At 48.3% G+C, this 57671-nt stretch carries 47 protein-coding genes, 2 tRNA genes and 1 other RNA gene (2 of these 50 running past the window's edge); 14 read left to right on the top strand and 36 right to left on the bottom strand.

The features are described 5' to 3' along the window. From mraY to rsmI, 8 genes are all read right to left on the bottom strand, one after another. On the bottom strand, positions 1 to 578 hold the 5' portion of the coding sequence (gene mraY, locus MTO69_RS02695) for a phospho-N-acetylmuramoyl-pentapeptide-transferase (RefSeq protein WP_248330895.1). The gene continues 505 nt to the left of window position 1, outside the view; only the first 578 of its 1083 coding nucleotides appear in the window; it begins with the start codon at positions 576 to 578; the stop codon falls past the left edge of the window. Further along, the gene (locus MTO69_RS02690; protein ID WP_248330893.1) at positions 575 to 1936 is read right to left on the bottom strand and encodes a UDP-N-acetylmuramoyl-tripeptide--D-alanyl-D-alanine ligase; all 1362 of its coding nucleotides are present in this window, start codon (positions 1934 to 1936) and stop codon (positions 575 to 577) included. The genes mraY and MTO69_RS02690 overlap by 4 nt, the downstream gene beginning before the upstream one ends. Next, positions 1933 to 3417, bottom strand: a complete 1485-nt coding sequence (gene murE, locus MTO69_RS02685) for a UDP-N-acetylmuramoyl-L-alanyl-D-glutamate--2,6-diaminopimelate ligase (protein ID WP_248330892.1) — start codon at positions 3415 to 3417, stop codon at positions 1933 to 1935. Before murE ends, MTO69_RS02690 begins: the two co-directional genes overlap by 4 nt. An 11-nt stretch (positions 3418 to 3428) precedes the next feature. Continuing rightward, the gene (locus MTO69_RS02680) at positions 3429 to 5153 is read right to left on the bottom strand and encodes a penicillin-binding transpeptidase domain-containing protein (RefSeq protein WP_248330890.1); all 1725 of its coding nucleotides are present in this window, start codon (positions 5151 to 5153) and stop codon (positions 3429 to 3431) included. After that, on the bottom strand, positions 5150 to 5467 hold the full coding sequence (ftsL, locus tag MTO69_RS02675; protein WP_248330888.1) for a cell division protein FtsL: 318 nt from the start codon (positions 5465 to 5467) through the stop codon (positions 5150 to 5152). The genes MTO69_RS02680 and ftsL overlap by 4 nt, the downstream gene beginning before the upstream one ends. A gap of 6 nt (positions 5468 to 5473) precedes the next feature. Continuing rightward, positions 5474 to 6424 (bottom strand): 16S rRNA (cytosine(1402)-N(4))-methyltransferase RsmH, encoded by a 951-nt coding sequence (rsmH, locus tag MTO69_RS02670; RefSeq protein ID WP_248330886.1) that lies wholly within the window; start codon positions 6422 to 6424, stop codon positions 5474 to 5476. Between the two features lie 187 nt (positions 6425 to 6611). Further along, an RNA gene (gene rnpB, locus MTO69_RS02665) (RNase P RNA component class A) lies at positions 6612 to 7041 on the bottom strand. 138 nt (positions 7042 to 7179) lie between these two features. Continuing rightward, positions 7180 to 8040: a 16S rRNA (cytidine(1402)-2'-O)-methyltransferase gene (gene rsmI / locus MTO69_RS02660; protein ID WP_248330884.1), complete on the bottom strand. Its 861-nt coding sequence runs from the start codon at positions 8038 to 8040 to the stop codon at positions 7180 to 7182. A 63-nt stretch (positions 8041 to 8103) separates the two neighbouring features. Here rsmI and MTO69_RS02655 point away from each other — a divergent pair, with 63 nt between their 5' ends. The 4 genes from MTO69_RS02655 to MTO69_RS02640 are packed head-to-tail and all read left to right on the top strand — an operon-like array spanning position 8104 to position 11434. Further along, positions 8104 to 9915, top strand: a complete 1812-nt coding sequence (locus MTO69_RS02655) for a penicillin-binding protein activator (protein ID WP_248330882.1) — start codon at positions 8104 to 8106, stop codon at positions 9913 to 9915. Further along, the gene (locus MTO69_RS02650; RefSeq protein WP_432715641.1) at positions 9905 to 10270 is read left to right on the top strand and encodes a YraN family protein; all 366 of its coding nucleotides are present in this window, start codon (positions 9905 to 9907) and stop codon (positions 10268 to 10270) included. Before MTO69_RS02655 ends, MTO69_RS02650 begins: the two co-directional genes overlap by 11 nt. Positions 10271 to 10273: 3 nt before the next feature. Next, entirely contained in the window at positions 10274 to 10864 is a 591-nt protein-coding gene (locus MTO69_RS02645) for a phosphoheptose isomerase (protein ID WP_176288577.1), read from the top strand. A 3-nt stretch (positions 10865 to 10867) separates the two neighbouring features. After that, entirely contained in the window at positions 10868 to 11434 is a 567-nt protein-coding gene (locus tag MTO69_RS02640; protein ID WP_248330880.1) for a BON domain-containing protein, read from the top strand. A gap of 50 nt (positions 11435 to 11484) precedes the next feature. Here MTO69_RS02640 and sspB read toward each other — a convergent pair whose 3' ends face one another. The 8 genes from sspB to zapE all read right to left on the bottom strand — a co-directional run bounded on the left by sspB (position 11485) and on the right by zapE (position 17808). Then, positions 11485 to 11955, bottom strand: a complete 471-nt coding sequence (gene sspB, locus MTO69_RS02635) for a ClpXP protease specificity-enhancing factor (protein ID WP_248330878.1) — start codon at positions 11953 to 11955, stop codon at positions 11485 to 11487. A gap of 11 nt (positions 11956 to 11966) precedes the next feature. Continuing rightward, the gene (gene sspA, locus MTO69_RS02630; protein ID WP_248330876.1) at positions 11967 to 12602 is read right to left on the bottom strand and encodes a stringent starvation protein SspA; all 636 of its coding nucleotides are present in this window, start codon (positions 12600 to 12602) and stop codon (positions 11967 to 11969) included. A gap of 97 nt (positions 12603 to 12699) precedes the next feature. Beyond that, positions 12700 to 13437, bottom strand: a complete 738-nt coding sequence (locus MTO69_RS02625; RefSeq protein ID WP_248330874.1) for a cytochrome c1 — start codon at positions 13435 to 13437, stop codon at positions 12700 to 12702. Beyond that, positions 13434 to 14699, bottom strand: a complete 1266-nt coding sequence (locus tag MTO69_RS02620) for a cytochrome b (RefSeq protein WP_248330872.1) — start codon at positions 14697 to 14699, stop codon at positions 13434 to 13436. Before MTO69_RS02620 ends, MTO69_RS02625 begins: the two co-directional genes overlap by 4 nt. Continuing rightward, a complete protein-coding gene (gene petA, locus MTO69_RS02615; protein WP_248330870.1) occupies positions 14699 to 15292 on the bottom strand; it encodes a ubiquinol-cytochrome c reductase iron-sulfur subunit in 594 nt (197 codons plus the stop codon). The genes MTO69_RS02620 and petA overlap by 1 nt, the downstream gene beginning before the upstream one ends. A gap of 329 nt (positions 15293 to 15621) precedes the next feature. Beyond that, the gene (gene rpsI / locus MTO69_RS02610; RefSeq protein WP_005436094.1) at positions 15622 to 16014 is read right to left on the bottom strand and encodes a 30S ribosomal protein S9; all 393 of its coding nucleotides are present in this window, start codon (positions 16012 to 16014) and stop codon (positions 15622 to 15624) included. Positions 16015 to 16029: 15 nt separating this feature from the next. After that, positions 16030 to 16458, bottom strand: coding sequence for a 50S ribosomal protein L13 (rplM, locus tag MTO69_RS02605; RefSeq protein ID WP_038139704.1), 429 nt, complete (start codon positions 16456 to 16458; stop codon positions 16030 to 16032). A gap of 246 nt (positions 16459 to 16704) precedes the next feature. Beyond that, positions 16705 to 17808, bottom strand: a complete 1104-nt coding sequence (zapE, locus tag MTO69_RS02600) for a cell division protein ZapE (RefSeq protein ID WP_248330868.1) — start codon at positions 17806 to 17808, stop codon at positions 16705 to 16707. Between the two features lie 152 nt (positions 17809 to 17960). Here zapE and zapG point away from each other — a divergent pair, with 152 nt between their 5' ends. The 3 genes from zapG (at position 17961) to degS (ending at position 21112) form a co-directional block, all read left to right on the top strand. Continuing rightward, positions 17961 to 18422 (top strand): Z-ring associated protein ZapG, encoded by a 462-nt coding sequence (zapG, locus tag MTO69_RS02595; RefSeq protein ID WP_248330866.1) that lies wholly within the window; start codon positions 17961 to 17963, stop codon positions 18420 to 18422. Positions 18423 to 18548: 126 nt separating this feature from the next. Further along, positions 18549 to 19916 carry a DegQ family serine endoprotease gene (locus MTO69_RS02590; protein WP_248330864.1) on the top strand — a complete coding sequence of 456 codons (1368 nt, stop codon included), beginning with the start codon at positions 18549 to 18551 and terminating at the stop codon, positions 19914 to 19916. Positions 19917 to 20047: 131 nt separating this feature from the next. Further along, the gene (gene degS, locus MTO69_RS02585; protein ID WP_248330862.1) at positions 20048 to 21112 is read left to right on the top strand and encodes an outer membrane-stress sensor serine endopeptidase DegS; all 1065 of its coding nucleotides are present in this window, start codon (positions 20048 to 20050) and stop codon (positions 21110 to 21112) included. A 41-nt stretch (positions 21113 to 21153) separates the two neighbouring features. Here the strand turns inward: degS and parC are convergent, their stop codons facing one another. From parC to nudF, 6 genes are all read right to left on the bottom strand, one after another. Continuing rightward, positions 21154 to 23427: a DNA topoisomerase IV subunit A gene (gene parC, locus MTO69_RS02580; protein ID WP_248330860.1), complete on the bottom strand. Its 2274-nt coding sequence runs from the start codon at positions 23425 to 23427 to the stop codon at positions 21154 to 21156. Positions 23428 to 23430: 3 nt separating this feature from the next. Then, positions 23431 to 25311, bottom strand: a complete 1881-nt coding sequence (gene parE / locus MTO69_RS02575; protein ID WP_248330858.1) for a DNA topoisomerase IV subunit B — start codon at positions 25309 to 25311, stop codon at positions 23431 to 23433. Between the two features lie 211 nt (positions 25312 to 25522). After that, complete coding sequence (gene yqiA, locus MTO69_RS02570; protein WP_248330856.1) at positions 25523 to 26104, bottom strand: esterase YqiA; 582 nt, start codon at positions 26102 to 26104, stop codon at positions 25523 to 25525. A 30-nt stretch (positions 26105 to 26134) separates the two neighbouring features. Beyond that, a complete protein-coding gene (gene cpdA, locus MTO69_RS02565) occupies positions 26135 to 26956 on the bottom strand; it encodes a 3',5'-cyclic-AMP phosphodiesterase (protein ID WP_248330854.1) in 822 nt (273 codons plus the stop codon). A gap of 9 nt (positions 26957 to 26965) precedes the next feature. Further along, positions 26966 to 27406, bottom strand: coding sequence for a DUF1249 family protein (locus MTO69_RS02560; RefSeq protein ID WP_248330852.1), 441 nt, complete (start codon positions 27404 to 27406; stop codon positions 26966 to 26968). Beyond that, positions 27400 to 28023 (bottom strand): ADP-ribose diphosphatase, encoded by a 624-nt coding sequence (nudF, locus tag MTO69_RS02555; RefSeq protein WP_248330850.1) that lies wholly within the window; start codon positions 28021 to 28023, stop codon positions 27400 to 27402. The genes MTO69_RS02560 and nudF overlap by 7 nt, the downstream gene beginning before the upstream one ends. Before the next feature lie 233 nt (positions 28024 to 28256). On the opposite strand from nudF, the gene tolC reads away from it, so the two are divergent. Beyond that, complete coding sequence (gene tolC / locus MTO69_RS02550; RefSeq protein ID WP_248330848.1) at positions 28257 to 29579, top strand: outer membrane channel protein TolC; 1323 nt, start codon at positions 28257 to 28259, stop codon at positions 29577 to 29579. Between the two features lie 73 nt (positions 29580 to 29652). Here tolC and MTO69_RS02545 read toward each other — a convergent pair whose 3' ends face one another. The 4 genes from MTO69_RS02545 to MTO69_RS02530 form a co-directional block, all read right to left on the bottom strand. After that, positions 29653 to 30099 (bottom strand): hypothetical protein, encoded by a 447-nt coding sequence (locus MTO69_RS02545; protein ID WP_248330846.1) that lies wholly within the window; start codon positions 30097 to 30099, stop codon positions 29653 to 29655. A gap of 9 nt (positions 30100 to 30108) precedes the next feature. Beyond that, positions 30109 to 32463, bottom strand: a complete 2355-nt coding sequence (arcB, locus tag MTO69_RS02540; protein WP_248330844.1) for an aerobic respiration two-component sensor histidine kinase ArcB — start codon at positions 32461 to 32463, stop codon at positions 30109 to 30111. An 81-nt stretch (positions 32464 to 32544) separates the two neighbouring features. Further along, positions 32545 to 34293: a GGDEF domain-containing protein gene (locus tag MTO69_RS02535; RefSeq protein ID WP_248330842.1), complete on the bottom strand. Its 1749-nt coding sequence runs from the start codon at positions 34291 to 34293 to the stop codon at positions 32545 to 32547. A gap of 49 nt (positions 34294 to 34342) precedes the next feature. Beyond that, positions 34343 to 35302: a TIGR01212 family radical SAM protein gene (locus MTO69_RS02530; RefSeq protein WP_248330840.1), complete on the bottom strand. Its 960-nt coding sequence runs from the start codon at positions 35300 to 35302 to the stop codon at positions 34343 to 34345. A gap of 529 nt (positions 35303 to 35831) precedes the next feature. On the opposite strand from MTO69_RS02530, the gene gltB (MTO69_RS02525) reads away from it, so the two are divergent. The 5 genes from gltB (MTO69_RS02525) (at position 35832) to MTO69_RS02505 (ending at position 48695) form a co-directional block, all read left to right on the top strand. Beyond that, a complete protein-coding gene (gene gltB / locus MTO69_RS02525; RefSeq protein ID WP_248330838.1) occupies positions 35832 to 40379 on the top strand; it encodes a glutamate synthase large subunit in 4548 nt (1515 codons plus the stop codon). Continuing rightward, positions 40379 to 41848 (top strand): glutamate synthase subunit beta, encoded by a 1470-nt coding sequence (locus MTO69_RS02520; RefSeq protein WP_248330836.1) that lies wholly within the window; start codon positions 40379 to 40381, stop codon positions 41846 to 41848. The genes gltB (MTO69_RS02525) and MTO69_RS02520 overlap by 1 nt, the downstream gene beginning before the upstream one ends. A gap of 427 nt (positions 41849 to 42275) precedes the next feature. After that, positions 42276 to 46739, top strand: a complete 4464-nt coding sequence (gltB, locus tag MTO69_RS02515) for a glutamate synthase large subunit (protein WP_248330834.1) — start codon at positions 42276 to 42278, stop codon at positions 46737 to 46739. Between the two features lie 21 nt (positions 46740 to 46760). Then, the gene (locus tag MTO69_RS02510; protein WP_248330832.1) at positions 46761 to 48173 is read left to right on the top strand and encodes an FAD-dependent oxidoreductase; all 1413 of its coding nucleotides are present in this window, start codon (positions 46761 to 46763) and stop codon (positions 48171 to 48173) included. Between the two features lie 93 nt (positions 48174 to 48266). Further along, a complete protein-coding gene (locus MTO69_RS02505) occupies positions 48267 to 48695 on the top strand; it encodes a DUF1499 domain-containing protein (RefSeq protein ID WP_248330830.1) in 429 nt (142 codons plus the stop codon). A 220-nt stretch (positions 48696 to 48915) separates the two neighbouring features. On the opposite strand, the gene truB is transcribed toward MTO69_RS02505, so the two are convergent. The 10 genes from truB to ubiT form a co-directional block, all read right to left on the bottom strand. Further along, positions 48916 to 49863: a tRNA pseudouridine(55) synthase TruB gene (gene truB, locus MTO69_RS02500; RefSeq protein ID WP_248330828.1), complete on the bottom strand. Its 948-nt coding sequence runs from the start codon at positions 49861 to 49863 to the stop codon at positions 48916 to 48918. Beyond that, complete coding sequence (gene rbfA / locus MTO69_RS02495; protein ID WP_248330826.1) at positions 49863 to 50273, bottom strand: 30S ribosome-binding factor RbfA; 411 nt, start codon at positions 50271 to 50273, stop codon at positions 49863 to 49865. Before rbfA ends, truB begins: the two co-directional genes overlap by 1 nt. A gap of 113 nt (positions 50274 to 50386) precedes the next feature. Beyond that, positions 50387 to 53080, bottom strand: a complete 2694-nt coding sequence (infB, locus tag MTO69_RS02490; RefSeq protein WP_248330824.1) for a translation initiation factor IF-2 — start codon at positions 53078 to 53080, stop codon at positions 50387 to 50389. 21 nt (positions 53081 to 53101) lie between these two features. After that, a complete protein-coding gene (nusA, locus tag MTO69_RS02485; RefSeq protein WP_248330822.1) occupies positions 53102 to 54589 on the bottom strand; it encodes a transcription termination factor NusA in 1488 nt (495 codons plus the stop codon). A gap of 24 nt (positions 54590 to 54613) precedes the next feature. Beyond that, positions 54614 to 55069, bottom strand: coding sequence for a ribosome maturation factor RimP (gene rimP / locus MTO69_RS02480; RefSeq protein ID WP_248330820.1), 456 nt, complete (start codon positions 55067 to 55069; stop codon positions 54614 to 54616). 208 nt (positions 55070 to 55277) lie between these two features. Next, a tRNA-Met gene (locus MTO69_RS02475) sits at positions 55278 to 55354 on the bottom strand. 55 nt (positions 55355 to 55409) lie between these two features. Continuing rightward, positions 55410 to 55493: transfer RNA gene (locus MTO69_RS02470), tRNA-Leu, on the bottom strand. Between the two features lie 28 nt (positions 55494 to 55521). Further along, positions 55522 to 55854 (bottom strand): preprotein translocase subunit SecG, encoded by a 333-nt coding sequence (secG, locus tag MTO69_RS02465; RefSeq protein WP_248330818.1) that lies wholly within the window; start codon positions 55852 to 55854, stop codon positions 55522 to 55524. Positions 55855 to 56077: 223 nt separating this feature from the next. Continuing rightward, positions 56078 to 56581: a GNAT family N-acetyltransferase gene (locus MTO69_RS02460; RefSeq protein WP_248330816.1), complete on the bottom strand. Its 504-nt coding sequence runs from the start codon at positions 56579 to 56581 to the stop codon at positions 56078 to 56080. Continuing rightward, positions 56565 to 57092: a ubiquinone anaerobic biosynthesis accessory factor UbiT gene (gene ubiT / locus MTO69_RS02455; protein ID WP_248330814.1), complete on the bottom strand. Its 528-nt coding sequence runs from the start codon at positions 57090 to 57092 to the stop codon at positions 56565 to 56567. The genes MTO69_RS02460 and ubiT overlap by 17 nt, the downstream gene beginning before the upstream one ends. Positions 57093 to 57288: 196 nt before the next feature. Between ubiT and MTO69_RS02450 the strand changes: the two genes are divergently transcribed. Next, positions 57289 to 57671, top strand: partial view of a sensor domain-containing protein gene (locus MTO69_RS02450; RefSeq protein ID WP_248330812.1) — the start only. The gene runs 1657 nt beyond the window's last position; 383 of the gene's 2040 nt are visible here — the first part of the coding sequence; it begins with the start codon at positions 57289 to 57291; its stop codon lies beyond the right edge, outside the window.

Genomic DNA, 57671 nt, shown 5'->3' with positions numbered 1-57671 from the left:
AGGTTAACGGCGTTGCTGGTACCGACAATCACAAAGTAGGTCAATACTATGTACAACAAGCCGAGCTGTGGCATGATCTCTTTAAAGAATGGCACTACCAGCTGAGTAGCAGCGGTATCTTTGCCATGCGCATACAGCGCAAATGCGACCACCAACGCAATCGCCGACTGCCAAAAGTATTTCCAGCGAGCGATCAGGCCATCGGTATTTTTGCGTACCACTTTGCGATAATCATCAACAAAGCCCACCGCCCCATAGCCAGTCAATACCGCCAGCACTGCCCACACATAAGGGTTGGTCAAGTCGGTCCAAAGCAACACAGTGGTGATGATCGCGGTTAAGATCATTATCCCGCCCATGGTCGGAGTACCACGTTTGCTAAAGTGAGACTCTGGGCCTTCGTTACGCACCACTTGGCCTATTTGCAGCAACTGCAGACGGCGAATCATGATTGGCCCCATCCACAGCGAGATGCCGAGCGCGGTCAACACGCTAACAATGGCACGGAACGACAAGTATTCGAACAAGCGGAAGAATGAAAAATATGGCTGTAGCAGCTCTGCGAGCCAAATAATCATGGATACATCTCCTTGACAGCAGTCGCAACTTGGCTCATTCCCGCACTGTTCGCCCCTTTGACGAGCAGCGTCTGTGGTTGATCAGTATGCTGAGTGATCTGCTGTTTAATATAATCAATCATGCTTTGGTGACTTTCAAAATGAAGCCCCCCACACTCTTGGCTGATCGCTTTCGCATCAGCGCCATAGGTCAGCACGTATTCAAATCTGAGTGGGGCAGCATGTTCTCCGACTTGACGGTGAAGTGCAAGACTTTCATCGCCTAACTCAGCCATATTACCCAAAATTAACCAACGAACACCGTCAAAGCTGGCCAACAGATCAGCAGCTGCTTTCATAGCAGGTACACTGGCATTATAGCTATCATCAATCAGCTTAATCTGGTCGTTAAGTTCAATCATCTCTACCCGACCTTTGACTTTACTCAATAGCGCTAAGCCCGTTTGCACCATAGTCAACGTTGCCCCCATTTCGAGTGACAAGGCAGTAGCCGCGAGCGCATTCGCCACATTATGCTGGCCGATGATACCGAGCTTAATCGGTAGCTCAGTATCCGGGGTCACTAAGGTAAACTGCGCTTCACCCAACTCATTTAAACTGACCTGCTTGGCAAAGTAGTCGGCGCTGTCGTCGATGACTGAAAAGGTTTTAACCTGCTTGTCAGCCAATACTTCTGTCCAGTAGTCACCGCCATTGCTGTCTAAGTTGACGATCGCCACCGCACCAGGTTGTAGCCCTTGATATATTTCACCTTTGGCTTGTTTTACCCCATCGATGGAGCCAAAACCTTCAAGGTGTGCCGCGGCCACATTATTAACTAAGGCCACATCGGGCTTAACCAAACTGGTCGTGTAAGCAATTTCACCAATATGGTTTGCGCCCATTTCAATCACGGCGTAGTCGTCTTCTGGCGTCGAGCGCAAAAGTGTTAAAGGGACGCCAATGTCATTGTTGAAGTTCCCCGCGGTAAACAGTACTCGGCCTTGTTGCGTCAATATGCTCGCGACCATCTCTTTGACGGTCGTTTTTCCTGCACTGCCGGTAATCCCGACCGTTGGGGTTTGACAGGTTTGGTGCACCAATGAACCTAGCTGACCTAGCGCAATCTTAGTGTCTGGGACCAATAGCTGAGGAACGTTCGCTTCAACGACTCGGCTGACCAACAACGCAGCTGCGCCACTTCCCACCGCTTGCGCTGTAAAATTATGGGCATCAAAGCGCTCTCCGACTAAAGCAACAAACAGGGCACCAGGCTCGACCGTACGGGTATCGGTAGAGACAGACTCAACCGCTCTATCTTCGCCAATCAATTCAGCGTCAAGCGCATCGGCGATTTGACTTAGCATTAATGAAATCATGACGCTTGCTCCAACAGTTGCATTGCGGACTCTCGGTCAGAGTAATAAATGGTTTGATCGCCAATGACTTGATAGTCTTCATGGCCTTTGCCAGCGAGCAAAATGATGTCTTGCTCTGAGCTATGATGAAGCGCATGCTCAAGAGCGGCCAATCGATGGTGTTCAACGATCGCGCTTTGTGGAGAGTGCATACCCGCTAACATATCGTCCACGATGGCCTTTGGCGATTCACTGCGTGGATTATCATCAGTTAGGATTTGATGATCGGCCAGTTTCTCAGCAATCCTGGCCATTATCGGCCGCTTGCCCTTATCTCTATCACCGCCACAGCCAAATATCGCCCATAGCTTGCCCTGACAGTGAACGCGCAGCGCCATTAAAGCCTTCTCGAGCGCATCCGGTGTGTGTGCATAATCGACCACGACCTTAGCTTTGCCGGGTGCGGAGAACAGCTCCATTCGTCCTAACACTGGCTTCAACTCACTAGCTGTCTCCAATAAACGCTGTTTATTAACCCCTAGCACAAGCAGCGTGGTCATCGCCAACAATAGATTACTAGCGTTAAACTCACCAATCAGCGGTGCGGTCATCTCGCCTTGACCGAAAAGGCCATCAAACTCCAATGAGATACCAGACTCAGAGTAGCGAACACTCTTTGCCCACACCGCACGTGGATGTTGGCTTGGTTGCAACGATACTGCTACCGCATTATCCAAACGTTCCAGCCAGTTCGCACCAACCGGATCGTCACTATTGATCACGGCATGCTGGCAATGGTGATCGCCAAACAGCATAAACTTAGCTTCCGCGTATTGTTCCATGGTGCCGTGATAATCGAGGTGATCACGACTTAGGTTAGAAAATACACCGATGGAGAAAGGCAGCGCCTTAACACGCCCTTGAACTAGCCCGTGTGATGAAACCTCAAGTGCCGTGTATTCAGCGCCTTGCTGCTGCAAGCCATAGAGAGTGTGTTGAACTTCGATGGCATTACCAGTGGTATTGGCCGCTGGTTGTAAGTCAGATAAGAAACCATTGCCTGTGGTTCCCATCACCGCCGCTTTGTGACCAATCAGTTCAAGCCACTGCGCAATCAACTGCGAGATGGTGGTCTTGCCATTAGTGCCGGTGACACCAATCAAACGATTCTTCTGTAATGGATACAAGCGACCCGCTAACTCAGACAGATGCGCCGATAACTGTTCCACGTAGATCACCGCAACTTGCGCGTGGTACTCAACACTCGCATGTGCATGCTCAACGCAGGCCTCTGCGATCACGGCGTTGGCGCCATTTTCAACCGCAGAAGCAATGAAACGGCGACCATCAAGTGCATGGCCTCTTATCGCGACAAAGGTCTTGCCATGGGTTATTTTGCGACTGTCGAGCTCAAGTTCGCTTACGCCAATTTGGCCAACGTCATTTGCACTTAGGTCCAGCCATGGAGAGAGCAAGGTCGATAACGTCATTTCCTTGGGCATGGTTTACTCACTTAATCTTGTTTAAAACGGTTTTCATCGGGCGCGACATTGAGGATCTGCAACGTCCCTTTAAGGATTTCTGCAAACACAGGGCCAGCCACAGAGCCGCCATAATAGTTGTCACCTTGAGGTTCATTGACCACCACCACCAGCGCCACCCGAGGATTGCTGGCGGGAGCAACGCCGGCCGTATAAGCAAAATACTCATCGCCATATCCCCCCGCAATCGCTTTGCGTGAGGTTCCGGTTTTGGCAGCGACTCGATACCCCGGCACGGCGGCTTTGGTTGCGGTACCACCTGGCTGAGTCACGGTTTCGAGCATCGCCAATACTTTACGGGCGTTGTCGCGGTCAATGACCTGCTTTGAAAGGTCAAGCTGATTGTTTTCGATAATATGTATCGGTTGGTACTCACCTAAGTTGCCTAAGGTTGCGTAGGCATGAGCAAGTTGCAGTGGGGTGATGGTAAGGCCGTAACCGAAAGCAAGAGTTGCGATTTCAAATTTCGACCAACGGCGCCGATTGGGAAAAATACCTTGAGTTTCCCCCACTAAGTTCAGCCCTGAAAGCTCACCAAAGCCGACCGAACTGTACATACCCAACAGCGCCTCAAGCGGCATGTCGAGGGCCAGTTTAGCCACACCGATGTTACTGGATTTTTTCAATATGGTGGTTAAATCGGCCTTGCCGACTTTCGAGGTATCACGCACGCGGCTGCCACCGATCTGCATAATACCGTTGCCCGTGTCTATCACTGTGTTGTCATCCGCGACGCCATTTTCAAGCGCGGCCAGCACCACAAAAGGCTTCACTGTTGAGCCCGGCTCAAACGCGTCCGTGATGACCCGGTTACGCATTTTCGCAGATTGAAGATCGGAGCGATTATTCGGGTTATAAGAGGGCGCATTCACCATGGCGAGCACTGCCCCGGTTTTGACGTCGAGCACGACTGCCGACCCTGATGTAGCTCGATAGTCCGCCACCGCTTGCTTAATCGCACGATAAGCAATCGCCTGAACGCGTTGGTCTATGGTCAATTCTAGCGGTTTACCCTCTTCACGCTCTTCCAGTGAAATGTTTTCCACCACACGCCCATAACGGTCTTTACGAATGATGCGCTTGCCTGCTTCCCCCGTCAGCCATTTGTCATAGCTACGCTCGACGCCTTCCAGACCATGACCATCAATCCCGGTCACCCCGACCAAATGAGCACTCACTTCACCAGCAGGATAGTAACGTTTTGACTCCGCTTTGAGGCCGACTCCGGACAGTTTTAACTCGCGAATATAGTTGGCCATCGCTGGGCTTACCTGCCGTTGCAAATAGATAAAACGACGACTCTTATTGCGATTGATTTTATCGATAAGCTCTTGACGTTCGAGCCCAAGAACATCGGCGAGCGCATACCAACGGTTAATCTCTTGCAACCCACCCTTTTTGAAAATGGTCGCCGGATCAGCCCAAACCGCTTCGACCGGTACGCTCACCGCTAACGGCTCGCCGTTACGGTCAGAGATAATACCTCGAGCAGAATGTAAGGTTTTGGCACGGATCGAGCGCATATCACCTTGTTTGATCAGGTTGTCAGGCTCAATAATTTGGATGTAAGCAATTCGCCCTGCCAGTGCGGCAAAAGCACCAAACACAAAGACTAACAATAAGTAAAAACGCCAACGGATTAACGTAGGGCGCTCAGGGTGTGTTTTCGCTTCAGCGGCGGTGACTTTCTTGCTCATGGCAGATTAACAATGACTTCTTTGTCGGAATCAGGGCGTTTCATTTCCAGTTCGCCCTTAGCAATATCTTGAACTCGACTGTGCTCAGCGAGTGCGGTCTCTTCGAGCAGTAGATTTCGCCATTCGTTGTCTAGCCTCTCTCGCTCAACCAAAGCTTGGTCCTTTTCCGTGACCGCTTGTCGGGTATGGTGAGTGGTAAAAACCACCCCCATCGCACTGGCAAAAATCAGCACCAGCATGATCAACGGGACGCGACCAGCCCCCAGCAGGTCCAGCGCGATCAGTTTGGCAAGATTAGGCTTGGCGGTGCTCATGGTACTTTACAGCTTCTCAGCAATACGCAGAACTGAGCTGCGTGAGCGAGCATTCTCCTCAACTTCTTGCTTTGAGGGTTTAATCGCTTTACCCACAGGTTTTAAGTTGGCGCTGCCGAGTGCACGAATTTGTGCTTCGGTCATTGGAATCCCATGCGGTACTTCTGGCCCTTTGCTCTCTTTGCGAATAAAGCGTTTGACCATACGGTCTTCCAGAGAATGGAAGCTAATCACAGATAAACGTCCCTGAGGCGCCAAAATGCTTGCCGCACCTTTTAGTGCAGTATCAATTTCTTCCAGTTCACTGTTGATGTAGATACGAAAAGCTTGAAATGCGCGCGTCGCCGGGTGTTTTTTCTCTTTGAAGCTTTTTGGCGCCGCATCAGAAATCAGCTTAGCTAACTGGCTGGTGCGCGTCAGTGGTTCATTCTCTTCGTTGTCACGGTAGGCGACGATGGCTTTGGCAATACGTCGCGCATGTTTGTCTTCACCAAACTCGCGAATCACCCAGGTAATATCGTCTAAGTCCGCTTCCATCAGCCACTGTGAAACAGGAATCCCAGAGGTCGGGTCCATTCGCATATCAAGCGGACCATCTTTCATAAAGCTGAAACCACGCTCGGCATCGTCAAGTTGCGGCGACGAAACACCGAGATCAAGCAGAACGCCATCCACTTTGCCCACAAGCTCGTACTCAGCGGCATACTCTGCCATACCGGAGAAAGGGCCGTGGATGATGGTAAAGCGAGGATCATCCATTTTTGCTGCTTCAGCGATGGCCTGAGGGTCGCGATCGATACTGTAAAGGCGACCGTGCTCCCCGAGTTTCGACAAAATAGTACGGCTATGACCGCCACGACCGAATGTACCGTCAATATAGATACCGTCTGGCTTAATGGCTAAACCATCGATGGATTCATTTAGAAGTACGGATATGTGTTTAAATGCTTCGGTCATAGTTATCTCATGTGGCTGTCGCATTAACGAATTCAGATTCTCCAGTGTACTGATTTAGCGGCTTATCGCCACCACTAGCGAGTGAGAACACGTGATTTTGCGCTAAGTTTAATCTCAAGGAGATTAATTTGGTCAATTAAAAGCAAAAAACCCATCATAACCGATAACGTTACGATGGGTCTCGAATAGGTGGAGCCGACACATAAGCCGGGTTCTGTTCCGCTTGCGCGGCGGTAGCCATTCGTCTAGGCCAGCAATCACTCACTGGCTCGAGCAACCTACCCGCCTCCTTACGCGAGCAACGCAATGTGGAGGCCTATTTGGTCTTGCTTCAGGTGGAGTTTACCCTGCTACGAACTATTACTAGTCGTCCGGTGCGCTCTTACCGCACCCTTTCACCCTTACCTGTTCCCTTACGGGCCATCGGCGGTCTTCTCTCTGCTGCACTTGTCGTGGGCTTGCGCCCCCCAGGCGTTACCTGGCACCTTGCTCTATGAAGCCCGGACTTTCCTCCCCTTTGTCAGTCTCCCGAAGGACGTCAACGTCAGTTTCCCAAAGGACCTCAACGTCAGTCTCCCGAAGGACATCAACAAAGCAGCGACTACCCAGTCGACTCCGAGGGCGGATTGTATAGAGTTCAGGGGCCAGTGTCTAGCGAGATCACAGATATGATGAAATGAGCACGCTAAGCGATCAAAAAATAGACGACTAGATAGCTACGAGCTACGAGTGATTAGATACTCGAAACTCGAAACTTAAAGATTCTCTAACCCCCACTTATAGAGGGCGTTCTTTTTCAGGTTGTAGATCTCCGCCGCCATCGCCGCCGCTTTCTTCAGCGGTAACTCTTTAGTCAGGATAGCGAGAGTGCGAGTCGCTTCGTCTGGTAAGGTGTCTTCTGCCGTTGTACGGTAGCCGTGAATCAACAGCGCCATTTCACCACGCTGTTGGTTCTCGTCCGCTTTCACCCATTCAATCAGCTCGCCTAGCGGCATACCTTGAATCGTTTCGAAAGTCTTGGTCAGCTCACGTGCCAGTACCACCTCACGTTCAGGGCCCAGAATTTCAAGCATATCGGCTAGTGAATCAAGAATACGGTGTGGCGACTCATAGAAAACACAGGTACGTTCTGCTTTAGCGATTTCCAGAAACTTATCTTTACGCCCCTTACTCTTCGCCGGTAAAAAACCTTCAAAGCTGAATCGATCAGACGGAAGACCTGATGCACTTAAGGCCGTGATCACCGCACAAGCCCCAGGTAAAGGGACAACTTTAACCCCAGCCTGACGACATTGGGTTACAAGATGGTATCCTGGATCGCTGATTAATGGGGTGCCCGCATCAGAAACCAGTGCAATTGAGTGCCCGGCCAACAATTTATCGACTAACACTTGCGCTTTCTGCTGTTCATTATGATCATGTAGAGCGAAAGTTTTGGTTTGGATATTGAAGTGTGACAACAATTTACCGGTGTGACGGGTATCTTCTGCAGCGATAAGATCGACGCTGTTCAGTACCTCTATTGCTCGCTGAGTGATATCGCCTAAGTTACCAATGGGAGTCGGAACGATATATAGAGTCGGAACCTCATTTGGTAAGGTTTTATTATCTGTCATTTGTTTACCATCACTTCAACGATTAATATAGACACAATTTTATACGGATTTGATAAAGAACTCATGGCTAACACTAACCACAAGCGTCGCATTGTAACACGCTTACTGACTCCTGTAGCACTTGCTGTCACTCTGGCGGCCTGTTCTTCTGCACCTAAGGCGCCACAAAGTGTCGATATCACCTTAGATCCTAACCAGCCGATGCAAACTTACTTGATGCGCGCTGACAGCAGCCAAGGAGCCTTACAAAACGACTGGCTGATCATGGCGCTCAAAGCATCTGTTGAAGCGGGTGATGCCACTCAAGCGCAATTGCTCATCAAACGCCTGGCGCGCCAATCCTTGAATGAGATGCAACAGGCCGAATGGCAACTGGCGCAAGCTGAGCTGTTGGTCGCGCAAGAGCAATACACACAAGCATTAGAAACCCTCAACTTTCAGCCAAGTTGGCAGCTGGTCGATGCGCAATGGTTAAGCTACCATCAACTGCGCGCCGACTTATTTAACCAGCAAAACGACCTAATAAATGCCGCGCGCGAAACCTCACTTGCCAGTCGCTATCAAGATCAGGCAGCGCAAGCATTGTCCTCTGAAGTTATTTGGAGCAACCTGAGCCCATACTCAGCAAGCGCTTTACAACAATATCAAGCGCAAGAGACCAATCGTCGCTTTTACGCTTGGCTCGAGCTTGCAGCGCTTAGCAAAGGCTTAGCGAACAATCTTCCACAGCTAAAAACATCCATCGAGCAATGGTTAGCGGAAAACCCAACTCACCCAGCCGCCGTCGACACTCCGCAAGCGCTACTCGACATTCTCGCTTTGGAGATCACTAAGCCGGTCAATACCGCGCTGCTACTACCATTGAGTGGCAAGTTTGCCAAGCAAGCCCAGTTGATCCGTGATGGCTTCATTCTAGAAATGATGAATGACCAAGCCAGAGATACAGAAGCAACCTTAACGGTGATCGACACCAACACCATTTCGATTGAAGAACTTGAAGCGACACTCGTCGAGAAGCAGATTGACTCGATTGTCGGGCCGCTGCTCAAAGAGAACATTGAAAAACTTCAAGCAGCCCAAGCCAGCTTTACTCAATCTCTCCCAACGCTAGCGCTGAATATTCCCGAAGAGATTCAGGCCGGAAACAACACCTGCTATCTAGCTTTATCTCCGGAGCAAGAGGTCGCACAAGCGGCGAAGCATTTGGCCAAGCAAGGTTATCAGTACCCACTCATTTTGGCGCCACAAGGCCGACTCGGCAGTCGCGTGGTCGAGGCGTTTGAACAAGAGTGGCAGAAATACAGCGACAACCAAGTTGCCGTCAACTTATTTGGTGACAAGCGTCAGTTACAAAGAGACATCAATAAAGTGTTTGGCCTGCAGAGTAGCCAACAAAACATCGCGCAAATGGAAGCGCTACTTGATATCCCGCTCGAGAGCCAGCCGCGCAGCCGCCGTGATATCGATGCGGTTTATATCGTGGCCAAAAGCTCAGAGCTAACACTGATCAAGCCATTTATTGAAGTGGCCATCAACCCTGATACTTTGCCACCTAAGCTGTACTCAAACTCGCGCAGTAACAGCGGTCGTCAGCAGTATGAGGATCTTTCTGGGGTGATGTACAGCGATATTCCATTGCTGATCCAGCCGAACGACGCGCTACAAGCACAAATGGACACATTGTGGCCGAAAGACTCCAACGCTGAAAAGCGTCTACAAGCTCTAGGTATGGATGCTTACCGTTTGATGGAGCACCTGCCACAGATGAAAGTCGTCAATGGTTATACCGTCGACGGCAACACCGGTGTGCTGAGTATTGATCAAAACTGTATCGTGCAACGAGAACTCAGTTGGGCTGAGCATAGTGCCCAATAACCCTCGTGCTCAAGGAGAGCACTATGAAGCCGCAGCAGAAAAGTATCTTATCAGTTGCGGCTTATCGCCAATTGAGCGAAACTTCACGGTCAAAGGTGGAGAGATAGACCTGATCATGCGCGATGGGCACACGATTGTGTTCGTCGAAGTTCGCTACCGACGAAGCCAGAGTTTCGGACACGCTGCCGAAACCGTTACCCGTAGTAAAATCAATAAGTTGATCAAAGCAGCTAACCTGTGGCTGCTCAAACAGGGATTGTCGGTCTATTCATCAGATTTTCGCTTCGATTTAGTGGCAATTCACCAACACGGCGACCAAGTCGAGTGGATAAAAAACGCAATTACTCAAGGATAATCGATGCTAGACAGCATTAAAGATAGTTTCACAGAAAGCATTCAAATTCAGATCGCGGCAGCAGAAGCGTTACCAGACGCGATCACCCATGCCGCGCAAGCTATGGTCGCCAGTTTACTCAATGGCAATAAGATTCTTTGTTGTGGCAATGGCGGCTCTTCTTCTAACGCGCAACAGTTTGTCTCTTGCCTTCTTAACCGCTTTGAAACTGAGCGCCCTAGCCTGCCTGGAATGGCGCTGACCGCAGACAACACCACATTGACGGCGGTTGCCAATGACTACCACTATCAAGAGATTTTTTCCAAGCAAGTCCGAGCTTTTGGTCAGGCAGGAGATATCCTTTTAGCAATATCGACCAGTGGTAACAGCAAGAACATCATCAAAGCAATGGAAGCGGCGGTGACTCGCGACATGACCATTATCGCCTTAACCGGTAAAGATGGGGGTGAGATGGCGGGCTTGCTGGGTGAGCACGACGTCGAAATCCGTATCCCTTCTCACAGAACGGCCAGAATTCACGAAGTGCATATGGTGACGCTGCACTGCTTATGCGACCTTATCGACCAAGTATTATTTCCAGCGCACGAAGAGTAAGCAATGAAACGGTTTAAATTAATCACCACTTTTTTAGTCACACTGACCCTGACCGGTTGTGCCGGATTATTCGTTGCTGGTGCCGCAACTACGGCTAGCATTGTAATTGATCCACGTTCGACCCAAGAGATATGGAACGATAACAACATCGAGTTCGAGGTCGCTGGCATTGGTAACAAGGCGCCGTTTCGTGGCAACGCACGTATAACCGCCAGCTCATACAATGGCACTGTGGTATTGATGGGACAAGCCAACACAGAACAACTAAAACGCGAGTTCGAGAGTCAAGCCCGAGAAATAAAGGGGGCGAAGACTATTCACAACCAACTCCGTGTTAAAACGCCACTCTCAATGGGGGAGATCAGCCACGATAGCTGGATCACCACCAAAGTAAAATCAGCACTGTTGGCTGAATCAGAACTAAGTGGCGTCAAGATCAAAGTGATCACTGAAGACAAAGAAGTGTTTCTACTCGGTTATGTCTCCGAGCAACATGCCGATATGGCCACTGATATCGCACGTAATATTTCAGGTGTGAAACAAGTGATTCGCGCGTTTTACCAAGAGTAACCAGGCACGGTATAGACAATAAAAAAGCAGCGTTTAATCGCTGCTTTTTTTTATTTTATTACCCTAAGACTTGGGCGACCTTTCGGTCTTGGTGGATCTTCAGGGTCAACCTGTTCACTTTCAGTCGCCACGCTAAGCGGTTGTGACTCTTCTGTCACTTCCTCAAGTTCGGGCTCTTGAAACTCCTCCGAATACGCATCTTCTGGTTCAAACATGGTTCCTGCACCATTCTCACGGGCATAAATAGCTTGAACTGCGTAGAGTGGCACAATCACCGAGTGAGGACGACCACTGAAACGAGCGTTAAAGGTAATGGCTTCGTTACCAAGCTCTAAATTGCCGACTGCTCTTGGTGCAATGTTCAAGATGATTTGGCCATCTTGAACAAACTCAAGCGGAACACGTACACCTGGCATCTCTGCTGCAACAACAAGGTGCGGAGTCAATTCGTTATCCACCAACCACTCATAAAACGCACGAAGCATATATGGGCGGCGTGGTGTCATATTTACAATATCCATCTTGACGCCGATTAACGAACCAGACGCATTTCACGCTCAGCTTCAGTCAGTGAAGCAAGGAATGAGTCGCGCTCAAATACACGGTTCATGTAAATCTTCAGCTCTTTTGAACCAGGGCCAACCAGTTCGATACCAAGTTGCGGCAAACGCCATAGCAAAGGTGCTAGGTAACAATCGATCAAGCTGAACTCTTCGCTCATGAAGTATTCGTATTCAGCAAACACAGGGCCAAGCGTCAGTAAGTCGTTACGTAGCTTATTGCGCGCCGCTTCTGCTTCTTCAGCACTACCTTTAACGATTTTTTCTGCCAACGTGTACCAGTTTTTTTCGATACGGTAGATCATTAGACGACTATTACCACGTGCCACTGGATATACAGGCATCAATGGTGGATGAGGAAAACGCTCATCTAGGTATTCCATGATGATCTTTGAATCGTAAAGCGCTAGTTCACGGTCAACTAAAGTTGGCACGGTTTTGTATGGGTTAAGTTCAATCAGCTCTGCCGGCAGATTTGCCTCATCGACAAGCTCAACTTCAACACTTACACCTTTCTCTGCTAGAACAATACGTACCTGATGGCTATACATATCAGATGCACTTGAAAATAGAGTCATCACAGAACGTTTATTGGCAGCTACAGCCATGGAGCCCTCCAGCACACTTACAAATATAAAAACAATGGAGGCTAAGCCTCCATTGTTAAGTTCAAAAATTGGGAATTAGCACGGTATGTTAGCACAATTAGTGCACATCACGCCAATACTCTTTCTTAAGCAGTACCACGACGATAGTGAAGATAACCAAGAAGGCCATCACCCACCAGCCTAGCGCATGACGCTCAAGCTTCACAGGGTCACCCGAGTACTCTAGGAAGTTGACCAGATCACGAACAGCGCTGTCGTATTCCTCGTCGTTCATTTCCCCAGTTCCGTCAGTCTCGATACCAACCACTTTTGTCACTTCCTCACCGTCTACGACATGCGTTTCGTAGACAGGAGTTGGGATGCCTTGTAACTCTTCAAGCACGTGAGGCATACCAACACTTGGGAATACAATGTTGTTCACACCAAATGGTCGGCTAGGATCTGAGTAGAATGAGCGCAAGTAAGTGTACAGCCAGTCGGTGCCACGCACACGTGCTACCAGAGTTAGATCCGGCGGTGGAGCACCAAACCATTTCGCTGCTGACTCGTCTGGAATCGCGTTTTCCATTAAGTCACCCACTTTGGCATTCGGATCAAAAATCAGGTTCTCTTTAAGCAGATCCGTCGGAATACCGATATCACGAGCAACACGCTCGTAACGTTGGTATTGCGCTGAGTGACAACCAAAACAGTAGTTCATGAACAACTTAGCACCATTTTGCAATGAAGCTTGGTCGGTCAAATCGTTGTTTGCTTTATCAAGCGGTACGTTAGCACCCGCTGCCATCGCCAATGAAGGCAGCATTGCAAATAAAATTACAATCCATTTTTTCATTTGAATGTCACCCTTTCTGGTAGTGGCTTAGTCGCTTCGTTTTTGCTGTAGAAGTACAGCAGCACAAAGAACATGAAGTAAGCTAAGCTGAAGATCTGAGCTAGTAGCGTGTAAGTTGGTGTCGCTGGTAGCGCACCTAGAATACCCAACGCAATAAAGCTGATCGTAAACTGGATGATATTGAATAAATGGAACTTACTGCGGTAGCGGTAAGAGCGTACACGACAACGGTCTAACCAAGGCAGTACGAATAGCACCGCAATTGATGCACCCATCGCGATGACACCCAACAGCTTGTCTGGAACCGCACGCAGAATCGCGTAGAACGGCGTGAAGTACCATACAGGGGCAATGTGTTCAGGTGTTTTTAGTGGGTTTGCCGCTTCAAAGTTAGGTGGCTCAAGGAAGTAACCGCCCATTTCTGGATTGAAGAACAACACATAACAGAACAAGAACAAGAATCCAGCGACACCAATAAGATCCTTAACCGTTCCGTAAGGATGGAAAGGAATCGAGTCAATGATGTCGTATTTCTTAGTGTAGTAGTCATGGAACTTGAACTGAGTCTGGTAATCGTCGCCCATAGTGCCTTTTGGCAACTTAGTTTCGATACCGTCTGGGTTATTTGAACCCACTTCGTGCAGTGCTAGAACGTGAAGCACGATAAGTAGCAGCAATACGATTGGCAGAGCAATAACGTGTAGAGCGAAGAAACGGTTTAGCGTCGCACCAGAGATAACGTAGTCACCACGAATCCATAGCGTCAAGTCATCACCGATAACAGGGATAGCACCAAACAGCGAGATAATTACCTGAGCACCCCAGTAAGACATTTGTCCCCAAGGTAGTAGGTAACCCATAAAGGCTTCTGCCATCAAGACTAAGAAGATCAACATGCCGAAGATCCACAGCAGCTCACGAGGTTTCTGGTATGAGCCGTAGATTAAGCCACGGAACATGTGCAGATAAACAACCACGAAGAAAGCCGATGCGCCGGTGGAGTGCATGTAACGCAGCAACCAACCGTATTCCACATCGCGCATGATGTATTCGATAGAAGCAAAGGCACCATCCCCAGACGGTACATAGTTCATTGTTAACCAAATACCAGTCAGGATTTGGTTGACCAAAACAAGCATCGCTAACGAACCAAACAGATACCAGAAGTTAAAGTTCTTTGGCATCGGGTACTCAGAAAGGTGCTTCTTGTACGCATTCATTGCGGGTATGCGTTTTTCTACCCAATCAAGTAGAGCTTGCATTATGCCTCCCCTTCTTCGTCAACACCGACAAGAATTCTAGTATCGCTAAGATACATGTGCTTAGGAACAACTAGGTTTAATGGCGCTGGTACGCCTTGGAAAACACGTCCAGCCATGTCGAACTTAGAGCCGTGACATGGACAGAAGAAACCAGATTTCACACCCTGAACTTGCTCGCTGAAACTGTCAGGCAAATAAGTAGGTGAACAACCAAGGTGTGTACAGATACCGACAGCAACGAAATACTCTGGCTTAATTGAGCGGTAAGCGTTTTGAGCATAAGTAGGTTGCTGCTCTTCACCTGAAGAAGGGTCACGTAGTTGACCGTCAAGCTCTTTCAGAGTGTCGACCACAGACTGTGCACGACGCACAACCCAAACAGGTTTACCTCGCCATTCGACACGTACCATTTGCCCTTCTTCAAGTTTACCGATGTCAACTTCAACAGGGGCACCCGCCGCTTTGGCTTTTTCACTTGGGTTCCAAGATTTGATAAAAGGAACGGCGACAGCAGCTGCCCCTAAACCACCCACAACCGCGGTTGTAGCAGTTAAGAAACGTCTGCGACCGTTATTTAAAGGCGCATTGCTCATCCAAACATTCTCCCATTTGCTCCTTGTGGATTGTTGTTATTCCGCTTAAAGAGCATGGCTAACAAAATACGAATTTAGTTGTATTTATTTGATGGCAAATGATAAATAAAACCCTACTTTTTGACAAGATAAAGCTACCTTTTTGTAACATTTGTGAGGCGAATCGCCTATGAGGTCACAAAAGCGGTATAACTGCGACAAAACAATCAGTAAGTACGGGTGAGGTGGGATTTTTTTGGAGTCGAAAAACAAAAAAGCCTGGCAATAAGCCAGGCTTTTGACGCCACATTCCAATACGAATATTGGAAGCGAATCTTTTCGAAAAAAGATTAACGCTTTGAGAACTGTGGACGACGACGTGCTTTACGTAGACCAACTTTCTTACGTTCAACGCAACGAGCGTCACGAGTAACGTAACCAGCTGCACGTAGAGTAGGACGTAGAGACTCATCGTATTCCATTAGAGCGCGAGTGATACCGTGACGGATAGCACCTGCTTGACCTGAAATACCGCCACCTTTAACAGTAACGTAAAGGTCTAGTTTCTCAGTTAGTTCAACTAGCTCTAGAGGCTGTTTAACAACCATGCGAGAAGTTGGACGACCGAAGTACTCATCAAGGCTACGCTTGTTGATTACGATGTTGCCGCTGCCTGGTTTAATGAAAACACGCGCAGCTGAGCTTTTGCGACGGCCAGTGCCGTAGTATTGATTCTCTGCCATTTTCGAAATCCCCGATTAGATGTCTAGTACTTGAGGTTGTTGAGCAACATGGTTGTGCTCAGCGCCAGCGTAAACTTTCAGCTTACGGTACATAGCACGGCCTAGAGGACCACGTGGTAGCATACCTTTAACTGCTAGCTCAAGAGCCATCTCAGGCTTACGATCAATTAGCTTCTCGAAGCTGATTGACTTTAGGCCACCTGGGAATTCAGAGTGACGGTAGTAAATCTTACCTTTAGCTTTGTTACCAGTTACAGTAACTTTCTCCGCGTTAACAACGATGATGTAATCACCAGTGTCACAGTGTGGAGTGTATTCAGCTTTGTGTTTGCCACGTAGGCGAGATGCAATTTCACTTGCTAGACGGCCAAGAGTTTTACCTTCAGCGTCTACAACGTACCAGTCGCGTTTTACAGTTTCTGGTTTAGCAACGAAAGTTTTCATGCTAATAATAACCCGTTAATTATTTAAATTTACACTTAAGGAGCTTTCGCTCCCACTGACTAAGAGTCCAGTCAACACCCCTTCGAGTGGTTGGCACTCTCGACCCGTTATGTCGAAATACCTTCGATAATCAAGGTCTGCAGTAACGGTGGGTCGCAGGATTATAGAGAAGTCAGTTGAAAAAATCACCTTTTTTTGGCAAAAAAATCCATTTTTTTTCAAGCATCAAGCGAGGAACTGCCTAGCTTAAGCCAAGTGCTCCTTGGCAAGGTATTCATGGCTTTGCATTTCAATCAGTCGTGACTGACAACGCTTAAACTCAAACTCCAACTGCCCACCGCTATACAACGCCTCTAAAGCAACTTCCGCAGAAATAATCAACTTTACATGGCGCTCGTAAAACTCATCGACCAAAGCAATAAAGCGCCTTGCTGCATCATCGATGGTTCGGTCCATTTGCTTCACATCGGCCAACAATACAGTGTGGTAAATTCGCGACATTTCAATGTAATCATTTTGGCTACGAGCAGACTGACACAACTGCTCGAAACTCGCATGCAATACGCCATCTGAGGCTTGTATGACAGCAATTTTGCGATGGTTGATATCAATCGTAGTTTGGATCTGCTTATTCTCTCCGACCAACTGCTCATAATAGTGGCGCAAGTTTTTGTCCGCTTGCGCATCTAATGGAAAGTGGTAGATCTCCGCCTGCTCAAGCGTGCGCAATCGATAATCAATTCCACTATCGACATTAAGTACGTGACAATTGGCTTCGATCAACTCTATCGCGGGCAGAAAACGTGCTCGTTGCAACCCATTACGATAAAGCTCTTGAGGTGGAATATTGGACGTAGCGACAAGAATCACACCACGCTTGAACAGGGCTTGGAACAAGGTGCCCAAGATCATGGCATCAGTGATATCAGAGACAAAAAACTCGTCAAAGCAGATAATGTCAGCTTCCGCTTTAAATTTATCGGCGACAATTTCCAGCGGATCGTTCACCTCACCCAACGCATTTAATTCATCATGTACGCGGTACATAAAACGGTGAAAGTGGACACGCATTTTTTTGTCGCTGGGTAAGGCTGAGAAAAAGGTATCGACCAGATAGGTTTTTCCACGCCCTACACCTCCCCAGAAATAAATGCCTTTTGGCACTTGAGGCGGTGGAGTCTCTTTACTGAACCATTTGCGCCACCCTGATGGTTTCTCTACCGGCGTCGCCATGTAATCAACAAACTCATGAAAGAGTTTATCTAGTGCCGAAACCGCCTGAAGTTGAGCCGCATCTTTTTGAAAACCGTGTTCTTTTATATCTTTTTGGTAGATTTCTAATGGCGTCATCGCTTCGTTACCTAGTGAAGAAGACTGTTAAACTGCTATGTAGAGCACATGCATTTTGCTTTATTGGCTTAAGCACTCATAGTACCATGTCGTTTGAACATGTGTAACTAACCAGTAAAAAACATGTTAAATAACAATGATAAGGAGCAAATATGCCTTGGATTTATGCCCTAGTAGGCTTGCTTGTTGGTCTGGTACTTGGTGTCGCCCTCTCTCGTCTCACCACACCGAGCTACAAGAAACAGAAAAGCGTACAGAAAGATTTAGATAGTGCGAAGTTTGAGTTGGAGCAGCAAAAACAAGACCTAACCGATCACTTTGCCCAAACTGCAGACATGTTGGACTCCTTAGGTAAAGAGTACACTAAGCTCTACCAACACATGGCGAAGACCTCAAGCGAACTTCTGCCGAATATCCCTGATCAAGACAATCCATTTGTGAAGAAAATTGCTCATCATCAAGGTGAGGAACATGATGAAGTGCGCCAAACCGCCGACATCCAACCATTAAGTGAAGCACCCAAAGATTACGCGTCTGGATCGACAGGTTTACTTAAAGAGCAACAGAAAGAGATCCTAGACTCTCAAGACGTCGTCTCAGCAAAAGCGTCATAATTGCAATCTTAGTCTGCTGAACTTTGCAAAGGTTTTTGAGTCATAACTCCTGATAACTGTCCCTTGAATTCTGATATTTCGTACAAATATTCGTCATATGGGATGTTAATTTATTAGGAGTATCCGATGAAAAAACCTTTGCTCGCATTAACAGTTCTATCTCTCAGCTTAAGTTCAATCATCACCCCGATTCAAGCAACCGCGGCGCTGCCTGTTGCGATGAACGGCGAACAGATGCCGAGCCTAGCCCCCATGCTGGAAAGAGTCACACCTGCTGTGGTCAGCATTTCCGTTGAAGGCACACAGGTCTCTAAACAGCATATCCCCGAACAATTTCGTTTTTTCTTTGGTCCTGATTTCCCGACTGAGCAGCTTCAAGAGCGCCCATTTCGAGGATTAGGCTCGGGCGTTATCATTGATGCCGACAAAGGCCACATTGTAACCAACTATCACGTCATCAATGGCGCAGAAAAGATTCGCGTCAAACTGCATGATGGTCGCGAGTACGACGCCGAGCTTATCGGTGGAGACCAAATGTCGGATGTGGCTCTGCTCAAACTGGAAAAAGCCAAAAACCTCACCGAAGTAAAAATTGCAGACTCAGACAAACTGCGAGTCGGTGATTTTGCGGTCGCCATCGGTAACCCGTTTGGTCTTGGTCAAACGGTCACCTCGGGTATTGTCTCTGCACTGGGCCGCAGCGGGCTTAATATCGAAAACTTTGAAAACTTTATCCAAACTGACGCGGCGATCAACAGTGGTAACTCAGGGGGCGCCTTGGTTAACCTTAATGGCGAACTGATCGGTATCAATACGGCTATTCTTGGACCGAACGGTGGCAACGTCGGTATCGGTTTTGCGATTCCGTCTAACATGATGAATAACCTGGCCGCGCAAATCTTAGAATTTGGCGAAGTCAAACGTGGCATGCTGGGCGTGCAAGGCGGGGAGATCACTTCCGAGTTGGCTGAGGCGCTTGGCTATGAATCGAGCAAAGGGGCGTTTGTTAGCCAAGTCGTCCCAGATAGCGCCGCAGATAAAGCAGGGCTTGAAGCTGGCGACGTGATTGTCTCGGTCAACGGTAAATCGATCAATTCCTTTAGTGAGTTACGTGCAAAAGTCGCGACTCTGGGAGCCGGTAAAGAGATCACTCTAGGGATTGTGCGTGATGGTAAGGAGCGCACCTACGATGTGGTGCTCGGCGAACAGAACAATGTCAAGACGACTGCGGACAAACTGCACGACGGTCTGTCAGGTGCAGAATTAACCAACACCAACGCCAGCGATAAAGTTCAAGGTGTCAAGGTTAGTGCCATTGAAGCCGGGTCAAAAGCGGAAGCGTATCAGCTACAAGAAGGCGACATCATAATCGGTGTGAATCGTAAACGCGTGAAAAACTTGGCCGAGTTTAGGAAAGTTCTCGACAAACAGCCTGGTGTACTCGCCCTCAACATTCAACGTGGTGACCGCAGCATTTACCTTGTTATACGCTAACGGTTTCAATCAATAAAACGCGATATCGCTTGTAAACGGACAGCCCATCACCCGGCTGTCCTTTTCTTCTCTAGTTATCTAGTGCTATTCTTCCCCAACTTATTCACTTTATTACCATCTATGAGGGAAGTATGCTGCAATTCCTATTGCGTTCTGTTGGCTTAGGCTTAGCAACGGCAGCCTTACTATTAGTCACAGTCCCCTCTTTGCGCTCTAGCATTCTTCCCGCAGAGGTAGAACAAAGCAGTGATGCAAACTCTCCCGTACCGATTTCTTTTAATCACGCGGTACGTAAAGCCGCACCAGCAGTAGTCAACATTTATAGTCGCAAGTACACCGAGAGTGATCGCTCGGAACTCTCCATTCAAGGTTTGGGCTCGGGTGTTATCGCCAGTGAAAAAGGCTACATCATTACCAACTATCATGTGGTTGCCCAAGCTGATCAAGTGATCGTCGCACTCCAAGATGGTCGCTTGGCGGCGGCACAATTGGTCGGTAAAGATCGCCGCACAGACATCGCTATTCTGCGCATTGAGGGTGAAAACCTGCCGGTGATCCCCCTTAATCCAGACTACAAACCCAAAGTAGGCGATGTGGTTCTTGCGATAGGTAATCCCTACAATCTTGGCCAAACGACCACTTTTGGCATTATTTCGGCAACAGGACGTTCGTCGATAAGTGCCGACGGTCACCAGGCGTTCATACAGACTGACGCTGCTATCAACGAGGGTAACTCTGGTGGCGCGCTGGTTAATACCCGCGGAGAACTGGTGGGCATCAACACAGCTTCTTTCCAACAAGCAACTGAGCTTGAAACTTACGGAATTTCGTTTGCGATTCCTTACTCACTCGCCAATAAGATCATGCAGAAAATCATTGCTGATGGACGCGTCATTCGCGGTTACATTGGGATCGATGGGCAAGACATCAACTCGGTGACATCAAGACTACTGGGCAATGAGCATTTAGGCGGTATTGTTGTACTTGGTGTTGACCCTAACGGACCTGCGGCAGAAGCGGGATTCGAACCTCAAGACATTATCCTCAAGATCGATGGTCAAAAGATCAACGGCCGCCAAAGTGTAATGGATTTGGTCACAGAACTCAGACCGGGAACAACCGTCGATGTTCTGGTTTTACACAAAGGCCAAGAGAAGACATTACAGGTCACTATCCAAGAAGATACTCGAGAATAGCCACCTAAAAACAACCCCATGCCTAAGCATGGGGTTGTTTGTTACTCTTCAATTGTTGTTTCGTTGCTCGGCAACTCAACATCCACGCGAGTGACGCGTTGCAATCCTCGAGGAAGCAAGCTACCTCGTCGACCTCGCTCCCCTCGGAAGTTATCTAAATCGGAGGCTTTGAGCCCCAATTTACGTTTACCAGCGTAGAGGGTAACGGCACTACCTTGTGGTAAGGCAATCAGATGCGAAACAAACTCTTCGCGATCTTTCGCTTTCGCCGCAGGGATATTGATGATCTTGTTCCCTTTACCTTTACCTAACTGAGGGAGATCTTTAATTGGGAACAACAGCATGCGACCTTGATTGGTGATAGCCAAAATTTCATCGCTATCTAGGTCACCCACAGATTGCGGGGTGAGCACTTCAGAGTTTTGTGGCAAGGAGACCAGCGCTTTACCGCTGCGGTTTTTCGACAATAAATCACTGCCTTTACAAACAAAACCATAGCCAGCATCAGAGCCTACTAACCAAGCTTGCTGCTCCTCGCCCATAACGACGTGGCGAATACTGGTGCCAGCATTGATATTCAATCGACCAGTGATAGGCTCGCCTTGACTTCGAGCAGACGGCAATGAATGAGACTCAAGCGAGTAGCTGCGTCCATCGCTGCCCAAAAAGACGGCTTGCTGGTTACTTTTACCTCGCGCAGCGGCAAGGAACTTATCACCAGACTTGTAGTTCAACCCTTCAGCATCAACGTCATGCCCTTTGGCATGACGAATCCAGCCTTTCTCGGATAACACCACAGTGATTGGCTCACTTGGTACCAAGTCACGCTCAGTGAGCGCTTTGGCTTCGGCACGTTCGACTAACGGCGAGCGGCGATCGTCACCGTACTTCTCAGCATCGGCTTTGATCTCTTTCTTCAACAGCGTATTCAAACGGCGTTCAGAACCAAGCAGCTGTTCAAGTTTTTCACGCTCTTTCTCCAGCTCTTGCTGCTCACCGCGAATTTTCATCTCTTCTAGTTTGGCTAGATGACGAAGTTTGGTATCGAGAATCGCATCGGCTTGAATATCGGTGATACCAAATCGTGCCATTAATACCGCTTTGGGATCGTCCTCGGTACGAATGATTTCAATCACTTCATCTAGGTTAAGGTAAGCAACTAGCAAACCTTCCAAGATATGCAGACGGGCCAAGACTTTGTCTAGACGGTGTTGTAAGCGTCGACGAACGGTTGCACGGCGGAACTCAATCCACTCCGCTAGAACCTGGACCAACCCTTTAACCTGAGGACGGTTGTCTAGGCCAATCATGTTGAGGTTAACTCGGTAGTTCTTTTCAAGATCCGTGGATGCAAATAGATGGTTCATCAACTGCTCACAATCGACGCGATTCGAACGTGGCACCACCACAATTCGAGTTGGGTTCTCGTGATCAGATTCATCGCGAAGATCATCAACCATAGGCAGCTTCTTCGCCCGCATTTGACTTGCGATTTGTTCAAGCAATTTCGCGCCTGACACTTGATGTGGCAGCGCTGTGATTACGATATCACTGCCCTCTTTATGCCATACCGCGCGCATTTTGATACTGCCACGGCCGGTGCGATAAATTTTCTCAAGGTCACTCTTAGGCGAGATAATTTCCGCTTCAGTTGGGTAGTCTGGGCCTTGAACAAAGTTCATCACCTCAGCCAATTCTGCTTTCGGATTATCTATCAAATGAATGGTCGCATCCGCCACTTCACGTACGTTGTGTGGTGGAATGTCGGTCGCCATACCGACTGCGATACCTGTCACCCCGTTAAGCAGGATGTGTGGCAGCCGCGCAGGTAGCATTTGTGGCTCTTTCATCGTGCCATCAAAGTTTGGCTGCCACTCCACGGTGCCTTGACCCAGCTCACCCAGCAGCACCTCAGCAAACTTAGACAGCTTGGCTTCGGTATAACGCATCGCGGCGAAGGATTTCGGATCGTCTGGTGCACCCCAGTTACCTTGACCATCAACCAATGGGTAACGGTAAGAGAAAGGTTGTGCCATCAATACCATGGCTTCGTAACAGGCTGAATCGCCATGAGGATGGTATTTACCTAACACGTCACCAACTGTACGTGCGGATTTTTTGTATTTTGCGCTAGCCGAGAGACCAAGTTCAGACATCGCATAGATAATACGTCGTTGAACCGGCTTAAGGCCATCGCCAATATAAGGCAGCGCACGATCCATGATGACGTACATGGAGTAATTGAGATAGGCGTCTTCGGTGAACTTGCGCATCGGCAACTGTTCAACGCCATCATAAGTAATTTCTGTCGACATTCGTTAAACCTCTGCCATATCGCCGTTATTCTGCAGCCAAGAGCGGCGGTCATCTGCACGTTTCTTGCCTAGCAACATATCCATCATTTCCATCGTGGCGTCATTGTCATCAATGGTAAGTTGGACTAAGCGGCGTGTATTGGGATCCATGGTGGTTTCGCGCAGTTGTAGTGGGTTCATCTCACCGAGACCTTTGAATCGCTGGACATTGATCTTGGCTTTTTTCTTAGATAAGCGCTCTAAAATGCCCTCTTTTTCGTCGTCATCCAGGGCATAGAACACTTCTTTGCCACAGTCGATACGATACAAAGGTGGCATCGCAACATAGATATGCCCAGCTTCAACCAACGCACGGAAATGGCGAGTAAATAGCGCACACAAAAGCGTCGCGATGTGAAGACCATCCGAGTCCGCATCGGCGAGAATACAAATTTTGCCATAACGCAGGCCGTCGAGGTTGTCGTTGTCTGGGTCAATCCCTAACGCAACCGAGATGTCGTGGACTTCTTGTGAAGCGAGCACCTGATCCGGTGACACTTCCCAGGTGTTAAGAATTTTACCTCGCAATGGCATGACCGCCTGGAACTCACGGTCGCGAGCTTGCTTGGCACTGCCCCCTGCCGAGTCACCCTCGACAAAGAAAATTTCAGTTCGGCTTAAGTCTTGCTGCGAACAATCGGTTAACTTGCCTGGCAATGCTGGGCCTGACGCAACCTTCTTACGCACCACTTTTTTACTTGCACGCATACGACGATGAGCGTTAGCGATACACACTTCCGCCAATTGTTCAGCCAATTGCGGCTTCTCATTGAGCCATAAACTGAACGCATCTTTAACCACACCCGAGACAAACGCCGCAGTTTGGCGAGAAGAGAGACGCTCTTTAGTCTGACCAGCAAATTGCGGATCTTGCATCTTTACCGAGAGCACATAAGAACAGCGTTCAAAGACGTCATCACCGGTCAATTTAACGCCACGCGGTAGCAAGTTACGGAATTCACAGAACTCACGCATGGCATCCAACAAGCCTTGGCGTAAGCCGTTTACGTGGGTACCACCTTGCGCCGTTGGGATCAGGTTCACGTAGCTTTCGGTGATCATATCACCGCCTTCAGGTTGCCAAATCACGGCCCAGGTAGCCGCTTCGGTTTCAGCAGAGAACTCACCAGTGAAGGGTTCTTCTGGCAATACCGTATAGCCTTTAACGCCCTCAGCCAGATAGTCTTTCAATCCATCTTCATAGCGCCACTGGTACTCTTTGCCATTAACTTTATCGCTGAAGGTAATCTCAAGGCCCGGACAAAGCACGGCTTTAGCACGTAAGTTGTTTACCAAACGGGTGACAGAGAAATTAGCTGAATCGAAGTAACTCGCATCAGGCCAGAAGTGAACGCTGGTACCCTTGTTGCGACGACCACAAGTCCCGGTTACCGTAAGCTCTTCGACTTTATTACCGTTTTCAAAGGCCATTTCATATACTTGGCCATCACGGCGCACCGTCACTTCAACACGCTTTGATAGAGCGTTTACTACCGAGATCCCCACCCCGTGGAGACCACCGGAAAATTGATAGTTTTTGTTGGAGAACTTGCCACCTGCGTGAAGCTTACAGAAAATCAGTTCCACACCCGAGATTTTCTCTTCTGGGTGAATATCAACAGGCATACCGCGACCATCATCGATCACTTCAAGTGACTGGTCGGCATGTAGAATCACTTGAACTTTGGAAGCGTGACCGGCCAGCGCTTCATCCACACTGTTGTCGATGACCTCTTGGCCCAAATGGTTCGGACGCGCTGTATCCGTATACATCCCAGGGCGGCGACGTACTGGCTCCAAACCATTAAGAACCTCAATGGCCCCTGCATTATATTGTTCAGTCATAATACGGAATATCGTTATAGAGAATAAAAAGGATAACTTGGTGGGCGATTTCTAAGGCGTTATCGCATCGGCTGTGCTACAACATCCGATCGCGAAACAATCACATCAGATCCACACAAGTACTGGTGAGACATAGTCTGGAACAGACCCAATTATGTCAAGAGAGAGCGTCAAGTAACAAGCAAATTTATGACTCTTCCCTCAATGAGGGTCAAAGCTCTAGGAAGCGAATGATTTGCTCCGGATAGCGTTCGAAGTCGACAAAACTATGATCGCCCCCTTGTTCGACGGTTTGCTGTGAGCCAGAAAAATGGCTGACGGCTTGTCGATAGTCGAGCACTTCATCGCCCGTTTGTTGCAGTAACCAAAAATCTTGTGGACGCTGTAACTGGGGTGTATCGAGGGCTTTCAACTCATCAATATGCTGACTTTCTAGAAAATAGCGTTCATGCGTATAAGGATTTTGCTGCTCGCCCAAAAAATCCACCAACAGCTCATACGGTCTCACCGCAGGATTGACAACCACGGCCTTAAAACCGAACTGAGCATTGAGCCACATCGATAGATAACCACCCAGTGAGCTGCCAACTAAACCAATCCGGTACTCTTCTTTATACTGGTTGACGATATCCAGTAGGTGCTGAGCGGCTTGCTGGGGAAAGCAAGGCAGTTGAGGCACCACCACTTTGATGTCTGGGCGGTGTGTCGCACAGTACTCTTGCATGAGGTTTGCTTTCAGCGAGAGAGGTGAGCTGTTAAAACCGTGGATATAGAGCAACAGAGGTGGTCGCATACGAAGTCCTTTAGGTTGTAGCTTACTTGTTTAATAGCCCGCAGAGGTAAAATCAGGTTGAAAGCTTCCTGGCGCGAGGCGCTTCACTTCTGTAGTTAGACTTCCGTCAGCAAACAGCGCTAACTCACGCCAGCCGGGAGAGAGCGTATCGAGGGCAAAATCATCGCTGTTTGGCTTAAACTGCACACAAGTTGATGGGGTAGCCATCACTCGCACGCCTTGATGAAGTACGTTCATATCTTGATGGACATGCCCACATAGCACCGCTTTGACATTGCTATGCTTTTCCACCAACTGCCAGAAATACTCAGCATCTTTGAGGGTGTGCTGATCGAGCCAGCGACTGCCCACCAAAATCGGATGATGATGCAGTAACACTAAAGTATGGCGCTGTGGATGTTGAGAAAGCTTTTCGTCAAGCAACTGCAACTGTTGATCACTCAGACGGCCATGAGGTACACCAACCACCTGCGAATCGAGCAGCACCATTTGCCAATGTTCGCCGAGTAACACGTGTGAAACTTGCTCAATTTGCTGAGAAGGAAGCACGGAGGCCATGCTCGGCTTAAAGTCGTGATTGCCAGGCAGCCAATAACAGTGTTTCTTTAACGGCGCGATGCCACTCACAAAGCGTTGGTATGACCCCGCAGTGTGATCTTGTGAAATGTCTCCCGTCGACAGGATTGCATCAAAGCAACTTCCCTGTTCGATAATGGCTGACACCACCGCATTAAAGCTATCCAGGGTTTTCACACTGAGTAGACTGCCGTCGGCAGGCTCAAACAGGTGAGTGTCCGTAATCTGGATCAACTTAATTGTGCTGCTGTCTGTTGAACTTGACACTACTTTCAAAACATAAACCTAAATATTCAATGGATTGCGACTGATACCCTGTCGCAAACAAAACGAAAGCCAATCACCTAAGAAGCGATTCAGTTGTACTTTCTCATCTTGCTGCAGCATTTTTTCGTTAGGATAATTATACCGAGCATGGATACGTTTCAGATGCTCACAGCCACTGACCTCAGCGACACGAGCATCGTGATAAAGCCTGACAGACATCGTAGGCAATGGAAATACAGGAACGTCATCACTTTGACAAATGTCGACCAAAGTTGTGTACTTTGTGACTTCTACCACTTGAATTTGGTAGGTCATTGCGGCGGCTTGGTAGCAGCGCACGTCTCCGACACTCGGCTGACTAGGCAACAGAGCGTTAAGCTTGGCGTAATTGGTCTCGTATGTACGCATCAAATCTGACAAATCAACATGATACGGTCTTTTTTCTGCTACTTTTACCATTGTTTCTTCAATCGTTGCTGGTTTAGCTCCAACCATTGCAAAGCGATGATTGACGCACCATTTTCAAAACGGCCATCCACCACCCATTGGTACGCTTGCTGGCGGGAAATCACGTGTACGCGAATATCCTCTCCTTCATAGTCTAAACCATGAACGCCATGTGCTGTACTTGCATCGACCTGTCCGACGTAAACATCAAGCAGCTCTGAGCAGCCTCCCGATGAGGGGTAATAAGAAGTCACTTTCTCTATCTGGCCAATTTCAATCCCAGCTTCCTCAACGGCTTCACGGCGAACGACCTGCTCAGCCTCTTCGTCCGGCTCAATCATGCCGGCGACTATTTCCAGTTGCCAAGGGCTTGAGTGCTCCAAAGCGCCAACCCGAATCTGCTCGATAATCACCACTTGATCGGTGACCGGATCGTATGGCAGCAGTGCTGCTGCATGACCCCGCTCGAACATCTCGCGCTCAATCTCGGCACTCCAACCACCCGCAAACAGCTTATGTTTGAAGCGGTACTTGACCATAGAGAAAAAACCTTGAAAGAGTGTTTCTTTTGAGATTATTTCCACATCTTCAGCAGTAAACTGCGGATGTTGATTGTCAGACTGTTGCATTTGGCACCTCACTGAGTGAATCTTATAGTTTACTCAGACAGATACTTAACTTCCAAGGACATGGCTCAACTTTTTATACAATTTTTGTAGATTATTTTAAGTTGATGAATTTAATTTATTGCACAAGTGGATAGTTAAGTGTAAAACTTTGCAAAGTTTTTAAACGAGTTGCCATCAATTAAGTTAAACTCTTGAAGACTCAACTTTTTCGTAATTTGGTAGGAATAGGACCTATGAAGAAACTGCTTCCACTCGTGATTAGTGCCGCTATTGGCAGCATGAGCACTAACGTGCTTGCTGACTCGATAACGGATATCTACAATCTGGCAAAAGAAAACGACCCAACCCTATTGAGCGCCGCTGCAAAGCGTGATGCCGCCTTTGAAGCAGTGAACTCTAGCCGCTCAACGTTACTACCACAAATCAACCTGACCGCGGGTTATGGCCTCGATCGTGGTGAAACCAAACTTGATTCAAGTTCAACCATTGATAACGATAAAAACACCTTATCAGCCGGCATCAATTTTTCTCAAGAGCTCTACCAACGTTCAAGCTGGCTGACCCTAGATATCTCTGAGAAATCCGCACGTCAAGCGGATGCAGCATACGCCGCAGCGCAGCAAGCGCTGATTCTGCGCGTTGCCAGCGCTTACTTTGAAGTGCTGCGCGCTCAAGATAATTTAGAGTTCGTCCTAGCGGAAAAAGCCGCGGTTGGGCGTCAACTAGAGCAGACCAAACAGCGTTTTGAAGTGGGTCTATCTGCGATTACTGACGTTCATGACGCTCAAGCTCAATACGATGGCGTTCTCGCTGATGAGGTGTTGGCCGAGAATGACCTGATTAATACATATGAGGAGCTGCGTGAAATCACTGGTCAGCAACACGATGACCTCGATGTGTTAGATACGCAACGCTTCTCAGCGAGCAAAAGCCAAGCCGACATTAATCAGCTGCTCGAAGACGCGCAACAGAAAAACTTGAGTTTGCTGTCAGCGCGCATTGCCCAAGATGTGGCAAAAGATAATATTTCCCTAGCCAGCTCTGGTCACCTACCATCACTCACCCTTGACGGCGGTTACAACTACCGTGACATTTCTCAGAGCACCCAAAACGGCAACACAGATAACTTTAATCTGGGTCTAAATCTTAATGTGCCACTCTACACGGGCGGTAATATCACCTCACAAACCAAGCAGGCCGAGTTCAACTATGTGTCAGCAAGCCAAGAGCTTGAAGCGACTTATCGCAGTGTCGTGAAAGATGTTCGTGCGTTTAACAACAACATCAACGCATCTATTGGCGCGCTACGTGCCTTCGAGCAAGCGGTGATATCAGCAAAATCAGCGCTAGAAGCGACCGAAGCGGGCTTCGATGTCGGTACGCGTACTATTGTTGACGTTCTCGACTCGACCCGTCGTCTCTACGATGCCAACAAGGACCTATCAAATGCTCGCTACAACTACATCCTTAGCGTACTGCAGCTGCGTCAAGCGGTCGGCACTCTAAGTGAAGATGAGATTCTAGAAATCCACGCGGGGCTTAAAAAGGCTAGTTAATTTGTGAGCTAAAAAGCAAAAGGCTTGCTCCTCGAAGCAAGCCTTTTTTGTGTCCGCTAAAGTTCAGCAGTGACTAATACACCTTATCGACCGACACCTGCTGATTCACCAGCCAAGTAGAGTGCTCTTGGTCACTGAGCTGAACAGCAATGTCGACCGCACGCTCGGCATCAATCGGCACCTGCCACTCAAAAGCCACCTCCCACTGAGTGGGGCTGTAAGTTCTGAGCTCTAGCGCATCGCCTTCCACCAACCACACTTGTTCACCTTGTTGCAACGACAGCAGATCAACCCGAGTACTCGGGTCTAAGGCTTGATCCGACTCAAGCAAGATAGAGCCTCGCAGCGTCATTTCTTGTTCTTCCCCAACAGATGGCATCATATCAATCCATACAGTGCTCTTCATCGTCACCACAGTTTGCGCGAACGGCACTTGATCGCCTTGTTGCCAATCAATCGCTGGAGCGCTGCACCCAATCAATAGGCTGCTCGCCAAGCCGATACATGCTAACTTTTTCATTGTTTCACCTTAGCCGTTGGCTCTTTGCTTGAGCCATTGTTTAAGAATTTGAATATCATTGTTATATTCATTTTTGATCTCTTCAACCCAATCATCGATATTTTCCCACCATGCAGGTAGGTCCGGCGACTGCGCTTTTTGTGCAACACTCTGAATGTGCTTAAGACCGATAGACCCAGCAGCCCCTTTTATTTTATGCGCTTCTGAGACTATGCCCTCTTGGTGCTTGGCGACCATATTAGAATCGAGCACTTGCAAATACTCTGGCATCATCTCTTCAAACATAGTGATGCTGTCGATCACAGGTTGTGGCCCAACAATACCAACATACGACTCCAGCATGTCTAAATCGAGCAGTCGAGTGTATATCTCGTCGCCATCACTAGACTCACTCTCACAGGTCTCGCTTATCGGTGCAGCCGGCTCTAACTCGCCTTGAGTGAACTTAGCCAGCACGTCTTGAACCGCAGTGACAGAGAGCGGCTTGCTAATCGCATCATCCATTCCTTTGGCCAAATACTCCTGTTTGTTCTTGAGCACATTGGCGGTCAATGCGACCAAAGGCGGCAAATTCGAGTATGTGCGTCGGAAGTATTCGGCGACATCAAATCCGGTCATATCTGGCAACTGAATATCTAAGAACACCAAATCGTATATCTCGGGATCGAACATCTCCATCGCTTCACTGCCGGTCATCGCCACCGACACCTCATGACCCATGCTTTCAAGCAGAGAGCGTGCGACGGTGATATTGAGTTCAATATCTTCGACCATGAAAATGTTCAACTCTTGGCTGGCCTGCATGTTAGCCACTTGAGTCGCGGGCATATCAGCCAAAGGCACACGAATGGTCACGGTAAAGGTACTGCCAAAACCCTCTTCACTTGAGACGGTAATATCGCCATCCATCATATTGATCAGTTGCTTAGAGACAGCCAATCCAATCCCCGTCCCTACCGCATGTAAGTTGTCTTTGTCCGATTTCACCTGATAGTACATGGCAAAGATCTTTTCGAGTTCCGACTCTGGAATCCCTATACCGCTGTCTTCCACTTCCATCACAATATGTGCATGGTGTTGCTCGACTTCAGCGCTGACCGTCATCACCACGCCCCCCTCTTTGGTAAACTTCATCGCATTACTGATTAAGTTCCAAAGCACTTGGCGCAGGCGCGTCGCATCAACTTCGATGGCTGGCGGAAGCTCACTTAAACGCTCTAAATCAAAGCGCAGTCCTTTCTGGGAGGCCATCAGCGCCGAGATACTCTCCATTTCAGCAACAAACTCTTCGAAGTTCAGCGGGGCAGGATAGAGCTCAAGCTTACGGCGGTCAAACTTATCCATGTCGATAATATCGTTAAAGATATTGCCGAGCGTAATCGCACTCACGTTAATGGTTTGCATGTGGTTACGCTGCTCGGCGGTCAATGGAGTATCGAGTAACATTCGGCTCAACCCGACAATGCCGTTTAACGGCGTTCTCAGCTCATGACTGATGGTCGAAATAAAAGTCGTTTTGTCTCGACTCGCCTTCTCTAGCGACTCTTCATGACGTTTGCGCTCGGTGATGTCACGGCCGAACCCGACTAGCCCTAAATGGCGACCATCTTTGCTATAAAAGGGCACTTTGCGCAGTTCAAAGTAGTTGCGTCTACCATCTGGGTACTCTAGCCACTGCTCATAGGTCAGTGCTTGGTTGTCGGCAAATACTCTCTGATCGGTATCCACGATCTGTTGAGCCACCTCTTTGCTGTAGACATCCCAAGGAGTAAGGCCAACTAACTGGCTCTCTTTCTTGCCGGTCAACTCTTCCATAGCGCGGTTACAGCCAGAGAATACGCCATCGGCATTACGGTAGTAGATAAGGTCGGGAGAGGCATCGATAAAAGAGCGCAGTAGCGCGGTACGCTCGGCCAGTTCAACCTGAGTTTTTTCACGTTGAAACACCTCGTTTTCGAGATCTTTCATCGCCTCTTCACGCGCCTCTTCTGCTTTGATCCGTTCTTCGATCTCTTGATTGAGCTTTGCGATATTTTGTTGCAGCTTATGGTTAAGCTCTTGATCTCGCGAACGCATATCTTTGAGTTTCGACACTAGCTTGGACAAACGTTGACGCGACTCTTCTAACTGATCAACGACTACAGATAAAAAATAGACAGCCCAAGGGGTAATCAACAAACCAAAGAAGACCGAACGGACGATATCAATATCATCCACATGCCCGCTAAGCACGAGCGTGATCCCCACCTGAACCACAACGGCAAGTGCCACCAGCGCTAAGGCAAGCAGGATCGAGAAACGTAAAATGCCTAATTTAACAAGCAGATCAACATAATACTGGGCAAGGTTTTTTATCGGCTTCATTTATAGCTCCGCCTGAAAACAGAGCTAAAATAGTACCTAATTTCCCAAGGGACAGCTAAAAAAACCGGGGCGAAGCAGAGGTTAATTTTCTGATGTGTGATGCACACAGGTTTGGTTACGCCCGTTTGCTTTGGCCTGATACAGGGCGCTGTCTGCCAGAGCAACAATGGTCTCGCTGCTGTCGAGCGGTTGAGGGGTCAAGGAGACTAAGCCAATGCTAATGGTCACTTGTGTCGCCACCTCGGACGCTTGATGCTCTATCGACAGTTCAGCGATGCCTTGATGAATACGTTCAGCCACACTCAATGCCCCTTGGGTGGTGGTATTGGGTAAAATGAAAGCAAACTCTTCACCGCCATAGCGCGCAACGCAGTCACTTGAGCGAGTCAGCACTTGCTTGAACACATTAGCCACCTTTATTAGCGCTTCATCGCCCCGTTGATGTCCATAGAAGTCATTATAATGTTTGAAGTAGTCAATATCGCACAGCATTACCGTCATCGGCTGTTTTTCGCGGATATGCAAATACCAAAGTGTGTCTAGCTGCTCATTGAATCGGCGGCGATTGGCAATTTGGGTGAGACCATCAATAAAACTCAAACGCTCTAACTCTTGGTTCGCTTGCTCAAGTTTCTTCTCGACCAAATAGCGCTCTGAGACATCACGCGCCATGATCAACACGCCGTTGGTTCCCGAGGCTGGGTCACGAAATGGCGATTTCACCACATCGTACCAAACGTACTCACCATCTTGGCCCATCACTTGGTCGATATAACGCAGCGACTTACCTTCGTACAGAACTTTGTTATCGGTATCAGACAGACGTTGATAATCCTCATTGGCAATCACATCTTGCAGGCGCTTACCTATCAGGTCATCGATATGTTCGATTCCTAGCGCTTCGACAAAAGGTTGGTTGCACGCTTGATAGACCATATTCTCGTTGAAAATGCCGATTGAGTCTGGACTCGACTCGAGGATGTTCTGCAGTATGGTGTCGCGTTGGGCAAGGGCTACCTCGGTATCTCGGCGCTTCTCCATCTCATCACGTAAGTTCTTTTGCATGTTGTGCCAGTCCGTCACATCATGACTGATGCCAAGGGTACCTATCGTCTCCCCTTCGGGAGAAATCAACACACTTTGATAGCTTTCGAGCAGACAACTACGCCCATCTGGGGTGATGGTCCAGCGTCGATTGCTCGCTCGCCCTTTTATCACGCCCTGTATGTCTGCGCTGCCCTCTTGCTCGCGTCCTTTCCAAAACTGCTGGAAGGCTCGATTGCTTGAGACCACTTGCCCTGCTTGATTTTTAATAAAGATCAGCTCAGATAGATTATCAAAGGCACTCTTAATCACAGACAAGGATTCAACCTGCGCCTGGAGCTCTTGGGTGGTGCTGTGGTGAATAGAGAAGTGCAGCGTCCAAACGGTGCGACGTCGGTACCAAGTTGGTCGCCCAGTGACGTCCAGCTTAACACTTTTATTTTCTGAGAGCGGCCATGACAATAAGTGAGAATCACGAGGCTGCTGCTGTAACGGAGGAATGATCGACAGCAGAAACTGCTTAGTGACCAGATCGGGTAACACAAACTGCTTACCCACGACTCTCACTGCCAATAACTGACTGGCAGCGGCATTAGCAAGCAGCAGCTCGCCATTTTTATGGTCAATCACTAGCACCGCATGAGGAGAAGATAATATCAGTTGAGCGATATGCGCTTGAGTTCGAACATAGAGCCCCAGAGACACACAAACAAATAGGACGAAAATGACAAAGTCAATGCCATGTCCTTGCGAGGTATCCCACAACCATACTAGGAGTTGCTCCATTCAATTACTCTAAATCATTGCCACCCATTTGATAATGGTACAAAAGATATCAGGTTATTGCGCAATCATCAGCCTTTATTATTGGTTTTGTATATATAAATGGTTGATTTATCAGCGAGCCCTGAGCCCCTTCTCGATGCAATGCTCGGCCAATCTCCGTCATCGCTAACCAGCGATTCTCACACCATAACGGCGCGAGTAGCGTCGGCCTTCTTGCCGCAGAGGAGACTCGGTGATAAATCACCTCCGGAGGCGTCATACGGATCATTTCACTAGCAATGGAGACATACTCGTCTAGCTCTGGGGCTTCAAGGCGTCCTGCTTTCCACGCTTTGGCCATGGTACTGCCTTCGACAATATGTAGACCATGTAGCTTGATGCCATCGGTGCCGACCGCCAGCACCTGCTGCAAAGTGGCAATATTGTCTTCACGCGTCTCTTTCGGCAAACCGACAATTAAGTGAGTACACACCTTAATGCCTAATGCTCTAGCGCGCTTGGTAATCTCGGCGTAGCACTCAAAATCATGACCACGATTAATGCGTTTAAGGGTCTGATTATTGGCTGTCTGCAGCCCTAACTCCAACCAAATTTCGTATCCCTGCTCAACATAACCAGATAGTAGCTCTAACACTTCATCAGGCACGCAATCAGGGCGAGTACCGACGCACAATCCGACAATGTCTGCGACTTTGAGCGCCTGTTCGTACATGTTCTTAAGCACCTGCACTTCGGCATAAGTGCTGGTGTAGGCTTGAAAGTAGGCGAGGTACTTTTTCGCTCGAGCGATCTCTCCCGCTCGGTCAGTTAACTGCTGTTCAATGCTTTGGATCTGTGCCTGCTCGTCGGCAAATGAGGCCACATTACAAAAAGTGCACCCACCACGGCCAATGGTGCCGTCCCTATTTGGGCAGCTGAATCCACCATGTAACGTCAGTTTATGTACCTTCTCTCCATAACGGCGTTGTAGATCTTGTCCTATGGTATTGACCAATTGATGAAGCTGCATTGTGCACCATTTAAAGCGAAATAAATCTCATTAAGATCGGTGTAATTAAATTACACTACTGAAAAAAATTGAGGGCAAAATGTAGCGATTTCAAACAGGTTGAGTGTTACGCAAAGTCAATAAACATGCAAAAAACCTTGCGGATAACTAAATTGTTACGCAAAAGTTAAACATATTAACGTTTAAAACGCGAAAAACATGGGCAACAAGCACCAGTTTTGATTGCATTTCAGGCCCAGTAAATTGTAGGATACTTACAGATTTCGCTAAGTTTTGTGGTTTTTATTACACATTTATTCGGCGAAATGTCGGTGAAACCCTACTCCCACCTATATAAATCACTAAATTGTGAGCATAAAAACAGGGTTTCCACCAAGGATTGTTTTTCTCGCCATATATTTCAGCGAGAGACGGAAAGGAATCAAAGTCGCCAACCCAGGCCGACTTCGAATCATAAAAATAATGGACAGGACGTAGAACTAGTTTCGACTAGCACAATTGCGCCTATTTGAACTGGAAGGATGTATCCATGGTAGATAGAGAGCAAAGTTCACAAGGTCTATACACTCCAGAGTTGGAGCATGACGCTTGTGGTATCGGTTTTGTTGCTCACCTTAAAAACCGCAAATCGCACGACGTAGTGACGCAAGCCCTCGATATGCTTGCAAGAATGGAGCACCGTGGTGGTCAAGGATGTGATCCTTGCTCAGGTGACGGTGCGGGTATCTTGCTACAAAAACCCCATGAATTTCTGTTAGAAGAAGCGGTTAAACTTGGCATCAAGCTACCGTCTTTCGAGAAGTACGGTGTGGGTGTGGTGCTTTTCCCTAAAGACGAACACAAACGCGCTCAGTGTCGTGACATTCTAGAACGCAATGCCAAACGACTCGAACTCGATGTTATCGGCTATCGCGTACTCCCAACCGATAACTCAATGATCGGTGCCGATCCACTGAGCACTGAGCCTCAGTTTGAGCATGTATTTATCTCTGGCGGTCCAGGGATTACCCCTGAAGAGCTGGAGCGCAAACTGTATGTTCTGCGTAACTACACCGTTCGTGTGTGTTTGGAAAGCGTGTCTAACATTGGCGACGATTTCTACATCAACTCAATGTCATACAAGACACTGGTTTACAAAGGTCAGCTAACGACAGAGCAAGTGCCTCAGTACTTCCTTGATCTGCAGAACCCAACCATGGTGACCGCGCTTGCCTTGGTTCACTCTCGCTTTTCTACCAATACATTCCCGAAATGGCGTCTGGCTCAACCTTTCCGTTATATTGCCCACAATGGTGAAATCAACACCGTTCGCGGTAACCTGAACTGGATGAAAGCCCGTGAAGCCATCATCGAATCTGACTTGTTTACCCAAGCCGAGATCGACATGCTACTGCCTATATGTCAGGAAGGTAGCTCGGATTCATCTAACTTCGATATGGCGCTAGAGCTATTAGTTCTTTCTGGCCGCAGTTTGCCACATGCGCTAATGATGATGATTCCTGAAGCGTGGCAAGAAAATAAAAACATGGATCCAACACGTCGTGCGTTCTACCAGTACCACGCTAACGTCATGGAACCATGGGATGGTCCAGCATCCGTCTGTTTCACCGACGGTGTTCAAGTCGGTGCAACTCTAGACCGTAACGGTCTGCGCCCTTCTCGCTACACAGTGACTAAAGATGATTTCCTAGTGATGGCTTCTGAGTCTGGCGTTGTTGATATTGCACCAGAGAATGTGGAGTTCCGTGGTCGCCTGCAACCAGGTCGTATCTTCGTTGCCGATCTAGAACAAGGTCGCATCATTTCTGATGAGGAAGTGAAAGATGGGATTGCATCGGCTCAGCCATACCAGAAATGGGTTGAAGAGAACCTGCTGAGTCTGAAGAAACTGCCGGACGCAAGCAACGAATTCAACCAACCTTCTCCAGAGAAGCTACTCCACAAGCAGCAAGCCTTTGGTGTCAGCTCGGAGGAAGTGAACGAAATCATTGTCCCTATGGCAAAAGATGGCAAAGAGCCTCTGTCTGCTATGGGTGCTGACTGGCCGCTGGCGATTCTTTCGCACCAGTCGCAACATTTATCAAACTACTTTAAACAGCTATTTGCTCAGGTCACTAACCCGCCAATCGACCCGATTCGTGAGCGCATGGTGATGTCGCTGAATACTTACCTTGGTAAGGATCAGAACCTACTGGCTGAGTCACCAGAGCATTGTCAAAAAGTCGAACTTGAGTCGCCAGTACTCTCTAACTCTGAACTTGAGAAACTGCGTGCTATCGATAACGAGCACCTGCAAGCGAAGACGCTAGATATCGTATTCCAAGCAAACGAAGACCAAGGCAAACTCGAGCGTGCGCTGAAGCGTATCTGCCAGTATGCAGAAGATGCGGTTATCGATGGTTACTCAATCATCCTACTCACTGACCGCGCGGTGAACTCTAACCACGCCGCTATCCCAGCAATGCTGGCAGTCGGCGCTGTTCACCACCACCTCATCCGTAAAGGTCTACGTGCGAAGTGTGACATCGTGGTAGAGACGGGTGATGCTCGTGAAACGCACCACTTTGCAACCCTAATCGGTTACGGTGCCAACGCAGTCAACCCATACCTAGTAATTGAAACTATGGTTGAGCTGCAGCGCACTAAGAAGCTTGATCCTGAAGCGAACATTCGTGATCTGTTTGAGAACTATCGCAAAGCCATCAATGGTGGTCTACTGAAGATCTTCTCGAAAATGGGTATCTCAACCCTGCAGTCTTACCACGGTGCGCAGATCTTTGAAGCATTGGGGATCAGTAAATCTGTGGTCGACAAATACTTCACTGGTACCGTTTCTCGTATCCAGGGTTTGACTATCGATGATATCGCGAAAGAAGTACTGGTGCGTCACCGCATTGGCTTCCCAACGCGTGAAATCCCAGTTCAAGTACTGGATGTGGGTGGTGTCTATCAGTGGAAACAGCGTGGTGAGAAACACCTGTTTAACCCTGAAACTATTTCACTGTTGCAACAATCAACGCGCAACAAGGACTACGCTCAGTTCAAACAGTACGCGAAAGCGGTGGATGACCAAGGTGATAACGCGGCAACGCTACGCAGCCAGCTAGACTTTGTTAAGAACCCAGCAGGTTCAATCCCGCTAGAAGAAGTGGAGCCAATCGAAAACATCCTCAAGCGCTTTGCGACGGGGGCGATGTCATTCGGTTCTATCTCTTACGAAGCACACTCAACACTGGCCGTTGCGATGAACCGCATTGGCGCGAAATCGAACTCAGGTGAAGGTGGTGAAGACCCAACACGTTTCGAACGCAAAGAAAACGGTGATTGGGAACGCTCTGCCATCAAACAGGTGGCTTCAGGCCGCTTCGGTGTAACTTCCTACTACCTAACTAACGCTGATGAGCTACAGATCAAGATGGCTCAAGGTGCGAAACCAGGTGAAGGTGGTCAGCTACCAGGTGATAAGGTTGATGACTGGATCGGTGCAACACGTCACTCGACGCCGGGTGTAGGTCTAATCTCGCCACCACCGCACCACGATATCTACTCAATCGAAGATTTGGCTCAGTTGATCTACGACTTGAAGAACGCTAACCGCGCTGGCCGTGTCAACGTTAAGCTGGTATCGGAAGCGGGTGTTGGTACCATCGCCTCTGGTGTTGCGAAAGCAAAAGCTGACGTTGTGTTAATTGCTGGTTTTGATGGCGGTACAGGCGCATCACCGATGTCCTCTATTCGTCATACCGGTCTACCTTGGGAACTCGGTCTCGCAGAAACCCACCAAACACTGCTGAAGAACGGCCTACGTAACCGTATTGTGGTTCAGTCTGATGGTCAGATGAAAACGCCTCGTGACCTCGCAGTCGCAACGCTACTTGGCGCTGAAGAATGGGGCGTGGCAACGGCAGCTCTGGTTGTTGAAGGCTGTATCATGATGCGTAAGTGTCATAAGAACACCTGTCCTGTTGGTATCGCGACTCAGAACAAGACGCTACGTGAACGCTTTGATGGCCGCGTAGAAGACGTCGTGACATTCTTCCAGTACATGGCGGAAGGCCTGCGTGAAGTGATGGCTGAGCTTGGTTTCCGCACTATCGATGAGATGGTGGGTCAGTCTCACAAACTGAAAGTTCGTGACGATATCAGTCACTGGAAATATAAGAACCTAGATCTGTCTCCTGTTCTTCATATTGAACAAGCTCGTGAAGACGATGGCGTGTACAACCAGACAGAACAAAACCACAACCTAGAAGACGTTCTCGACCGCAAGTTGATTCAAGCTGCAATTCCTGCGCTTGAGAAAGGGGAAGCTGTCAACGCGCAGTTCCCTATCATCAACACCGACCGCTCAGCGGGCACTATGCTGTCGAACGAAATCTCAAAAGTGTACAAAGACCAAGGCCTACCGCAGCCAATGAACGTCAAGTTTACAGGCTCTGCCGGTCAGTCATTTGGTGCATTCCTCGCTAAGGGTGTGAAGTTCGAAGTGGAAGGCGACGCTAACGACTACTGGGGTAAAGGTCTGTCTGGCGGTACACTGGTACTCTACCCAGATGCGAAATCAACCATAGTCGCAGAAGACAACATCGTCGTCGGTAACGTCTGTTTCTACGGTGCCACCTCGGGCGAGTCTTACATTCGCGGCATGGCGGGTGAACGTTTCTGTGTACGTAACTCGGGCGCGAAAGTCGTTGTCGAAGGTGTCGGTGACCACGGCTGTGAGTACATGACTGGCGGTGTCGCTGTCATCCTAGGTTCAACAGGTCGCAACTTCGCGGCAGGTATGAGTGGTGGTGTGGCTTACGTTTGGGATAAGTCTGGTGATTTTGCAACCAAGCTCAACCCAGAACTGGTCGACCTAGATCCTATCGAAGCAGAAGATCGTGAACTTCTGAAAGAGATGCTAACCAAGCAAGTTGAGTTCACAGGAAGTGAAGTCGCTAAGTCTTTCCTTGATAACTTTGAAGCTAGCCTGGCCTCTATGGTTAAGGTTATGCCGCGTGACTACAAAGCGGTACTTCAAAAGCGTAAGGCAGAAGCAGAGCAAGCACAAACGGAACAAGTGGAGGCAGTATAATGGGTAAGCCTACTGGATTTTTAGAACATGGTCGCGAGCTTCCGCAGAAGATCGACCCATCGGTTCGTATTGAAAACAACAAAGAATTCGTTCTGAACGAAGAGTTTGGTGCCAAGATCAATACTCAGGCTTCTCGTTGTATGGATTGTGGGGTGCCTTTCTGTCACAACGGTTGTCCGATTGGTAACATCATCCCTGAGTTCAACGATGCGGTATACCGTGACAGTTGGGAAGAAGCGTGGAACATTCTGAGTTCAACCAACAACTTCCCTGAGTTTACTGGCCGAGTATGTCCTGCTCCTTGTGAAAGTGCTTGTGTACTTGGTATCAACCAAGACCCAATCACTATCTGTAACATCGAGAAAACCATTGTCGAAACTGCGTACCGTGAAGGGTACGCAAAACCTAAAACGCCTCGTTCACGCACAGGTAAAACCGTAGCGATCATCGGCTCTGGCCCGGCAGGTCTTGCCGCCGCTGAGCAGCTTAACAGTGCCGGTCACTCTGTAACTGTGTTTGAACGTGATGAAAAGGTCGGTGGTCTACTGCGCTTCGGTATCCCTGATTTCAAACTAGGCATGGATATCATCGATCGTAAGATCAATCTGATGGCTGAAGCGGGTGTTGAGTTCAAAGTCAACCAACATATTGGTGTCGATGTAAACGCACAACAGCTGCGTCAAGAGTTCGATGTGGTTCTACTCACAGGCGGTTCAACGGTTCCTCGTGATCTACCAGTACCAGGCCGTGAGCTAAAAGGCGTTCACTTTGCCATGGAGTTCCTAGCGCAAAACAACCGCCGTGCTAATAACATGGACCTAAAAACGGAAGAGATTCATGCTAAAGGTAAGCATGTTGTGGTTATCGGTGGTGGTGATACGGGCTCTGACTGTGTGGGCACATCAAACCGCCACAAAGCAGCGAGCGTGACTCAAGTAGAAATCATGCCGATGCCACCAGAAAAGCGCCCAGCGAACATGCCTTGGCCTCAATATCCAATGATTCTGCGTACCTCTACTTCTCACGAAGAAGGGGTTGATCGTCATTGGAACATCTTGACTAAGGAGTTTGTCGGCAACGATAAAGGTGAAGTGACGGGTCTACGCCTTGCTGACATCGTTTGGCAAGATGCGAAACCGGGTGAACGCCCGACTTTCAAAGAAGTGGAAGGCAGCGAGCGTGTCATTCCTTGTGATATGGCATTCCTAGCAATGGGCTTCTTGCACCCAGAGCCAACCGGTGTGCTCGCTCAGCTCGATATTAAACTCGATGAGCGCGGTAACGTAGCAACTGAAGGCTTCGCGACCAACCAAAAAGGCGTGTTTGCCGCAGGTGATATGCGCACTGGTCAATCTTTGGTGGTACGTTGTATCAACGAAGGCCGTGAATGTGCCATTGCGATAGACCAATATCTGATGGGAAATTCTCATCTAGAGGCGAAAGCAGATTCACTCATGCTCTCTGCTTAACCTTAGCCACCTAGTCTGTTATTTACTAGATACTAGGTGGTAAAACATTAATAATCATTCCTTCCAAACTTTTCCATTTGACCAGCACAATGTGCTGGTCTTTTTTATTTTCTCGACAGTATTCTTGTTGCAAAAATGTAACAATTAAAAAACTAACCCTCTGAATTATAAAGATTATTGCAGCGTATTCCGTGGTAAATCGCATATCAGCGCGATTTTCTACCAAGAACTTGACCTTTTTTATAATAAGCTATACGTTGTGAAGTCGATGAAAATGAATTTGTCCATTTTTGTTAAGCTTTTTAATAACATTTAATGCATATCTATTCGATAAATAACAATTAAAACGCATAGTTAGTCATACATACCAACCCTTTTGATGTTGGTAGTTCTGTCGGGATGACAGAGAAGCAAAGGGAGAATTGCAATGGCTCTATATGATCCTCGTCTTGAGAAGGACAACTGTGGATTTGGCTTGATTGCACACATGGAAGGTGAGCCTAGCCACAAACTAGTCCGCACCGCTATTTCAGCACTTGATCGCATGACACACCGTGGTGGTATCGCCGCCGACGGAAAAACCGGTGATGGTTGCGGTCTATTACTACAAAAGCCCGATTCCTACTTACGCCTAATTGCCGAAGAAAACGGCTTTAATCTCGGCAAACAGTATGCCGTAGGAATGATTTTCTTTAGCCAAGACGCCGATAAAGCAGCCCAAGCTCAGCAGGTTGTGAATCAAGAACTGGCCAAAGAGACTTTAACTGTTGCCGGGTGGCGAGAGGTTCCGATCAACCCAAGCGTACTTGGCCCGATCGCAGTAGACTCGTTACCGAATATTCAGCAAGTCTTTATTTCCGCACCAGCAGGATGGCGCGAGCGCGACATTGAACGACGCCTGTATATTGCTCGCCGCCGTATTGAAAAACAGATTGTTGATGATAATGATTTCTATATCTGTAGCCTGTCCACTCAAGTGATGGTCTACAAAGGCTTGTGCATGCCAGCCGACCTGCCAAGATTCTATCTTGACCTAGCCGATCTGCGCATGGAATCAGCTATCTGTTTGTTCCACCAGCGTTTTTCAACCAATACTCAGCCGCGCTGGCCGTTAGCACAACCGTTCCGCTACTTAGCGCATAACGGTGAAATCAATACCATTCAGGGTAATCGCCAATGGGCACGTGCGCGAGCTTATAAGTTTGCCTCTCCGCTGCTACCAGATCTGCAAACCGCAGCTCCCTTTGTCAACGAAACAGGCTCGGACTCCTCTAGCTTAGATAATATGCTGGATCTGTTTCTCTCCGGTGGCATGGATATTTTCCGTGCGATGCGGATGCTGGTTCCGCCAGCTTGGCAAAACCACCCAGACATGGATCCTGATTTACGCGCCTTCTATGATTTCAACTCCAAGCATATGGAACCGTGGGATGGTCCAGCGGGTATCGTTCTATCCGACGGACGTTATGCCGCATGTAACCTAGACAGAAACGGCTTGCGCCCTGCTCGCTATGTGATCACCAAAGACAAACTGATCACTCTCGCTTCTGAAGTCGGCATCTGGGACTACGCTCCTGATGAAGTGGCCGAGAAAGGTCGTGTTGGCCCGGGCGAGCTATTAGTGGTGGATACTCGCCGCGGCAAACTGTGGCAATCGAGCGAGATCGATAACGATCTCAAAGGACGTCATCCTTATCGAGAATGGATGGACAATAACGTCTACAAGCTGACACCATTCGTCGAACTGCCCGAGGATCAAGTCGGAGAGCGAAGCTTTGATGATGACCAGCTCAAGACCTTCCAAAAGCAGTTTGCCATGAGCAACGAAGAGGTCGACCAAGTTCTTCGCGTACTCGGTGAGATGGGGCAAGAAGCCGTCGGCTCGATGGGTGATGACACCCCAATGGCAGTGCTCTCTTCTAAAGAGAGATTGATTACCGATTACTTCCGTCAGAAGTTTGCTCAGGTAACCAACCCACCTATCGATCCATTACGTGAAAAGCACGTCATGTCACTAGCAACCAGTGTCGGGCAAGAGATGAATGTGTTCTGCGAAACTGACGGTCACGCTCATCGAGTGACATTTGACTCGCCAGTGCTGCTGTACTCCGACATGAAACAGCTATTAGAGCTGAGCGATGATCACTATCGCAGCAGCGTGATCGATATCAACTATGACCCGAGTGAAAAAGATCTCAAACAAGCGATCCTAGACCTATGTGATCACGCAGAGAGTCTGGTACGTGACGGCACCGTTTTGGTGGTGTTATCCGATCGCAACCTGAGCAAGTCAACGCTGCCTATTCCTGCTGCGATGGCGGTTGGAGCCGTGCAAACTCGCCTAGTTGAAGCCAACCTGCGCTGTGATGCCAACATCATCGCCGAAACGGGTTCGGTGCGCGACCCTCATCAATTCGCGGTTCTGCTCGGCTTTGGCGCAACTGCAGTCTACCCATACCTCGCATACGAAGCATTGAGCAAGATGATTGACGATGGTGGCCTCAATAAGAGCTACCGAGAAGTCATGCAAAACTATCAATACGGGATCAATAAAGGCCTGTACAAGATCATGTCTAAGATGGGCATCTCGACTGTCGCTTCTTATCGCTGCTCACAACTGTTTGAAGCGGTGGGTCTTAGCCAAGAGCTGGTTGACCTATGCTTTAGTGGAGTAACCACCCGTATCCAAGGGGCAAGCTTCGAGGACTTCCAACAAGACTTGTTTAACCTATCACGCAAAGCTTGGGCTAAGCGTAAACCGATTGAGCATGGTGGCCTGCTTAAGTATGTCCATGGCGGCGAATACCATGCGTATAACCCTGATGTGGTCGGCACACTGCAGCAAGCCGTGAAATCTGGTGAAAGCTCGGATTATCAAAGCTTTGCCAAACAAGTGAACCAACGTCCGGTTGCTATGCTACGCGACCTGATGAAATTGAAGAAGTCTGAGACACCGCTGCCACTTGAGAAAATTGAACCCAGCACCGAGCTTTTCAAACGGTTTGACTCGGCAGCCATGTCGATTGGCGCCTTGAGCCCTGAAGCTCACGAAGCGCTAGCAACCGCGATGAACCGTTTAGGTGGCTATTCGAATTCTGGTGAAGGCGGTGAAGATCCAAGACGCTTTGGCACCGAGCGCAACTCACGAATTAAACAGATAGCCTCTGGGCGTTTTGGTGTGACACCTCACTACTTAACCAACGCAGACGTGTTGCAGATTAAGGTGGCTCAGGGTGCTAAGCCAGGTGAAGGCGGCCAATTGCCGGGCCATAAGGTCACCGCTGAAATCGCCAAGCTCCGTTACTCAGTGCAAGGTGTGACACTTATCTCGCCACCTCCGCACCACGATATTTACTCTATCGAAGACTTGGCACAGCTTATTTTCGACTTAAAACAGGTCAATCCTAAAGCCCTAGTTTCGGTGAAGTTGGTATCAGAGCCCGGGGTCGGCACCATCGCCACCGGCGTGGCTAAAGCCTACGCTGACTTAATTACTATCTCAGGCTACGACGGTGGTACGGCGGCAAGCCCACTCACCTCGGTCAAGTATGCGGGCAGCCCTTGGGAGCTAGGGCTAGCAGAAACCCAACAAGCCCTAGTGGCCAACGGTCTGCGCCACAAAATCCGCCTACAAGTCGATGGCGGCCTAAAAACCGGTCTCGACGTAGTCAAAGCCGCTATATTAGGTGCAGAGAGCTTCGGTTTCGGTACCGCACCTATGGTGGCGATGGGATGTAAGTTCTTGCGTATCTGTCATCTCAACAACTGTGCAACGGGTGTCGCCACTCAGGATGACACCTTACGCCGAGAGTACTTTAAAGGCTTACCAGAGATGGTCATGAACTATTTCATTGGTCTCGCTGATGAAGTTCGTAGCCTGTTGGCTGAACTGGGTGTCGAGAAGTTAACTGACTTGATTGGACGTACCGACCTACTGGAAACGGTCGAAGGCATAACTGCCAAGCAGAGCAAGCTCGACTTGTCGAATATTCTCGAAGCTCCAGTCTCGCCACAGGGACATCCACTGTTTTGGAGTGAGCCAAACGCGCCATTCGATAAAGCCGAGCTCAACAGCAAGATTGTCGATGAAGCCATGCACGCCATTGAAGCTAAACAGTCAATTGACTTGTTTTACAAGATCATCAATACCGACCGCTCTGTGGGCGCACGCCTATCGGGTGAGATTGCCAAGCGCTACGGTAACCAAGGGATGGCGGCTTCGCCGATCAAACTTCACCTTGATGGTACCGCGGGGCAGTCATTTGGTGTCTGGAACGCAGGCGGCGTTGAACTCCATCTCACTGGCGATGCCAACGACTACGTCGGCAAAGGCATGGCGGGCGGTAAGATAGTGATCAAGCCGCATCAAGGCACGGCCTTCAAGTGCAATGAGGCAACCATTATCGGTAACACCTGTCTGTACGGCGCCACTGGCGGCAAACTATTTGCTGCGGGCACCGCAGGGGAACGTTTTGGCGTGCGTAACTCTGGCACCATTGCCGTTATCGAAGGTGCAGGTGACAACGCCTGTGAGTACATGACTGGCGGTATTGTTGCCATTCTAGGCGCTACTGGGGTGAACTTTGGCGCGGGGATGACGGGCGGTTTCGCCTATGTGCTCGACCAAAATGATGATTTCCAAGGTCGCGTCAATAATGAATCGGTCGAGGCAGTCGCGCTGTCGGATCTCTATATCCATCAAGAGCACTTACGTGGCTTAATCGCTGAGCATCTTGAAGAGACAGGCTCCGCTCACGCCGAAAATATTCTGGCCAACTTTGATGAATGGATTCCAAAGTTCTATTTAGTGAAGCCACAAGCGGCTGACCTAAACACTTTACTTGGTCATCAAAGTCGTAGCGCGGCTGAACTGCGCGTTCAAGCCCAGTAAGTCATGGAGGATGTATAAATCATGAGCCAGAACGTATACCAATTTATTGATGTTCAGCGTGTCGACCCAGCCAAAAAGCCGATTAAGATACGCAAAATTGAGTTTGTAGAAATCTACGAGCCCTTTACCAAGCAGCAAGCGACCGCTCAAGCGGATCGCTGTTTAGACTGTGGTAACCCTTATTGTGAATGGAAATGTCCGGTTCACAACTATATTCCTCAATGGCTCAAATTAGCCAATGAGGGACGCATTATTGAGGCGGCAGAGCTGTCTCATCAAACCAATAGTCTGCCTGAGGTATGTGGCCGCGTGTGTCCACAAGATCGCTTGTGTGAAGGCTCTTGTACTCTCAATGATGACTTTGGTGCGGTAACCATAGGTAATATAGAAAAATACATTACCGATAAAGCGTTTGAGATGGGCTGGAAGCCAGACATGTCAAAAGTGGAGTGGACCGATAAGAAAGTGGCCATTATTGGCGCAGGTCCGGCGGGGCTTGCTGCTGCAGATATTTTAGTGCGCAACGGCGTTAAACCGGTCGTCTTTGATCGCTATCCTGAGATTGGTGGCCTACTCACCTTTGGTATTCCATCGTTCAAACTCGAAAAAGGGGTGATGGAAAATCGTCGTCGAGTATTCACTGAAATGGGCGTCGAATTTAAGCTCAATGTTGAAGTTGGAAAAGATGTCACTATGCAGCAGCTTGTCGACGAGTATGATGCCGTATTCTTAGGGGTGGGCACCTATAAGAATATGCGAGCTGGTCTCGACAACGAAGATGCGCCTGGAGTTTACGACGCGTTGCCTTTCCTTATCTCCAACACCTATAAGGTAATGGGGCTACCGAGTGACGAACCGTTTATCGACATGGCGGGAAAGAAAGTGGTGGTCCTAGGTGGTGGTGATACGGCCATGGACTGTGTTCGAACCTCGATTCGTCAAGGTGCTGCGAATGTCATTTGTGCGTATCGTCGTGATGAAGCCAACATGCCGGGCTCGCGCCGTGAAGTAAAAAATGCCAAAGAGGAAGGCGTTAAATTTATGTTTAACCTGCAACCTCTAGGGCTAGAAGTGGACGCAAGCGGCAAAGTGTCTGGGGTTAAAGTGGTGAAAACTGCACTCGGTGAACCCGATGAAGCAGGCAGACGCCGTCCAGAGCCAGTACCGGGAAGTGAGCACGTACTCGCCGCCGATGCCGTCATCATGGCGTTTGGCTTCCAACCTCACTCTATGCCTTGGCTAGAACCTTTTGGTGTTGAGTTCGACCAATGGGGTCGTATCAAGGCACCGCTACAACAAGAGTTTATGTTCCAAACCAGTAATGAAAAAATCTTTGCTGGCGGCGATGCGGTACGTGGCTCTGATCTGGTGGTGACAGCTATCGATGAGGGGCGTAAAGCGGCGGAAGGTATCCTCGATTACCTCGAAATCTGACCAGTTCAGCAAAATTGAAAAAAGGATCCGTCATTTGGATCCTTTTTCTTTTTAAACCATATAATTGAGTCATTGTTTTCAAGGAGTCATCACATGAACAAAGCGCTACTACTCGCCTTTTCCCTCATCACTTTGACCGCTTGTAGCCGAGGAGTGACGACCATGACAGACAGAACCGCCGCACCGTGTGGTGATAAGCCCAATTGCGTATCGACTCAAGACCAACGTGAAAAGTTTGCTCTTGCGCCTTTCTCTTTGACACCGCAAGCCAATATCGAGTCTATTGAGCAAGTCGCCTTGCAGTTACCAGGCGCAAAAACGGCCGTCAAACAAGACGATTATCTCAGAATCGAGTGCACTTCTAAGATCATGCGCTTTGTCGATGATTTGGAGTTAAGAATCGAAGGCGATACATTGCTGGTTCGATCTGAATCTCGGGTCGGATACTCAGACTTTGGCGTCAACCGAAAACGGGCCGATCAGCTACGAGTGTTATTAAGTGATAATGGTTTGATAGAGTAACTGTACTCACAGAGCAAAAATAAAAAACCGAAACTTATGCTTCGGTTTTTTACTATACCAAGCGCACTAATTAGATGTTCAGAGAATTGCGTAGGAAAAACCGCTTAGAACAAGGCAAAGATTGCAGCGAGCTAGTGGTTCTACCTACAAAATCTTTAACGCAGTTATAATCGGTTTTAACAAGCAAGAATGAACAGATAATTGGTGTAATAGGTATTAACTATTCGGCTTCGTCACGGAATACCACCAGCCGCTTAGGGGCCACCTTGCCATCGTCGTTGACTTCAGCAACACCAATGAAAAGCTTCTCTTCACCTGATGTCATGCGCAGCGGTGTACCTTCAGGTGCGTCAAATACCTGCACTGGCATACCATGCTGCACCAAGTGAGTCAGCTCAGCATTAAGGTTGACTTCTGGGAGGTCTTCGACCGCAGTATCCATAGGTAACAGCAGAGGGTCGAGTAACTCTTTAGGGGCGACCTCATCACGGTGAGCTTGCTCAAGCAGCTCATTCAGTTGCTCTAAGGTCACCATCTTCTCGTATGGGTAGTTGGCGACACCTGTACGGCGCAACATAGTGACGTGAGCGCCACAGCCAAGCATTTCACCAAGATCATCGACGATAGTACGAATATAAGTCCCTTTGGAGCAGTGTACTTCCATCTCAACTTCATCCCCTTCAAAGCGGTGAAGAACGATTTCATATACAGTGATCTTGCGTGACTCACGCGGGACCTCGATGCCTTTGCGCGCATACTCGTACAGCGGTTTGCCTTGATACTTCAACGCTGAGAACATCGAGGGAACCTGGTCAGACTCTCCGCGGAACTTATCAATACACGCTTCCAGTTTCTCTAAGCTTACGTCCACTGGACGCGTCTCAACCACCTCACCATCTGAGTCAGAGGTATCAGTGCGCTCACCCAGTTTAGCAATCACTCGGTAACGCTTATCTGAATCGAGCAAAAACTGAGAAAACTTAGTCGCTTCACCAAGACAGATCGGCAGCATACCCGTCGCGAGAGGATCCAGTGCACCTGTATGACCTGCTTTTTCGGCAAAGTAGATACGTTTTACTTTTTGTAGCGCATCATTCGATGAGATACCTGTTGGCTTATCCAGCAGAACCACACCATTAATTGGACGACCTTTACGACGACGAGCCATTAGCTGTCTTCTCCCACCTGGTCTTCATCACGGCCAGCATCTTGCTGCTTACGCTTGTCTTCGTTTACCACTTCAGACACAAGGTTAGACATGCGCATACCTTCCACTAGAGTGTTGTCGTAGTAGAAACGAACTTCTGGAGTTAGACGCAGACGAATGCGCTTGCCGAGCATCATACGGATATGAACTTCATGCTCACGTAGTGCTTCCAGGCAAGATTCAGGGGTTTGCTCACCAACACAAAGGAAGGTAACAAATACTTTGGCGTATGCCAGGTCACGCGACACTTCTACATCAGAAATGGTCACCATGCCCAGACGAGAATCGCGAACTTCGCGCTGAAGGATCAGAGCGAGTTCTTTTTGCAGCTGTTGTGACACTCGCTGCGTGCGGCTAAATTCTTTTGACATATCTTTTCTCTTATTAGAAAGAATGGGGGGATGGTCGTAACCAGCCCCCCATGGCGTATTCAACAACCAATTACAGCGTATCTTGACAAGATGTCGCTAGTAATTTTCGTCAATTAGTCAAGAGTACGTTTAATTTCAACGATTTCGAATACTTCGATCTGGTCACCAACGCGAACATCGTTGTAGTTCTTAACGCCGATACCACATTCGTAGCCACTCTTAACTTCCTGAACGTCATCTTTAAAGCGACGTAGTGATTCTAGCTCACCTTCGTAAATAACAACGTTATCACGTAGAACACGGATAGGGTTGCTGCGCTTAATAAGACCTTCAGTAACCATACAACCTGCGATGGCGCCCAGTTTCGGTGACTTAAATACGTCACGAACTTCAGCAAGACCAATGATCTCTTGCTTGAATTCTGGAGCAAGCATACCGCCCATTGCTTGTTTAACTTCGTCAATCAATTGGTAAATGATTGAGTAGTAACGTAGGTCAACACTTGCTGCTTCAACCGCACGACGCGCAGAGGCATCAGCACGAACGTTAAAGCCAAGGATGATAGCGTTAGAAGCTTCTGCTAGTACTACGTCAGTTTCGGTAATACCACCCACACCTGAACCAACGATGTTTACTTTCACTTCGTCAGTAGACAGTTTCAATAGTGAGTCAGAGATAGCTTCAACAGAACCTTGAACGTCCGCTTTAAGAACCACGTTAAGCTCAGCGACTTCACCCGCCGTCATGTTAGAGAACATGTTCTCTAGCTTCGATTTCTGCTGACGTGCAAGTTTCACTTCACGGAACTTACCAGCACGGTAGTTTGCCACTTCACGCGCTTTACGCTCATCACGTACGACTGTTGCTTCGTCACCTGAAGAAGGTACGCCAGATAGACCTAGGATTTCTACAGGGATAGAAGGACCCGCTTCCGTGATTTCTTTACCAAGCTCATCACGCATTGCACGAACACGGCCGTACTCTTGACCACAAAGTACGATATCACCTTTGCGCAGAGTACCTGACTGAACCAGTACGGTAGCCACAGGACCACGACCTTTATCGAGACGAGACTCAACAACAACGCCAGATGCCATGCCTTCTTTAACCGCTGTTAGTTCAAGAACTTCAGACTGAAGAAGGATTGCTTCTAGAAGACCATCGATGTTTGTACCCTGTTTCGCAGAGATGTGAACGAACATGTTCTCACCGCCCCACTCTTCAGGAATAACGTCGTACTGAGCCAGCTCGTTCTTCACGTTGTCTGGGTTTGCGTCTTCTTTATCGATCTTGTTCACAGCTACAATCAGAGGAACACCCGCCGCTTTAGCGTGTTGGATAGCCTCGATCGTTTGTGGCATTACGCCATCGTCTGCTGCAACAACAAGAACAACGATATCCGTTGCTTGAGCACCACGAGCACGCATTGCGGTAAACGCCGCGTGTCCTGGAGTATCAAGGAAAGTGATCATACCGTTGTCAGTTTCTACGTGGTAAGCACCGATGTGCTGGGTAATACCACCCGCTTCTCCCGACGCTACGTGTGTACGACGAATGTAGTCAAGAGTCGATGTTTTACCGTGGTCAACGTGACCCATGATAGTCACAACCGGAGCGCGAGGTGCGGCTTCGGCGTTGCTATCACGGTCTTGCATTACCGCTTCTTCCAGCTCGTTCTCTTTACGGATGATAACTTTGTGGCCCATCTCTTCAGCAACAAGCTGAGCGGTTTCTTGGTCGATCACTTGGTTGATGGTCGCCATCGCGCCCATCTTCATCATCACTTTGATAACTTCGGTCGCTTTCACTGACATCTTACTTGCCAGTTCAGAGACGACGATAGTTTCACCGATCACTACGTCTGCTTTAGCCACAGTTGCGGTTTTATCGAAACCTTGCTGCATTGACGCAGGCTTAGCTAAACGACCTTTACGACCACCTTTGCCACCACGTTGGTTACGTCCACCACGGCTATTTTGCTCTTCGTTGTTGCTCGAAGGTTTTTTCTTCTTACGACGACGGGCGCCTTCTTCTTTACGATCTTCAGCATCTTCAGCTTCACGCGCATAAGTCGAAGTAGTGACGTGGTAGTCAGAGTTCTCTAACTCTTTCTTCTTCTTCTCTTCTTCAGACCAACGAGCTTCGTTCTCTTCAGCAAGCTTACGCGCTTCTTCAACAAGCTTAGCAGCTTCTTGTTCAGCTTTGCGTTGTGCTTCTTCTTCCTGGCGACGTTTCAACTCATCCGCTTCTTTCTTCGCTTGAGTATTCACATCTGCGTTTTGTGCATTCATCTCTTTCTTAGCCTTATCAGCTTGTACGCGTTTGGCCTTCTCTTCAGCTTCACGTTTTGCATCCGCTTCTCGCTTCGCTTTCTCTTCGGCCTCGCGTTGTGCTTTCTCTGCAGCTTCGCGTTTCGCTTGCTCTTCAGCTTCACGCTTCGCAAGCTCTTCGGCTTCACGCTTTGCTGCTTCCTCAGCCTCACGTTTTGCGTCGTCTTCGATAATGCTGCGCTTCACATAAGTGCGCTTTTTGCGCACTTCTACTTGAACATCCTTACTCTTGCCGCCACCAGCGTTAACGCTCAGTGTGCTGCGAGTTTTACGCTGCAAAGTCAAACGAGTTGGCTCAGCATCACCTGAGGTGTCGCCGTGCTCTTTTTTAAGGTGCGTCAATAGCTTCTGCTTCTCTTCGTCAGAAACTTGGTCACCACTCGCTTTTTTCATGCCAGCGTCAGCAAGTTGTTCAATTAAGCGGTCCACTGGCGTGCCAATTTCTTCACTCAGTGCCTTAACAGTAATTTGTGTCATGCCGCTTCCTCCCTTGCTGAATTATGCGTCTTCACCGAACCAACAGATGTTACGAGCAGCCATAATTAGCTCACCCGCGCGTTCTTCGGTTAGACCTTCAATACCTTCTAAATCATCAATACCCTGGTCAGCCAGATCTTCTAGTGTTGCAACACCTTTAGCTGCCAGTTTAAATGCCATCTCGCGCTCTAAGCCTTCTAGGCCCAATAGGTCTTCAGCAGGCTCTAAACCTTCGAAAGATTCTTCTTGTGCTAGCGCAAGAGTGGTCAGTGCGTTCTTCGCACGACTACGTAGTTCTTCTACTAGGTCTTCATCCAGACCATCAACTTCAAGAAGCTCGTTTACAGGAACGTAAGCCACTTCTTCTAGCGTTGAGAAGCCTTCTTCAACCAGTAGTTGAGCAAAGTCTTCTTCAATATCTAAGTGCTTCATGAAGTTTTCAATCGCAGCTTGAGACTCTTCAGCGTGTTTCTTCTGTAGGTCTTCAACTGTCATCACATTGAGTTCCCAACCTGTTAGTTGAGAGGCAAGACGTACGTTTTGACCGTTGCGACCAATCGCTTGGGCAAGGTTGTCAGCTTCTACTGCGATGTCCATCGAGTTCGCGTCTTCATCAACAATGATAGAAGCCACGTCTGCTGGCGCCATTGCATTGATAACGAATTGCGCTGGGTTATCGTCCCAAAGCACGATATCAATACGCTCGCCACCAAGCTCACCAGAAACCGCTTGTACGCGTGCACCACGCATACCCACACACGCACCCACAGGGTCGATACGTTTGTCGTTGGTTTTCACTGCAATTTTCGCACGTGAACCTGGATCGCGCGCCGCGCCTTTAAGTTCAATGATCTCTTCCGCGATTTCAGGAACTTCAACACGGAACAGTTCAGCTAGCATTTCAGGCTTAGAGCGAGTGATGAATAGCTGGAAGCCACGTGCTTCTGGAGCCACTTTGTACAGAAGACCACGTACACGGTCACCTGGACGGAAGTTTTCACGTGGAAGTTGGTCATCACGAAGGATAACCGCTTCAGCGTTGTTACCTAGGTCAAGTACCACGGTTTCACGGTTAACTTTCTTAACCACACCAGTAACCAGTTCACCTTCGTTATCGATAAACTGTTCAACGATCTGTGCGCGCTCAGCTTCACGTACTTTTTGTACAATCACTTGCTTAGCGGTTTGAGTCGTAATACGGTCAAACGTCACTGACTCAATATCATCTTCAACGTAGTCGCCAAGCTCGAACTCTTCGTTTTCAAACTTAGCAGCCTCTAATGAAATTTCTTTTGTTGGATGCTCTACTTCTTCAACAATCAACCAACGACGGAAGGTTTCGAACTCACCCGTTTTACGGTCAATCTGAACACGAACATCAATTTCCATTTCGTGTTTCTTTTTAGTAGAAGTTGCAAGAGCAATTTCAAGGGCTTCAAAGATTCGCTCACGAGGTACCGCTTTCTCGTTCGATACCGCTTCTACTACCGCTAAAATTTCTTTACTCATTTTAAATAGCCTCTAAGACTTTAATTAAAATTTAGGGATCAGGTTAGCTTTTGAAATATTGCTTAGGGCAAACTCTTCTTGGTTACCATCAACGGTAACGGAGATGGTTTCACCATCGACAGAGTGGATAACACCTTTCCACTTGCGACGGTTGCCCACGGCCATTTTCAAAACGAGACTTACCTCGTGACCAATAAATTGTTCGTAATGTGCAGCTTTGAAAAGTGGTCGTTCTAGACCTGGAGAAGAGATTTCAAGGTTGTAAGCCACCGTGATTGGATCTTCAACGTCCATAACCGCGCTCACTTGGCGGCTAACTTCAGCACAATCTTCGACGTTAATACCGTTTTCATGATCGATAAAAATACGTAACGTTGAATGCTCGCCTGCGCGAATAAATTCTAATCCAACTAACTCATAACCTGATGCCGCTACAGGAGCTTCAAGCATTTCAGTAAGTTGTCTTTCTAAACCAGTCATTTAAACCACTCCAGAAACAAAAAAAGGGCTCAGAGCCCAATTTAAATTCCAAGCAAAGCTCTAAATCTCTGTTGAAGAAATTTAGATAACAAAAAACCCCGAATAAGTCGGGGTTTTTTGTTGCTGGACCCTGATGTGTTAAGTGATAGTGTTGCCACTTAACTCGCAGTAGCGTTACTGCGCAAACTTGTACTAATCCTCAGGGGATTGGTTGCGGGGGCCGGATTTGAACCGACGACCTTCGGGTTATGAGCCCGACGAGCTACCAAGCTGCTCCACCCCGCGTCCGACTTGTCGAGCATTATACGCTCTCCAAGGTGTTTTACAAGTTTGTAAATAATGGTGCCGAGAGAGGGACTCGAACCCTCACACCAAAGGCACTAGCACCTCATGCTAGCGTGTCTACCAATTTCACCATCTCGGCAGCTAAATCTATTTAGCTAGAATCTAGCTTATTGAGGAATTTCGTCGCCTTGAGGGGCTGGAATTTCACTCGCATCATCAACTTTCTGGATAACTTGACCTTGAGTCGGGTCAATCCACTGAGATTCAGTTTTGTGTGTAGACATGTTGCCTAGCACTAAGCTAATGATGAAAAATACTGTTGCAAAAATTGCAGTCATTCGGGTTAGGAAGTTACCTGAGCCGCTTGCGCCAAACACTGTGTTTGATGCGCCAGCACCGAATGAGGCTCCCATATCTGCGCCTTTACCTTGTTGAATCAGCACTAGGCCGATTACACCAACCGCTGCCAACAGGTAAATCACAAGTAGAACTGTAAACATGATTTCCACCTATGTTCCAAATTGTTGAGCCAGCGCCGCTCGAGAACTCAGTTTAGTAAGCTTTCAGAACAAGGCTAGCGACCTCCTCTCCGAAGGCCGAGCAATACTAACCAAACACGAATGTACTGACAAGGGGATTTTTGCAAAAAAGTTCGACTTAAGCATCGAACGGTCAAAAAAAGGACAAAAACAGAAGGTTATTGCTGTTTATCCTTTATTAGAGTCAAAGTTGATTGAACTCTTGGCTGTACTCAATACAACCTGAACGCTCGGAGAACTCGCCCTCTACTAAAGGCAACACTTGAAACACGCCCGGTGGAACTTCCCATTGACAGCTTAATTGATACTCTTCGCTGGCAACAAAGCCAAAACGTGAATAGTAGTTGGGGTCACCCAAAACAACACAAGCGGGGTAATCGAACTCAAGTAATGAGGTGAGCCCTTCTTTTACTAGTTGAGCCCCAATTCCTTGCTGGCGGTAATCAGGGTGAACCGCGAGTGGAGCCAACCCTTGCCAGTTAAAGTCTTGGCCAGCCAATGTCACCGGAGTGAACAGGATATGGCCGATAACTTCACCGTCATCATTGCAAGCAACTAAAGATAACGTTCGGCGACCATTCTCTCTCAATCGCATCACCAAATCGGCTTCAGCCGAGGTATCAAAGGCAAGTTTTAGTAAACGGTCAATCGCCAAAATATCGGCCGGAGCTTCAGTTCGAATAAGCATTAATCACCTCTTTTTGTGGTTGCGGCGATTGTAAGCCTTTTTGCACAAAGTCGGCTAGCTGATTTAACAAAGCTTGAAGTGGTTTCGGCAGTAACTCTAAGTCAACACTATCCATTAAGTTCTTCACTTCTAGGCCAAGTTCAGTGTCGCCCTCAATGGTGAGTCGCCTCTGAAAAAACAAAGTATCAGGGTCTTCTTTTCTGCCCGCGATCAACACTAAGTCATTTAAGTGCCCACTAAATGAAACATCTTCTTTAACGGGATGATCAGCAACCAAGAGTTGCTCGTTTTGGTAACTGATAAGCCAACTCAACTCTAAGTCCTTTACTTCCACTTTGAGCCATTTGTCTTCAAGGAATTCAAAGTCTCCGTCTTCAAGTGCTTCTTGAAAAACCATTTTCAGCGCTTCTAACAAGGCTTTTTTTTGTACAGATTGCGGCAATAAGTGGACTGGAGATCGCAAAATTGATGCGGCATTTTGAACTAGTTGAGTGCGAATCTTGTTAATCACGCGAATTTTCCGTTACTTTGTTGTTTATATTTGCTCATCATAGAGCATGTTTCATCAGCGATTCCTGTCATTTATCAAAAAAAAGACATCTGCCCTTAGCGCTTTAATCTCGGGGCAAGGACAGTTATAGTTACTCAATCGCACGCAAACTTTCACTCGGTGAATTATTTGCTCTTTGGAGAGTCGGACCACCTTGATGCTATCGCAACAATTACAGCACTGGTTTACTAAAATAACGGCCAATAGTCCGTTCTTTTTTGCCATTCTGGATCAGCAGCATAACTATGCTGTGGTCAACGGACGCTATTGCGACATTGCCGGACTCACCTCAACTGAATTAGTCGGGATGAACGACAGCCAAATCTTAGGCCAGCAGTTCTACGAACATTTGAAGCCCTACTACCAAAGAGCGTTTAAGGGCGAATCCATTGAAGCAGAAATGACGCTTGGCGATGTAAATCTCGAAACCAGCCTGCACTTCAACCTCTCTCCGATAGATAATGACGGTAAAATCGAACATATCATCTTTCATGCGATTGATACTTCTGAAAAACAGATCCTCATTCGCTCACTAGATGA

Origin of the sequence: Vibrio sinaloensis (assembly GCF_023195835.1) — a bacterium.
GTDB classification, from domain to species: domain Bacteria; phylum Pseudomonadota; class Gammaproteobacteria; order Enterobacterales; family Vibrionaceae; genus Vibrio; species Vibrio sinaloensis_C.
This window is presented reverse-complemented; position numbering and strand designations above follow the sequence as displayed.

Excerpts from the sequence above, each read along its gene's own strand:
- MTO69_RS02690 (WP_248330893.1), bottom strand. The coding sequence starts at position 1,936 with ATGATTTCATTAATGCTAAGTCAAATCGCCGATGCGCTTGACGCTGAA.
- murE (WP_248330892.1), bottom strand. The coding sequence starts at position 3,417 with ATGCCCAAGGAAATGACGTTATCGACCTTGCTCTCTCCATGGCTGGAC.
- MTO69_RS02680 (WP_248330890.1), bottom strand. The coding sequence starts at position 5,153 with ATGAGCAAGAAAGTCACCGCCGCTGAAGCGAAAACACACCCTGAGCGC.
- ftsL (WP_248330888.1), bottom strand. The coding sequence starts at position 5,467 with ATGAGCACCGCCAAGCCTAATCTTGCCAAACTGATCGCGCTGGACCTG.
- rsmH (WP_248330886.1), bottom strand. The coding sequence starts at position 6,424 with ATGACCGAAGCATTTAAACACATATCCGTACTTCTAAATGAATCCATC.
- rsmI (WP_248330884.1), bottom strand. The coding sequence starts at position 8,040 with ATGACAGATAATAAAACCTTACCAAATGAGGTTCCGACTCTATATATC.
- MTO69_RS02655 (WP_248330882.1), top strand. The coding sequence starts at position 8,104 with ATGGCTAACACTAACCACAAGCGTCGCATTGTAACACGCTTACTGACT.
- MTO69_RS02645 (WP_176288577.1), top strand. The coding sequence starts at position 10,274 with ATGCTAGACAGCATTAAAGATAGTTTCACAGAAAGCATTCAAATTCAG.
- MTO69_RS02640 (WP_248330880.1), top strand. The coding sequence starts at position 10,868 with ATGAAACGGTTTAAATTAATCACCACTTTTTTAGTCACACTGACCCTG.
- sspB (WP_248330878.1), bottom strand. The coding sequence starts at position 11,955 with ATGGATATTGTAAATATGACACCACGCCGCCCATATATGCTTCGTGCG.
- sspA (WP_248330876.1), bottom strand. The coding sequence starts at position 12,602 with ATGGCTGTAGCTGCCAATAAACGTTCTGTGATGACTCTATTTTCAAGT.
- MTO69_RS02625 (WP_248330874.1), bottom strand. The coding sequence starts at position 13,437 with ATGAAAAAATGGATTGTAATTTTATTTGCAATGCTGCCTTCATTGGCG.
- MTO69_RS02620 (WP_248330872.1), bottom strand. The coding sequence starts at position 14,699 with ATGCAAGCTCTACTTGATTGGGTAGAAAAACGCATACCCGCAATGAAT.
- petA (WP_248330870.1), bottom strand. The coding sequence starts at position 15,292 with ATGAGCAATGCGCCTTTAAATAACGGTCGCAGACGTTTCTTAACTGCT.
- rpsI (WP_005436094.1), bottom strand. The coding sequence starts at position 16,014 with ATGGCAGAGAATCAATACTACGGCACTGGCCGTCGCAAAAGCTCAGCT.
- rplM (WP_038139704.1), bottom strand. The coding sequence starts at position 16,458 with ATGAAAACTTTCGTTGCTAAACCAGAAACTGTAAAACGCGACTGGTAC.
- zapE (WP_248330868.1), bottom strand. The coding sequence starts at position 17,808 with ATGACGCCATTAGAAATCTACCAAAAAGATATAAAAGAACACGGTTTT.
- zapG (WP_248330866.1), top strand. The coding sequence starts at position 17,961 with ATGCCTTGGATTTATGCCCTAGTAGGCTTGCTTGTTGGTCTGGTACTT.
- MTO69_RS02590 (WP_248330864.1), top strand. The coding sequence starts at position 18,549 with ATGAAAAAACCTTTGCTCGCATTAACAGTTCTATCTCTCAGCTTAAGT.
- degS (WP_248330862.1), top strand. The coding sequence starts at position 20,048 with ATGCTGCAATTCCTATTGCGTTCTGTTGGCTTAGGCTTAGCAACGGCA.
- parC (WP_248330860.1), bottom strand. The coding sequence starts at position 23,427 with ATGTCGACAGAAATTACTTATGATGGCGTTGAACAGTTGCCGATGCGC.
- parE (WP_248330858.1), bottom strand. The coding sequence starts at position 25,311 with ATGACTGAACAATATAATGCAGGGGCCATTGAGGTTCTTAATGGTTTG.
- yqiA (WP_248330856.1), bottom strand. The coding sequence starts at position 26,104 with ATGCGACCACCTCTGTTGCTCTATATCCACGGTTTTAACAGCTCACCT.
- MTO69_RS02560 (WP_248330852.1), bottom strand. The coding sequence starts at position 27,406 with ATGGTAAAAGTAGCAGAAAAAAGACCGTATCATGTTGATTTGTCAGAT.
- nudF (WP_248330850.1), bottom strand. The coding sequence starts at position 28,023 with ATGCAACAGTCTGACAATCAACATCCGCAGTTTACTGCTGAAGATGTG.
- tolC (WP_248330848.1), top strand. The coding sequence starts at position 28,257 with ATGAAGAAACTGCTTCCACTCGTGATTAGTGCCGCTATTGGCAGCATG.
- MTO69_RS02545 (WP_248330846.1), bottom strand. The coding sequence starts at position 30,099 with ATGAAAAAGTTAGCATGTATCGGCTTGGCGAGCAGCCTATTGATTGGG.
- arcB (WP_248330844.1), bottom strand. The coding sequence starts at position 32,463 with ATGAAGCCGATAAAAAACCTTGCCCAGTATTATGTTGATCTGCTTGTT.
- MTO69_RS02535 (WP_248330842.1), bottom strand. The coding sequence starts at position 34,293 with ATGGAGCAACTCCTAGTATGGTTGTGGGATACCTCGCAAGGACATGGC.
- MTO69_RS02530 (WP_248330840.1), bottom strand. The coding sequence starts at position 35,302 with ATGCAGCTTCATCAATTGGTCAATACCATAGGACAAGATCTACAACGC.
- gltB (WP_248330838.1), top strand. The coding sequence starts at position 35,832 with ATGGTAGATAGAGAGCAAAGTTCACAAGGTCTATACACTCCAGAGTTG.
- MTO69_RS02520 (WP_248330836.1), top strand. The coding sequence starts at position 40,379 with ATGGGTAAGCCTACTGGATTTTTAGAACATGGTCGCGAGCTTCCGCAG.
- gltB (WP_248330834.1), top strand. The coding sequence starts at position 42,276 with ATGGCTCTATATGATCCTCGTCTTGAGAAGGACAACTGTGGATTTGGC.
- MTO69_RS02510 (WP_248330832.1), top strand. The coding sequence starts at position 46,761 with ATGAGCCAGAACGTATACCAATTTATTGATGTTCAGCGTGTCGACCCA.
- MTO69_RS02505 (WP_248330830.1), top strand. The coding sequence starts at position 48,267 with ATGAACAAAGCGCTACTACTCGCCTTTTCCCTCATCACTTTGACCGCT.
- truB (WP_248330828.1), bottom strand. The coding sequence starts at position 49,863 with ATGGCTCGTCGTCGTAAAGGTCGTCCAATTAATGGTGTGGTTCTGCTG.
- rbfA (WP_248330826.1), bottom strand. The coding sequence starts at position 50,273 with ATGTCAAAAGAATTTAGCCGCACGCAGCGAGTGTCACAACAGCTGCAA.
- infB (WP_248330824.1), bottom strand. The coding sequence starts at position 53,080 with ATGACACAAATTACTGTTAAGGCACTGAGTGAAGAAATTGGCACGCCA.
- nusA (WP_248330822.1), bottom strand. The coding sequence starts at position 54,589 with ATGAGTAAAGAAATTTTAGCGGTAGTAGAAGCGGTATCGAACGAGAAA.
- rimP (WP_248330820.1), bottom strand. The coding sequence starts at position 55,069 with ATGACTGGTTTAGAAAGACAACTTACTGAAATGCTTGAAGCTCCTGTA.
- secG (WP_248330818.1), bottom strand. The coding sequence starts at position 55,854 with ATGTTTACAGTTCTACTTGTGATTTACCTGTTGGCAGCGGTTGGTGTA.
- MTO69_RS02460 (WP_248330816.1), bottom strand. The coding sequence starts at position 56,581 with ATGCTTATTCGAACTGAAGCTCCGGCCGATATTTTGGCGATTGACCGT.